Source organism: Polynucleobacter nymphae (genome assembly GCF_018882155.1).
Taxonomy (GTDB): Bacteria; Pseudomonadota; Gammaproteobacteria; order Burkholderiales; family Burkholderiaceae; genus Polynucleobacter; species Polynucleobacter nymphae.
Map to the genome: position 1 here is coordinate 574,955 of NZ_JACVPA010000001.1, position 55,935 is coordinate 630,889.

The following is a 55,935-nucleotide window of genomic DNA, read 5'->3' on the forward strand; positions in this document are numbered from 1 at the left end:
ACAATCCCAATTGAAATTGCAATGAATGAAAAACTGAACACTGCGCCAAACATCACTACCAGTGTGTTGTGGGAAAAGATTGCATAGAAATTACCATCAAGCGGCCCTGAGAATAAAGAACCATTTAAGAGCGCACTTAACAGTAAGAAAAAGGTGATAGAGAGCGATACCGCCATTGAGACAGTAATTCCATTACTTTTATATAAAGCACCGAAAGACTTAGGCCATGCATAAGTGATATAGGTCTCTTTACGAACCTGCGCCATGACACGCGGTATATTGACACCGAACTCATGCGGTGCCGCGTATTGGCAGGCATGTAGACAAGCTCCGCAGTTATGGCACAAGTTGGCCAAATAATCGACTACGCTGGGAGTGAACGCAATCCGGCGGGTCATCGCTGGGAATACGGCACAAAATCCTTCGCAATAGCGACAGGCATTACATATCTGTAGCATACGGTCAGCCTCAGCCTCTGGCGTTCCCGCAGCGAGATCACCCGCTTCTTTAATCAGCAACTTAAGCTCTTGCATGCTCAGCCTCCATACTTTGCTTCTTCGATGCTTTAGCAGCCTGGGCTGCTTGGCTTCCTGCAATACGGCCAAAGACAGTGCCAATAGTCATGCCAATACCAGCAGCATATCCTTTGCCTAATATATTGCCTGCCATCATTTCACCGGCAACAAATAAATTGGAACTGGGTAGGCCATTAAAACGAACAGCAGCAGTCTTGTCAGTCTTAAGGCCTAAGTAAGTAAATGTCACACCCGGACGAACCGTATAGCCATAGAAGGGTCCTGTGTCGATTGGCAAAGCCCAATGGGTTTTGGCTGGCTCTAGCCCTTCGGTATGACAGTCATCCAAGATGGTGTGATCAAAGTTACCTACATGGCAAGCAGCGTTATAAGACTGTACGGTTTCTTGTAGCGCTTTTGGATCTAGGCCTAGCTTGATAGCTAGCTCATCTAAGCTATCCGCCTTTTCACCTGGAAATACTGGCGGCATAAAGCGGCCTAATACTTTTGAATCAATAATGGAGTAGGCAATCTGGCCAGGCTCTTGAGCTACCAAGCGCCCCCAAAATGCATAACGCTTAGGCCAAAAATCTTCACCCTCATCAGAGAAGCGCTGGGCATTTTTATTCACCACAATTCCAAATGAAACTGCGTCAATACGAGTACAAATGCCGCCATCGTATAAAGGTGCCCGCGCATCTACGGCAACCATATGCGCTTGGGTTGGATCGCTTACTGAATCAGCCCCTAAGGAAATAAGTTGCTTTAGTAAAACGCCATTGTTATATCTAGTGCCACGAATGAGGAAATTGTCTGCTGGTGATTCGCCATATTGGTTAACACCCCAGGCCTCCTTTAGCCATTCACGATTAGACTCAAAACCGCCCGCAGCCAAAACACAGGTCTTAGCTTCAATGCGTTCATCACCAACACAAGCAGCTAGAAATTTTCCATCTTTGATTTCAACTGAAGCAACTGGAGATTCATAGCGAATTTGAATTCCTAACTTTTCTGCGCTGCGATAGTAGGCATTAACCAAGGCTTTACCGCCACCCATAAAAAAGGCATTCGTGCGGGAGAGATTCAAAGTGCCTGATAAAGGTGCCTGAAAGCGTACGCCATGATGACGCATCCAATCACGACATTGGGAAGAGGCGCGAATGACCAATCTTGCTAATGACTCATCAGTGATCCCGCTAGTGACTTTCAAAACATCTTGCCAATACTCTTCTTCAGAGTAGGCTTCAAGCATGACATCTTGAGGTTCATCATGCATTGCGCGGATATTGCGAGTATGCGAAGAATTTCCACCGCGCCAATCTTTAGGCGCAGCCTCTAGAAGCAAAACGCTAGCGCCCGCCTCCCGAGCCATCAAGGCGGCGCATAAGGCAGCATTACCACCACCAATCACTAATACATCCAACATGGCTCAAACTTCAATAGAAAAGAAAATACTTTACTGTTTTTTTAGCTTTTTTACCTAGACACAGGTCAAGTCTTAGGAGAACGGCCTAGGGTTGATGAAACCCAGATACCCGTCACGATCAAAGCAAATGCCGCGCCATGGAATAACTGCGGCGGTTCGCCTAGGATGGCGGCAGAAAAAATTGCGGTAAACAATGGAATGAAATTAGCAAAGAAAGCTGCAACTGTGGGTCCTGCCCCATTTACACCCAAACCCCAGCAACGATAAGCAATCAATGAAGGGCCAATGGCCACAAACAGAATTAAGGAGGCAGTCCAGAGGTTGAGATCTAAATAGGCATGACCAGCGGCAATCTCAAAACCATCAAAAAATCCTGTCCATAACAAACCTGCGAATACCTGCGCCATTAAAAATTGTGCCCAAGGCCACTGACGCTCAGTACTTGAGCCAGGCCTAGTCAACATCCAGCTATACAAAGCCCATGTGACAGTAGCCAGCATAATAAAAAAATCGCCAAGTACCATTTGCATCGAGAGTAGAGTCGATAGATCTCCCCTCGTTAATACAATCGCCACTCCTAGAAGTGAGACAACTGCGCCAACTAACTGCAATACATTCGCTTTAGTTTGATAAAAAACAGCGCCAATCAATAACATCCAAATAGGCATACTTGCGCCAATTAAAGTGACATTGATAGCGGTTGAGGTTTCTAAGGCAACATAGAGCAAAGCGTTATAACTACCAACGCCAAATAAACCCAAGAGTAAAAAGCGCTTCTTGTTCTGCCATAAAGCACTACTCGGCGCAAAAACCCGCCAGCCTAAAGGAAGCAGCAGCAATGCCGCGAGGCCCCAACGCACTGTGCTTAAGGTGATTGGTGAAACAGCCCCACTAGCAACCAAAACACGGCCCGTAATCGCATTACCAGCCCATAAGGCAGTAGCTATCAATAAATATGAAATCGTTGCGAGGTTCAGTTGAGGCATTCAGAAGAATCAAAAGTAGACAGGCATTCAAGGGCCCCAAGAGGGGTACCCTAGTATTGTAGAAACAAATCCCAGGTATTGCTAAGATAGAGCTTAATTAAATAAATGTCTCATATAGCTGGCATTCCATAGAAGGATACATTTTGGCAATCATTACCAATATCGAAGACTTAAGGGTACTCCATAAAAAACGTACCCCCAAGATGTTTTATGACTATGCTGATTCAGGATCTTGGACTGAGTCTACCTACCGCGCTAATGAATCAGAGTTTCAGAAAATCAAACTACGTCAACGTGTAGCAGTTGATATGACTAATCGCACCACGAAAACAACGATGGTAGGTCAAGAAGTCAGAATGCCTGTAGCACTCGCCCCTACTGGACTAACAGGCATGCAGCATGCTGATGGTGAAATTCTTGCTGCTAGAGCGGCAGAAAAATTTGGTGTGCCTTTTTGCTTATCTACTATGAGCATCTGCTCTATCGAAGATGTAGCAGAACGCACCACTAAGCCATTTTGGTTTCAGCTCTATGTCATGAAGGATCGTGGCTTTATCGAGCGTCTCATTGAACGCGCTAAAGCTGCCAAATGCTCGGCTCTGGTTCTCACATTAGACTTGCAGATTTTGGGTCAGCGCCATAAAGACCTCAAGAATGGTCTAAGCGCCCCACCTAAGCTGACGATTGCCAACATGATCAATATGGCAAGCAAACCACGCTGGTGCCTTGGGATGGCGATGACGCCACGCAGAACTTTCCGCAATATTGTTGGGCACGCCAGCGGCGTGGGCAATATGTCCTCCCTCTCATCTTGGACTGCCGAGCAGTTTGATCCAGGCTTGAGCTGGAATGATGTGGAATGGATCAAAAAACTCTGGGGTGGAAAGCTCATCATCAAGGGAATCTTAGACGCAGAGGATGCTCGCCTAGCGGCAAATACTGGTGCTGATGCATTAATCGTTTCCAATCATGGTGGCCGACAATTAGACGGTGCCATCTCTAGTATTGAAGCACTGCCAGGAATTGTGGCAGCCGTTGGCAAAGATATTGAAGTCTGGATGGATGGCGGTATTCGTTCTGGTCAGGATGTTTTAAAGGCTTGGGCTTTGGGTGCTCGGGGCACAATGATTGGCAGGCCATTTCTGTATGGCTTAGGCGCTATGGGTGAGGCAGGCGTTACCAAGTGCCTGGAGATTATTCAAAATGAATTGGATATCACGATGGCATTTACCGGGCATCGTGATATTCAGAATGTGACTAAAGATATTTTGTATCCAGGAACTTTTTAAATTACATATCTTCTAAACTACCCCGTCCTTGTTTTTGGAATTACGTTCCTAGTATTTTCATTTGCTGTTTTTTTCGGCAATGTCGTATTAAGCCGCTACCGCACCAAAGATACAGAGACGTCAGAAGATCTTGGAATCATTCAAACGGCGACGCTCACTCTACTGGCCTTGATTATTGGCTTCACTTTTTCTATGGCGATTGATCGGCACGATCAGCGTGAGCTACTTGAGGAGAGTGAAGCTAACGCAATCAGCACAGAATATTTAAGGGCTGATTTACTCCCTCCAAAATTAACTATGACCACTCAAGATTTACTGAATCAATACCTTGATCAACGCATCCTGTTCTACTCAAGGCAGACCAATGAGGTTGCACAAGAAATTAATCAGAAAACAAACGCAATTGAGCAAACACTTTGGAATGATATTTTGTCAATTGCTCGTACCAACCATACAGCTACTATTGCACTGGTAGTATCAGGCATGAATGATGTATTCAACGCTCGAGGTTACGTCCAGGCTGCCTGGTGGAATCGCATACCTAATACTGCATGGGCTCTGATGACAGCAATCGCTGTCTGTGCCAACATATTAGTGGGATTTGGAGCGCGCAATTTCAAAAAGAATATTGCTTTATTTATGATCTTTCCTTTTGTAATTGCGGTATCGTTCTTCTTAATTGCTGATATTGATAGCCCAAGAAGTGGCGTCATTCGGATTGAGGCACGAAACTTGATTGCACTGAAAAATACATTAAATTCACAGACTAAGATCCAAACCTCTTCCCAAGGTAGTAATTAAGCATCACCATAAAGGCGGTACATATGAAACGTGTAGTTGATGTATTTAAGAACCATGGCCGAGAGCTCGTTTGGACCTATGTCATCAACCTTCAAAATGACGATGAATTTCATCCAGGCCAACTTGACTTTGAAGCTGAGGCCCTCAGACTCTCGCAAATCGATAAAAGAGGCTCCACTAACGAACTGAGCGCAAAAGTCAGGCTGAATTAGAGGGCTAAGCCCCTTCCTATGCCCCAAAAATAAGGGAAATTACCCATAAAGTTGTTATTGTTATTCTTAATGAGATTCATTATCATTTATGATGAACCTTCATTTTAAATAGCACAATATGTCAACAACTCGTTATCACCCCGCCTCCATCCTTCTCCACTGGTTTGTATTCCTACTGGTAATCGCAGCATTTATTGCCATTGAGTTAAAGGGGCAATTCCCCAAAGGAAGCGAACCACGTGAGCTTTGCAAAACTGTCCACGGTGTCTTTGGGCAGCTCATTTTTATAGCCATGGCTCTGCGCCTGATGCTTCGTTTCATTTATGGTGTTCCCAAACCAACGAATCCGAAACCTTTCGTCATCACCTTGGCTAAGACAATGCATTGGCTAATGTATGGCCTGCTATTGATATCACCTATCTTTGGTATCCTGTATTTTCAGTATGGCGGCAAGGAAATTAATTTCTTTGGCTTGGTATGGCCTCAACTAGTTATCCCGAATCCAGAGATGAAAAAGCTCGTTGAAGAGATCCATGAGTTTTTAGGAAACAGTCTTTACTTTTTGATTGGCGCCCATGCATTAGCCGCTTTATGGCAACATTACGTTGTAAAGGACGATACACTTCGTCGTATGTTAAATAAAGTTAAAGCGTCAACCTAGGAGTTTGCAAAAGATGAAGTCATTATCTAAAAAAGCGAAGATGGCCATTGGCTGGACGGTATTAATGACTGTAGTTGGTACTGCCATGCTGCATCAATGGCAGTTCTTTGCCATGGGTTGCGCCTCGATTGCATTGCTATTAGTTGCCAACCAATACGATCTTCTAAAAGATCCTGAAGACAAAAAATAAATCCCGTCATTAAGGACGAGGTTTAGTTACTTCATCTTCATAGTTTTAAAGCGCTCTCCTAAATCTGGATTGGCAACATCAATACGGCCATCAGCAACTGTATTAGCCAAACTTTCCTCTAGAGCTTTCTCACCCAATGATGAATTTTGCCAAATTCTGCAGAATTGCTTGGCCCAAGAAAAAAAATGGGATTAAATTTAAAATAGGGATCTGATATTTAGGAGATAAGTATGAAAACTTGGCAATGTATCGTATGCGGCTTCATTTATGACGAGGCACAAGGCTTACCAGAAGATGGCATCGCGCCTGGAACATTGTGGGCAGACATCCCAGATAGCTGGTCCTGCCCAGATTGTGGTGTAGAAAAATCTGACTTTGAAATGGTTCAGGTAAGCTAAGCACTCTGCTGTTGTTGCTTTATTGATCTGTTTGCTTTACTTGGGAGCTTAGCTTTGACTCAAAACATGCCTGATTCATCTACCATTGTCATCATTGGTAGTGGCTTAGCTGGATACACTCTGATTCGTGAAATTCGTAAACTAGATAAAACTGTACCGATTACCTTAGTCACGCGCGAGCCTGGCTATTTTTATTCCAAACCAATGCTATCTACTGCGCTTGCTAGCAAGAAAGAAGCTGGCCAACTGATTACTACAGCGTCTGAAGGGATGGCATCACAATTAGAAATTAATATTCTTTCTCAGACTGATGTCAGTGCAATCGATACTGCTGCGCAAATGCTGCAAACCAGTGCAGGCCACATCCCCTATGGAAAGCTAGTATTGGCGTTGGGCGCAGATCAACTACGGATCCCTTTAGAGGGTAATGCCGTCAGCGAGGTTCTGACTGTCAATGATCTAGCCGATTATGAAAAATTTCGTCAGGCGATTGTAGGCAAAAAGAAAGTAGCAATACTTGGTGCCGGATTAATTGGCTGTGAATTTGCAAATGATTTAGTTTTAGGTGGCTATGAGGTTGATGTGATTGACCTTGCCCCGCAAGTGCTTGGTCGCCTATTACCCGAAGCTGCAGCTCAAGCGCTCCAAAATAAGCTCAGTGATGCCGGTGTGCACTGGCACTTCTCCACCACCGTTAAAACAGTCAATCGCAATGGCGATGTCCTAGAAATTCTTCTCGCTAATGGTGATTCCATTATTTGTGATGTAACCCTTTCTGCTGTTGGTTTAAGACCTAGAGTAGATTTAGCTAAGGCTGCAGGAGTAAAGACTGGGCTAGGCATTCAGGTTAATCGTGAATTAGAAACTAGCTCTAGTAATGTTTACTCACTTGGCGATTGTGCAGAGGTTGATGGCTTGGTCCTCCCCTATGTCATGCCCATCATGCAAGCTGCACGCGCATTGGCACCGACACTGCTTGGAACAGTCACCATGCTCAGCTACCCAGCGATGCCTGTAATGGTTAAAACACCTGCACTGCCAACAGTTGTATCTCCACCAGCCCAAGGCGCTGATGGACAGTGGAAAACAAGTACTCTTGAAGGCGGCATTGAGGCTCGCTTTGAAGCCCCTGATGGCAAGCTACTGGGGTTTGCATTAATGGGAAGTGCTACGACGCAACGCGCTGCACTGACGAAAGAGCTGCCACCAATATTGCAATCGCTTTCATAGCAATAAAAAGGCCCGCATTGCGGGCCTTTTCTTTAACACTAAAGCGGTGATTAAGAAACCACAACAAACCAAGTCGTGTTGTGTGACTGAGCACTCATCAAGAACAGCATTGGTACTGAGAGCACTGTATTGATGCGTGAAGTCAACATTGCAACGCGTGCTGACTTTGCTTTTACATCTGGCTCAACAGCAACGATACCAAGAGCGCGCTTCTGATTTGGCCAAATAATGAACCATACATTAAAGGCCATGATCAAGGCGATCCACATACCTAAACCGATTGCGCGGAATGGTGCTTGGAGTGTGAAAGCTTGGTGTGCATAGCCATTTAAGATCGCTACGATTAAACCAGTAAGAACCGTCAAGAGCGCTGCCCAGCGGAACCAAAACAATGCAGTTGGGGCAATCACCTTGCCAATTGCTGGCTTTTGCTCATCAGGGATTTTTGGCATAGAAGGAATTTGCACAAAATTGAAGTACCAGAGCAAACCGATCCACATCACACCACACATCACGTGCAGCCAACGGAATATGAAAGGCAATTCAGGAGAGCTAAAATTACCGCCCAAAGCGAGGATGATGAGAATGAGCAGTACAAAACCAGCTAAAACAGTACGTCCCAAAGAGGTCAAGATTGATGCCATGGAAGGATCTCCTATGAGTAATAATGGGTCTAACTATAAACGATTCTCGCGAATTTGTTCCATCCTACAAAAATATATAAATCTTACTTAAAATAGATACTTAGCTCATTTTGGGGCGCAAAATCCACTTATATATGACAAGCAGCTTATCTCCTCAAAACCCAAAAAGAATCTATATCCAAGAGGTAGTCACCCGGGATGGATTGCAAGCGGAAAGTACATTTGTGCCTACAGAGCAAAAAATTGCCCTCATCAATCGCCTCAGTCGCACTGGTTACGCCAAGATTGAAGTCAGTTCATTCACCAGCCCCAAAGCTATCCCTATGTTGGCTGATGCTGAAGCAGTCATGCAAGGAATTGATCGTGTGCCAGGTGTTGAATACACCGTCCTCATCCCAAACCTCAAAGGTGCCGAGCGTGCCTTAAGCGTTGGAGTGGATGAATTCAATCTCGTCATGTCAGTGAGTGAAGCGCATAACCAAGCCAATCTCAAAATGAGCTGCGAAGATTCTTTCAAAGGCTTGACCTCAGTGATTGAATTGGCACACGCCAACAATACAGCGGTGAATATTTCTTTATCTACTAGCTTTGGTTGTCCCATGTCTGGCATCACCTCTTTAGCAGAATTAATGCACTGGGTAGATCGCTTTGCTGCAACTGGCATACGGGGTATCACGATCTGCGATACCACCGGCATGGCCAACCCAGCACAAGTGCAATCTGTCTGCGAAGCAGTTCAAGCTAAGTATCCCAAGCTGCAATGGACATTACACTTTCACAATACCCGTGGCATGGGTCTTGCCAATGCTTTGGCTGCGGTCAACAGCGGTATTGATCGCTTTGACTCTTCATTGGGCGGGCTAGGTGGCTGCCCTTACGCCCCAGGTGCAACAGGAAATATTTGCACTGAAGAACTGGTGCACATGCTTGATCTGATGGGCTTTAATACCAATATGCAGATTGATACATTATTAGAGTGCTCTAACGATTTGCAATCTCTCATTGGGCGCACACTACCAAGTCAATTATTAATGGCCGGAAAAGTTGATAGGCTCTATCAAGCACCCTGCCAACTCTAAGTAAATTGATTACATTAAAGGATGCAAGTCATGCTCCACTTCAGTAAAGTTGCAATCACTTCCTTTTTTATTGGCAACTGCTTTTTATTCAATGTGAATGCACAAGAATTTCCACCAAAGAAAACCATCACCATTGTTGTTGGCTTCTCAGCAGGAGGCTCGGCAGATAGCGCAGCACGGATCATTGCCAAAAAACTGAGTGAAGATCTAGGACAAAACGTCATCGTAGATAACAAACCAGGTGCTGGCGGCAATATTGCCCACGCCTATACTGCTACTGCACCTGCTGATGGATCTGTCATCTTATTTGGCTCAATCGGACCACTCTCGATTGCGCCACATCTCATGAAATTGCCGTATGACCCTCAAAAAGATTTAGCACCTTTGACTATGGGTGTCACTTTCCCGAATGTCTTGGTAGTAATCCCAGAGCTGGGAGTCAAGAATTTCAAAGAATATATCGCAATGGCTAAAAAGAATCCTGGCAAGATTACCTTTGCATCTACAGGCAGCGGATCTGCATCTCACCTACAAGGCGAGCTCTTGAACGTGCGCGCAGATATTGACACTGTGCACATACCCTATAAAGGTGGTAGCCCCGCAATGGTTGACCTCCTTGGCGGTAGAGTCTCATCCTACTATTCAGCTTTGGCGACTGCCGATCCTTACATCAAAAATGGCAAGTTAATTCCGATTGCAACTACCGGCTTAAAGCGCGCGCCTACCCTACCAAACGTACCAACAATTGCAGAGTCTGGCTACCCTGGATTTGACGCTAGCAACTGGTATGCATTTGTAGCGCCAGGAAAAACACCGGATGTTATTTTGGAGAAATGGAATAAAGCGCTCGTGGCTGTGTTGAAAGACAAGGTCACTAATGCGCAATTAGCAGAGCATGGCTTAACTCCCAATCCAGGAAGCCGCGAGGATTTAGCAAAATACATTGCAAGCCAATCAGTCACTTGGGGAAAAATTATTGCTGATCGAAAAATCACTGATGATTAGGATACCCAAGGGCGATTGTTAACTCCCTACTACTGAGTTGTTACTGAGCAGTCCAGCCACCATCCATATTCCAAGCAACACCCCGTACTTCTGATGCATCTGGACCGCAGAGGAAGATAGCTAAAGCAGCCAACTGCTCTGGAGTTACAAACTCTCCAGATGGTTGTTTCTCAGAAACCAAAGCAATCTTAGCGGCATCATTGGAGATTCCCTCTCGCTCTGCACGCGCATCCACCTGCTTTTGCACCAAGGGGGTCAAAACCCAACCAGGACAAATCGCATTACAGGTAATACCTGTTCGCGCAGTCTCAAGTGCAGTCACTTTAGTCAAACCAACAACGCCATGCTTAGATGCAACATAGGCAGATTTTTGAGGGGAGCCTACTAAACCATGCGCAGAGGCTATATTAATAATGCGGCCCCAATTACGTTTTTTCATACCCGGTAATGCATGATGTGTTGTATGAAATACGGAGCTGAGGTTGATAGCAATAATGGCATCCCACCTCTCTATTGGAAAGTCTTCAATGTTTGCCACATACTGAATACCAGCGTTATTAATCAAAATATCCAATGCGCCAAAACGTTTTTCAGTCTGCTTAATAAGATCTTCGATCTCAGCAGGCTTGCTCATATCGGCGCCGTGATAATCAACCTCTACACCGCATGCTTTGATTTTTGCAATGGCTTCATCTTTTTCACCAAAACCATTCGCCATGATGTTTACGCCTTGCTTGGCCAAAGCTATTGCCATTCCCAAACCAATGCCGCTAGTAGAGCCAGTGACTAAAGCAGTTTTACCTTTTAAAGAAGACATATAAACACTCTCAACAAATGAATTAATAAAAACATAGAATACAACGAATAGATTTAGATCAAATGAAGCCAATGGCCTAATTGGTGCCAAAAGCTATTGGGAACCAAGGTTAGTAACCATGTCATCGTGAGATAACGTAGTAATTTACCGATAAACATATAAATTAAGCACGGAAACCAAGCTAAGCGGAGCCAGCCTGCTGCAATACAAAGAGGATCGCCAAACCCGGGCAGCCAAGATAGCAACAGCATTTTTGGGCCTCGCTGCTCTAGCCAAAGCTGCATGCGGCTATTCGTTGGACCTTTCAATGACTCAAAACCATTTCGAGAAATGAGGCCTAACCACCAATCCAACATACCGCCTATAGTATTACCAACGGTTGCAACAAATATCGCAATCCAATACATGCTGGGATTCAACTCGGTATACCCAAACAAAATGGGTTCTGAGCCGATCGGTACCAAGGTCGCAGAAATAAATGCACTAATAAAGACGGCCGGCAATCCAACGGATGGCATACCAAACCATCCAAAAAAATGCTGGAGCGCTTGATCCATTAAGCGAGGATCCCAGATTTTTTCAGGAAAGTAATTTGTTCTTCAGTTAAGCCAGCGGATTTCAGCACCTCATTAGTATGCTCTCCCAATGTGGGAGCGCGGTAACGAATAGCGCCTGGGTTTTGAGAAAGCTTAGGAATGATCCCGGGAACCTGGACTTTAAGACCATTCGCTGCTTGCACAGTCTCAATCACGCCCCGTGCACGATAGTGCGGATCCTCGGCAATATCTTTGGCTGTATAAATCTTGCCAGAAGGTACTTGGGCTTCCAATAGACCTTTAAGAACTTCATTCAAAGTTAAAGTCTCAGTCCATGCATTAATCGCCGCATCAATTTCAGTCACTCGTTTAGCGCGGCCGTCATTAAATGCCAACGCTGGGTCCTCACCTAAGTCTGCTCTACCAATCAAGGTCATCAAGCGCTTATAGATAGAATCGCCGTTACCAGCGATCAAAACATACTGCCCATCAGCGCATCGATAGGCATTAGAAGGAGCAATACCGGGCAAAGCGCCGCCAGCTGGCTGACGGATCGCACCGAATGCTGAATACTCTGGTAACAGGCTTTCAGTTAAATTAAAGACTGCCTCATATAAAGCAACATCAATCATCTGGCCCTCGCCACCACGAGCATCTCGCTCATATAAAGCGAGCAATACGCCGAGCGCACCATGCAAACCGGCGATCGTATCGCCAAGAGATACGCCTGCTCTGACTGGCACTTCATTCGGATGGCCAGTAATGTAACGTAGGCCAGCCATCGCTTCACCAATCGCTGCAAAACCAGGCTCATCACGTCTAGGTCCATCCTGCCCATAACCAGAGATACGTAACATAATGAGCTTTGGGTTTACTTTATGCAATTCTTCCCAACCCAATCCCCACTTCTCTAAAGTGCCAGGTCGAAAATTTTCAATGACAACATCTGCTTCAAGCGCTAGCTTTCTAGCAATCGCCTGACCTTCTTTTACACGGAGATCTAAACAAATAGATTGTTTATTGCGCGACTGCGCTTGCCACCACACCGATGTTCCCTCATGCAGCATGCGCCATTTACGCAGCGGATCACCAAGGCCTGGGGCCTCCACCTTAATCACCTCCGCCCCAAAATCAGCGAGTGTTTTTGAAGCAAATGGGCCAGCAATGAGCTGACCTAACTCTAAAACTTTGACTCCAGAAAGGATTTGTTTGCGATTCTTTTGCATTGGCAAGCTCATGCCCCTTGTTGATCTATGTATACAGATTATTTAGGCTATTTTCGCCTGATTTTCATCATTTTCCAGGATTTTCAAATCTTGCTTAAACTAGCGTCTAAATCACAAAATAAACCATAAAACCTATTAATCGAGAGCTCCATGAATCACCCTATTCCTAAACCAGACCAGTACCAAGAAATACGCGAGGCCTTACGAGACCTCTGTGGAGCATTTGACTCAGCCTACTGGCAAAAAATAGATCATGAAAGGGGCTATCCAGAGGCTTTTGTAAAAGCCATGACTGAGGCTGGCTGGTTAGCAGCTTTAATACCAGAAGAATACGGTGGCTCTGGATTGGGTTTAGCGGAAGCCTCCGTCATCATGGAAGAAATTAATTTCTCGGGTGGTAACGCGGGCTCTTGTCATGGACAAATGTACAACATGGGTACCTTGCTCCGCCATGGATCTGAAGCACAGAAAAAAATGTACCTACCAAAAATTGCTAGCGGGCAATTGCGTTTACAAAGTATGGCAGTGACTGAACCAACTACTGGCACTGATACTACTAAGCTCAAGACCACTGCTGTCAAAAAAGGTGATAAGTATGTTGTAAACGGTCAGAAAGTTTGGATCTCTCGTATTCAACATTCTGATCTTATGATTTTACTCGCTCGTACTACTCCGATTAATGAGGTACAGCGTAAATCAGAAGGAATGTCGATCTTCATCGTCAATCTTGCAGATGCCATTGGTAAAGGGATGGAAGTTAGGCCCATTGCCAATATGGTGAATCATGAAACTAATGAAGTGTTCTTTGATAACTTAGAAATACCAGCAGAAAATCTCATCGGCACAGAGGGTCAAGGCTTTAAATACATCTTAGATGGCCTCAATGCAGAACGGGTTCTGATTGGAGCAGAATGTATTGGTGATGCCTATTGGTTTATTGACCGCGCACGACGCTATGCTAATGATCGCGTAGTCTTTGATCGCCCGATTGGCAAAAACCAAGGCATCCAGTTTCCGATCGCTGATAGCTATATTGAAACCGAGGCTGCTAATCTCATGCGCTTTAAAGCATGTGCTCTGTTTGATAATCATGAGCCCTGTGGGCCAGAGTCCAATATGACTAAATACTTAGCTGCTAAAGCATCGTGGGAAGCTGCCAATGTTTGCTTGCAAACCCATGGTGGATTTGGCTTTGCTAATGAATATGATGTTGAACGTAAATTTAGAGAAACCCGCTTATATCAAGTTGCCCCAATCTCAACAAACTTGATTTACTCCTATATTGCTGAACATGTTCTTGGCTTGCCAAGATCCTTCTGATAGACAATTGAGATGAGCATTCGTCCACTAGATGGAATTACCGTTGTTTCACTCGAACATGCTATTGCTGCCCCCTTTTGCACGCGCCAGCTAGCTGATCTAGGCGCTAGAATTATTAAAGTGGAACGTCCCGGAGGCGGCGATTTTGCTAGAGCTTACGATAAACAAGTGAAAGGTCTTTCATCTCACTTTGTATGGGTCAATCGCTCTAAAGAGAGTTTGACCTTAGATTTAAAGCAACCTTCAGCTCTAAGCATTTTAAAAACTCTCTTAAAGACAGCGGATGTCTTAGTGCAAAATTTAGCGCCTGGTGCTGCTGCACGCATGGGTCTCACTGCTGAGCTTTTACAAAAAGAGAATCCTCAATTAATTTTGTGTGACATCTCTGGGTATGGAAATAATGGCCCCTATCGCGATAAAAAAGCTTACGATCTTCTGATTCAGAGTGAAGCTGGGTTTCTATCAGTGACAGGTACTCCAGAAAGCCCTAGCAAGGCAGGCAACTCCATTGCTGATATTGCTGCAGGCATGTATGCGTACAGCAATATCTTAGCGGCCTTATTACAAAGAGGAAAAACTGGTAAAGGCACAGTCATCGACATCTCCATGTTGGAATCACTTGGCGAATGGATGAGTTTTCCACTGTATTACGCCTATGATGGCGCTGATGCACCGCCTAGGAATGGGGCCTCACATGCCACCATTTACCCATATGGCCCCTTCAAAGCTGGCGATGGCAAGACTATCATGCTTGGACTTCAAAACGATCGTGAATGGGTTCAATTCTGTGAAACAGTATTAGAGAGTCCGATGCTTGCTCAAGATGAGCGCTTCGCCAACAACTTCAAGCGCAATGAAAAGCGCATTGAATTACTCGAAATCATTAACGCCTGTTTTAGCAAACTCACTTCTGAACAGTTAATTGCTCGATTAGAGCAAGCGCAAATTGCCAATGCCCACTTAAATGATATGGCAGGCCTTTGGAAGCATGAGCAATTAAAGGCACGCAACCGTTGGACTGAAGTGGGAACACCTCATGGGAATATTCCAGCGCTGTTGCCGCCAGGATTAAATGATAGCTATGACTATCGCATGGATCCCGTTCCAGCTGTAGGCGAACACACTGACGCTATTTTGAAAGAGCTGGGTTTGGCAGCCTCTGATATTGCCAATATGCGCGCTGCTGGCGCAATCTAAAGTAGCGGAGAGGTGAGATGGGCTGCATTTTCTAAATAGCGGCGCCAATGAGGACGCTCTGCCCATGTCTTTGGATTGATGTAATCGGACTGCGCTAAATATGACTCGATCAAGGTTTCGAGCTTTGAACAGAAATCAACGTTATAAACAATGAGGCTGATTTCAAAGTTGAGACGTAGGCTACGTTGATCAAAATTGACCGAACCAAAGATAGCTGCTTTTTTGTCAACTAGTAAGCTTTTAGTATGTAGAAGACCGCCATGGAACTCCGCAATCAATACCCCCGCACTCATGAGATCCGCATAATAACTTCTGCTGCTCCAAGCCACCAGTCTTGAATCATTTAGTTTGGGAACAATTAAGGTCACCTTCACTCCACGTCTGGCAGTCGCCATGAGCGCTTGCATTAATCCATCATCTGGGCCGAAGTATGGAGTGGTAATCGTTAATTCTTCGCAGGCACTAATAATCGCTGAAAGCATCACTTGATACAAAATATCGTCACGATAGACTGGGCCTGAAGCAAATTCTTGTGCAATGACTCCTCCCTCACAAGAGGCTATTGGAGTCTTGTGATCACTGAAATGCGTAATCTTAGGATTATCAACACTCCAGTCGAAAGAGAACGTCAGTTCAAACTGAGAAGCCACTGGCCCCTCAACTCGCACCATTGCATCAACCCACTCACCCACTCCAGAATCTTGCTTGAATGTGCGCGGATCTACTAAATTCATACTCCCAGTCCAAACGATAGCGTTATCGATGATGAATATTTTTCGATGTAAACGTAAATCGGCACGACGAAATTGAAATCTTCCAATCTGGATAGGCAAAGCTTCAGTTACCTCTATCCCTGCATTGCGAAAGCGTCCTGGCCATTTAGATTTAAACCAATCCTTACTTCCCAAAGAGTCTAATAAAACGCGGCAAGCAACACCACGCTTAGAGGCTGCAATCATTGCCTCCCCCACTCTGTCAGCATCACCGCCTAGGGCCCATATATAAAACTCGAGATGAAGGCTTTCTTTAGCCTGGTTAATCTCATCAATAAAGAGCTGCAAGATTTGCAATGAATGAGTATGTAACTCAACCTTATTCCCAGCAACTACTGGGGTGCCGTTATTGGATTCGGCTAAAAGACTGAATGCCCGGCCTGCAATTCCTAACTTCTCCCTATCCTGAGCGTACTTGATCCGCATATTCTCAGTGATTTGAGAATATTCACGATTCATGCGCGTAATTTTTCTAGTGAGGGCCCGACCTACAGGACGCTCGCCTATAAGCACATACATAGCAATACCAAGAACAGGGAAAGTCATCACAATAAAAATCCAAGCAAATGCTACTCCCACTGGTCTTCTAACAGAAATAATGATGCCAATAAAATAGGTGACTAAGACAAAGTGAATAAATAAAAGCCAATTGATGTTGAGATCAAAAAGATATTTTAGAAAAATACTCAGTAGGTCATTCATATCAGTTCCAGTTCCGCCGTTATTCCTAAATGATCAGACAATTTCATCCAGTCGTGCAAAATTTCTACAGAATGAATCTTCAGGCCTCGCACATAAATCCGATCCATTGCCAGTAAGGGCTTGATGCTAGGAAATGTCTTTGCTGGTGAGCCAGTCAAAACCTCAAAGACTTCTTCAAACCCGGCTGCTTTCATTGGCGCGCCAATCCGATTACGCCAATCATTAAAGTCTCCAGCCACAATGGTTGGGCCTTGCTGAGTTAACTCTTCAATATGTCTAATAATTTGTTCTAACTGACGTTCTCTACCCCGCTCAAATAATGCTAAGTGCACACAAAAGCAATGAATGGGCTGATCTACTCCATCAAGCCAAGTCACGCTATGTAGCAAGCCTCGTCTCTCAAAACGATAAGCGGAAATATCGTAATTTAATCCCTTATGCAGTGGGTGCTTAGACAGAATAGCGTTGCCGTGATGACCGTCTGGATACTCCATATTTTTTCCATAATGCCAGTCGTGCCAAAAGTCTTCTGATAGAAAGTAGGTTAACTCTGTAGAAGGCCATTGCTCAAATCGCCGAACTCTTCCTCGATGCTCTTGCTGTAATTCTTGAAGAAATAATAAGTCTGGGTGATGACTTCGCATTCTTTGTCGTAACTGATGAATAGTAGAGTGCCGATGCAAAGGCGAAACTCCTTTATGCACATTCATACTCATTACAGTGAAACGAGTGTTTCTACTCTGGGTCATTAAAATTGACCTGCTGCACGCTGCCGCCTCTGCCGTGCCAAATAAATCTCACCCTCAACTAAATCTTGGCACTGCATGCATTTATTACAAATGGATGCCTGCTCCCGCAACTCTTCTATTGAGTCAATAGGATGGGCATCGAGGTACTCTCGGAGATCCACATCAAGGATCTCGTTACAGAGGCAAACTACTTCGGCCATGAGTCGGAAAATAGGGATATAGGTTGCATTAAGCTTATTTTGCCATTGCCTTGATAGAATCAAGCCCATGTTGATTGCTTTTCAAGACGCCCTAGCTCTCCTCGCCCATCTAGATGGTGGGGTTCTGGGAATCGTCCTAGTTTCCCTGCAAGTAAGCTTAACCGCCTTATTCTTTGGCACCCTCATTGGCCTGCCAATTGGGGTGCTTCTTGCCACAGAAGAATTTAAGGGTAAGAAGTGGATCATCGTAGTCTTAAACACCCTGATGGGGGTCCCAACGGTCATCGTTGGAGTGCTTGTTTATCTCATGCTATCTCGCACAGGGCCTCTAGGAGCCTGGGGATGGCTGTTTACTGTCAAGGGCATGATCCTTGCGCAAATCCTTCTGACAAGCCCTTTAATTGCAGCCCTAAGCCGGCAAATTCTGGAAGATTCCTGGAGGATTCATCGGGATACCTTCTTGAGCCTCAGATTGCCGCCTTTGACCTGCTTCAAGTGGCTCATTTGGGATTGCCGCTTCTCTCTGACTATTGCCATCTTGGCTGGTCTTGCTAGAGCAATTTCTGAGGTAGGCGCTGTCATGATTGTCGGTGGCAATATCGATCACTCCACTAGAACCATGACTACCGCAATTGCCCTAGAAACCAGCAAGGGTGATCTTCCGCTTGCGCTTGCTTTAGGTATTGTTTTATTAGGTATCGTTTTATTGGCAAATCTTTTCACATTTGCAGTACGTCAAGTAGCGGAGCGTCGCTATGGATAATGCGAACGAACAATTTGAGAAGTTCATTGAGCTAAAAGACATTACCGTTAAAAGTAATGGCAGAGTAATTCTGAGTATTCCGCACGCCATCATTCCGGCAGATCGGATTACTGCTTGTATTGGCCCTAATGGTGCTGGCAAAACCACTCTATTAAAGCTGCTTGATGGCCTGATCAAACCAGATACTGGAACAGTGCACTACTCATTTACTAATAAGACTGCATTAGTCTTGCATCACACTCCAATGATCAAAGCCTCTACTAGAACTAATTTAAGTATGGTCAGGGATGCAGACTCCAAAATTAATGCAGCAGAAATACAGCAAGTGATCGAGCGAGTGGGCTTGGAGAAGCTAGCATCTGCACCTGCCCATAAGCTATCTGCTGGTGAGAGGCAGAAGCTTTGCTTGGGGCGTGCAATTTTGCAAAAGCCCAACTTAGTCTTGCTAGATGAGCCTACTGCAAATCTAGATCCCAACACCACTGAGCAAGTTGAAGAAATGATTCGTCAGTTTGACGCGCAAAATACGGATGTTATTTTTTCGTCGCACCAACTTGCTCAAGTGCAAAGGCTTGCACAGTACATCCTCTTTATTGATCATGGCGAGATAAAAGAAAAGGGACCCGTAGGCCCCTTCTTTTCGAATCCTCAAACTCAGGCTGCTAAACGCTACCTACATCAAGAATTAATCGCCGAATAAGTACGGCAGTTAATTACTTTGCTGCCGCTACCGGAGCAACAAATGGGGGTGGTGCCGTACAAGCAGCAGGCGCAGCTGCACCAGACATCTTAAAGCGATCCGCAACCCGGTTTTGGGCTTGGCAGAGTTGATAAGCACCCATCCTGTCACCATATGCACTTTTTGCCTTAGCCAATGTTGCAGCTTCTTGTGCTTCCGGAGTTAATGGAGGCAAAGCTGCAAATATTGAAGCAGAAGTGAATGCGCAGAATGTAAAAGCAATGATCTTTTTCATGGCTTTGTCCTTATTTATTAACTTTGTTGTACCAGAGCTCATGGTGCTCTTTTGCCCAGGTTGCATCAACGTAGCCAGACATCATGCCATCCGAGGAGCCTTGCATACCAATAGAGCCGATATAGATATGCCCCATGGCCATAGTCATCATTAGAACTGCTGCGCCGCCGTGAATAATATTAGCAATCTGCATAGTGCCGCGAATGTACTCAACCTGCATAAACGGTACGATCATATCGAGCACCAGGCCAGAACCCGAGATGACCAAACCTAGGAAGGTCATACCAAACCAGAACCAAATTTTTTCACCAAAGTTGAAGAAGCCTGCAGGAGGATGTTTTCCACCAAACATTCCGCCAAATGACTTTATCCAAGTGAGATCGCCTTGCCCCGGGATATTTCTAGTAGCAAACAGCAAGAAGAAAATAATGATGCTGAGTGTAAATAAGGGGCCAGAGTAGTTGTGAATATTTTTACAGATATTGAGGAAGGTGCCATAAGCAACCCCGCCCATTAAGGGCATTGCAAAGTACTTACCCCACAAAATTAGTCCGCCAGTCAAGGCAAGTCCAATGAAACTCGCAGCCATTACCCAGTGAGTAAAGCGCTCAAAACCATTAAACCGTTTGATCTTTTGACCAGATAGCGGTGCATGCAATTTGATTGGACCCTTGATGATAAAAAGGGCTGCAATGCCAAAGAAGGCAATCGCCAACAACCAACCACCATAAACGGTAATCACACCGTTACGAATCACGCGCCACTGTTCGCCAGAGCGCTGAATCAGAACGCTAGCCTCTTTGTCTGGGATGCTGACAAAGTTATATGGGTCACTGTTAGCAGACGTAAAAATAGATGGATTGGCTGGTTGCGACTGAGCCTGAGTTCCATTAGCTAGGCTATTGGGATTGGCTGGTACTGATTTAGGGGGAATGTCTACTCCGCTAGGAGAAGGCAAAGGCGCCATTGCTGCGCGCTCTGCATAACTCATTCCGCTCGCAAGAGTTAGCGACAAACCAGCAGCCACCACCAAAGTGCGTAGAACTTTAGAAAATGATCGTTTCATACACATGTCCTTAAACGTTTTCGTTTTATTTATTGTTGTTTAGTTGATCACTTAACGCGACTGTATTCATTCTGACCCTGATTGCGCTTGTCAACGGATTCAGTCCAACTGCCCTGATTTCCAGGAGTCCAGTTTTTTGTCATGAATCCATTGTTCGCGCCCATGTATGGGGCAACGTCAGGACGCTTTGCTGCTTTTGCTGCAATTTCTGGTGGCTCAGAACATGCGGCCAACAAAGTTGCAACTGCAAAACACAGGCCGAGAGTTTTGAAATTAAATTTCATTATTTAGCTCCTGGAATTTTTGCCGCGGGCGTTGGGGTTGGTGCAGGTGTATCTGGCCCACCATAAGCAGTAGTCCAACCAAAAGCCTTAGAGCCTGCGTACTTTCCATTTTTCTCACGAGTAGCAACGCGCTGATTGAAGATGCCTGAGATGATATCGCTATCACCACCAATTAAAGCCTTGGTAGAACACATCTCAGCACACAGGGGTAACTTACCTTCTGCCAAGCGATTACGGCCATACTTTTCAAATTCAGCAACACTACCGTTCTCTTCTGGACCACCACTACAGAATGTGCACTTATCCATCTTGCTACGGGTACCAAAAGCGCCTTGACTCAGGAACTGTGGCGCGCCAAATGGGCAAGCAAAGGAACAATAGCCGCAACCAATACAAATATCTTTGTCGTGAAGGACAACACCTTCATCCGTACGGTAGAAGCAATCGACTGGGCAAACAGCCATACAAGGTGCATCGCTACAGTGCATACAAGCCACTGAGATCGATTTTTCCTGGCCGATGATGCCATCGTTCACCGTTACAACACGGCGACGATTGACACCCCAAGGTACCTCATTATCATTTTTACAAGCAGTGACACAACCGTTACATTCGATGCAACGTTCTGTGTCACAGATAAATTTCATTCTTGCCATTGTGTTCTCCTGACTTTATTTTTTAACTTAGGCAAATTTCTCGATTTGACACATAGTGGTTTTAGTCTCTTGCATCATTGTCACCTGGTCGTAACCATAGGTAGTCGCAGTATTCACTGCCTCACCTAGCACGACTGGCGCAGCGCCCTCTGGATAGTACTTACGCAAGTCCGCACCCTGCCACCAACCAGCGAAGTGAAATGGTACGAATGCAGTACCTTGGTCAACGCGCTCGGTCAACATAGCACGCACCTTGATCTTGGCACCAGTAGGCGACTTCACCCAAACATAATCCCAGTTCTTAATACCGCGATCTGCTGCTGCTTTAGGATTAATCTCCACAAAGTTTTCTTGTTGTAACTCAGCCAACCATGGGTTAGAACGAGTTTCGTCTCCACCACCCTCGTACTCGACCAAACGACCTGAAGTCAGAATAATTGGGAACTTCTCATACAGTTTCTGATTCAAGTTTTGATCTTGAACTGTTTTATACAGAGTTGGCAAGCGCCAGAAATTCTTCTTATCTGCAGACGTTGGATACTTACGCATCATCGGCGCATTAGTACTGTAGAGCGCTTCACGGTGAATTGGAACTGGGTCCGGGAAGTTCCAAACTACTGCACGAGCCTTCGCGTTACCAAATGGATGACAACCATTCTTCATCACAACGCGCTGAATACCGCCAGATAAGTCAGTCTTCCAGTTCTTACCTTCAGCAGCTTTTTGCTCATCTTCAGTCAACTGATTCCACCAACCGAGCTTCTTCACAAACACGTGATCGAACTCTGGATAACCAGTAGTAATAGCAGAGCCTTTCGAGTAAGAGCCATCCTCTGCTAACAAGTTCTTGCCTTCACGCTCAACACCAAAGTTGGCACGGAAGTTACCACCACCCTCCATCACACTCTTACTGGTGTCATAGAGATTTGGTGAGCCTGGATGCTTAATTGCCGCAGTGCCGTAGCATGGCCAAGGCAAACCGTAGTAATCGCCGGTAGTGTCATAGCCAGTAACTGGATCAACACCACCGCGTGATTTCAAGGTCTTCGGATCAAATGTAGCAACCATTCTCATGTGAGCCTTCAAGCGCTCTGGAGTTTGACCTGTGTAACCAATCGTCCATACACCACGATTAATTTCTCTCAAGATAGATTCGACCTCAGGCTCTCTCCATTGCTTACCAGCAAATTTAGAGTTGAGCATCTTGTAGTTCTTTGATAGCTCATCGCCAAAACCTAGACGATCAGCAAAAGCTTGCATGATCACATGATCAGGCATCGATTCAAAGAGCGGATCAATCACTTTCTCGCGCCACTGTAATGAGCGGTTAGAAGCTGTAGCAGTTCCAACTGTCTCAAACTGAGTTGCAGCAGGCAACAAGTACACATTGCGATTCTTGTTGATTGATTGTCCTTCTGCAGGAGGCATTGCAGCCATCGCAGCAGTTGCACTTGGATATGGATCAACCACAACCAGGAGATCCAACTTGTCCATCGCGCGCTTCATATCAAGACCACGAGTTTGCGAGTTAGGTGCATGACCCCAGAAGAACAAACCTTTGACATTGGTCTGCTGATCAATCATGTCGTTATTTTCAAGAACGGCATCAACCCAACGAGAAACAGTAGTACCAGATTTCTCCATCATGTCTGGTGCATAGCGACCTTTAATCCATTCGTAGTCAACACCCCACACTGCTGCAAAGTGTTTCCATGAGCCAGCAGCCAAACCATAGTAGCCAGGCAATGAATCTGGGTTAGGACCTACGTCTGTTGCGCCTTGAACGTTATCGTGACCGCGGAAAATATTCGTACCACCGCCCGATTTACCAACGTTACCTAAAGCTAATTGCAAAATGCATGAGGCACGAACCATAGAATTGCCAATGGTGTGCTGCGTTTGACCCATACACCAAACTACAGTACTAGGACGATTCTTAGCCAAGGTTTCAGCGACTTTGTACATTTCTGCTTCTGGAACGCCACAAGCCTCTTCTACGTTTGCTGGAGTCCACTTTTCCATCACTTCTTTGCGGATCTCATCCATACCGTAAACACGGTCGTTGATGTACTTCTTATCTTCCCAGCCGTTTTTGAAGATGTGATACAGAAGACCAAATAGGAAAGGAATGTCAGTACCCGAACGAATACGTACGTACTGATCTGACTTTGCAGCTGTTCGGGTATAGCGTGGATCTACTACGATGACTTTGCAGCCGTTTTCTTTAGCGTGCAACAAACTCAGCATGGAGACAGGATGAGCTTCAGCAGCATTTGAGCCAATGTACATGGCAGCTTTAGAGTTCATCATGTCGTTGTAGCTATTGGTCATCGCACCATAGCCCCAGGTGTTCGCTACACCGGCAACAGTTGTGGAGTGACAAATACGAGCCTGATGGTCTGTGTTGTTTGTGCCAAAGAAAGAAACCCACTTACGGAGTAAGTAGGCCTGTTCGTTGTTGTGCTTAGATGAGCCAATAAAAAATAGTGAATCTGGGCTGTACTTAGTACGCAGATCTTTCATCTGAGCAGTAATTTCAGTAAGTGCTTGATCCCAAGAAATGCGCTGATACTTTCCATCAACCAACTTCATTGGGTAGCGCAAACGATAATCACCATGACCGTGCTCACGCAAAGCAGCGCCTTTTGCGCAATATGAGCCCATGTTGATTGGGGAATCAAATACAGAGTCTTGACGCACCCAAACACCATTCTCAACAGTAGCATCTGTAGCGCAACCTACTGAACAGTGGGTGCAAATGGTTCTTTTGACTTCGATCTTGCCTTTACCATCCAACATTGCTTTGCTTGGCTCGGCTGATGCCTTTTGCACCAAGCTCAGTTGACTAGCGGCAATACCAGCACCAACGCCAACACCTGAACGCTTGAGGAATGTTCGACGATCCATAGTAGGCACCGCTGCTTTTAGGCCGCGGGATAGGCTACCAATTAGATGTGATGAGGAGCGACTGCTTTGGGGGGTATTTGATTTACGAGTCAGACTCATATGTGGTCCCTGAGAAAGTTTTTTTATTTATTTAACAACAATTAATCAATATCTAGCGGTAATGATCTATTTAAAGCATGGTGCTTTCGTAATACTTACGCATATGTGCAGTAATGGTCTGGCCATCACTCTTGCTTTTCACTGTGCTACCAATTTCTTGAATAACGGCTTTGCCAATCGATGTTTGGGAAGCAACTGCAACAGCGCCAACAGCAGCGCCTGCGCCTACAAAAAACTTGCGTCGTGATGGCTGGTTTTCTTGGCTTAAAGCAACTTTGGATTTAGTGCTCATGGCATGCTCCTATTAAATGATTCTTGATCTCTATCAAGTGTAATTCGTATTCACACTTTTGACATATTTATATGGCTAGTAAAAATAAGGGAAATCCCTTATATGCGCTGCAACATTAAATCATGTCAAAACCTTGCCCTTCGATGGCCAGAAATTCTCGGGTCAGCGCAGCAACTGGGTGGTAGAGATGCATCTCGGGAATACCTTCAATGGCGTCACATAAATCGTCGTACCAGGGACGAATATGGGCATTGAAAAAAACCCTTTGATTTGTAAGGTTTGATATCTCGACATCGTCGCCGGCAATCAGGTAACGCATCACCTCGCAAAGCGCTGAAAGATGGTCCTCAGTCTCAGTGATTTCCTCGGCAGACTCAAGACCAAACTCCTCAAGAGCCTTGCGAATATTGACTAGTGGCTTCTCGTTGAGGTGCCCAGCCATATAGTAGGAAGCGTTCAGAACCACATTAGGCTTACCAACACTAATGAAATTGAGGTCAAACTCTTCCTGCCAAGCCTTAGCAGGCTTATTTTTAGCTACCTCAACCACCTCCATCCACGCCTTCGCTAATGGTGCTTGATCAGCAGCATCCTGTTGACCAGCTGTAGCAGCAATTTGATCTAAAAGCGCTTGATCTGGCGGCAAATGAAACAATCTGGCGATTAAGCCATAGAGATCTGCTCTAGCTAAATCCTCTGGCAAGCCTATATCCCCTACTTCAGTAGGCTGACCATCATTTGCCACTGCTTTCTCAATTTCGCTCATGTTTCTTTCTTCACCATATCTACCACTCGACAATCGCTACACATCTTGAGCCTATCCATTGCAGCACCTGCAAAGGCGCCATGAGCGCCCAGCTTGCTCAACATAAGATCCACCATCTTTAAGGTTCCAAAAGGTTTGCCGCAACTAATGCAATTAAAAGCCTGGGTCTCATTTAAGGTTGTTCTTTGTTTGCGCTGCTCAACGGTCTGTAAGCGAGGATTCAGAGTCAAGGCATGCTCGGGACAAGTCTGAACACAAATGCCACATTGAACACACTGCTTTTCGATAAAGGAGAGAATCGGCTCATCTGGGTTATCTAAGAGAGCGCCCTCAGGACAGCTACTTACACAAGACATACACAAGGTACAAGCATCTTTGTTAATCAGTAGGCCACCCAATAAAGATGAATTAGGAAGGGCGGCACCCGCCTCTGGCAATGGAGTCTTGGCTTGTTTTTGCAAATGTTCTAAGACCGCCTCCAGGGTTTCGCGTTTCTGGGTAGATAAACCAAAACTGGCGGGGGTGCAAATGGGACTTAGAGCACCACGCTGGCGCAATGCACTCATCGCCTTAGAGACTATTTGTAAATCATCGGTTGATTGAGCCATGATTAAATGAATTCGCTCGTCAAAGCCGTAAGCCTTCAAGATGGCGTTAGCAAGGCTGGCCTGTTCTTCAAGTGTTGCCCGATAAGCCGGATCCTCATCACCACTTAATAGTAAGACTACTTCTGCAAAGCCATAAGTGAGAGCGCCAAGCCATAAATCCAAACCAGTAGACGCAATATGCTCAATGCCATATGGAATAACAAATGAAGGCAAGCCTTCAAACTGTTTAGGTAGCACATGTGCAGAGCGGCCCAAACCATCAATCATTTGGGTGCCCACTTTTAAAGTATGCAAGAGTAGACTTGGCGCTGCAGCTTGACTGATTTTTTTAGCCTCTGCAGTAAAGACCGTAGCAATAGTCTTTAACTCTTTGCCTTGATGGGGAACGCTAGGGTAGTTGTAGCGCATTGCACCCGATGGACAGGCTGTAGAGCATGCTCCACAACCCATACAGAGATTGGGATTAACCTCAACACTACCTTGACCATTTTTGAATATAGAGCCAATGGCACCAGTCGAGCAGACATCGATACAAGCATTGCACCCTACTTTGCCGTTACGACCATGCGCACAAATTTTTTCGTTATAGACAAAATATTTGGGTTTCTCAAACTCACCCACCATCTCTAACAATTGATTTACCGCCAAGGCCTGATCTAGTGGATCTTTGCCGGGAGCAAAGTATCCTTGAGGGGTTTGACTCATCCGCATTTTAGAATCAGCACGCAGATCCAAAATCAAATCAAATTCTGCATTACGCTCGCGGTCCTTGCGATCAAAAGAGATTGCCCCAATACTTGCGCACGCAGTGACACAATCACGATGTGATTTGCACTTACTCATGTCAATCTGAAATGAGAGATCAATCGCATTCTCTGGGCAAACTTCAACACAAGCGCCACAACGAGTACACATTTCCGGGTCAATTGGATTTTGCAAATCCCAGTCAACTGTGAACTTGCCAAGATAGCCATCTAGCTTAGTTACTGCGCCGGTATAGATGGGATAATTACGTGCCAGGGGTAAATCTCCAGGCTCAGTACACAAGACAGATACATCTAAAGAGGCGCCGAGTTTTTCTGCCCAAGGCAATGCTAAAGATCCCGGACCAATAATGAAGAGTCTGCCTTGGCTTTCATAATTCACAACTGGGACGGGCTCAGCTTCTGGCATATCAGCTAAAGCAAGCAAAGCAGCAATTTTTGGTCCTGATGCTTTAGCTTCTTGTGTCCAGCCCGCTACTTCACGAATATTGACAAAACGGAGGGGCGCCACCAAAGGCTTTTCTGACTGCTCTGCTAACTCTCTAAATAGAGCGCCCTCTTGGGTACAAGCGACTACTAATGAATCGGATCCATCTAAGGCCTTTAAAAAAGAGCTGACCTCTTGCCTACACAAGGAGCGATGCACTGGAACGCCAAGGGCCTTTGCATCCAAAGGCATGGTGCCGTTACAGTTACAAACTAGTTTTTGACTCATGCACTATCTTCTTAGGTTTTTTTCTGGGTGGGCTCTATTGGCACTTCATCCAAGTTAGCAACTTTTGTCTGCGCCGTGGGATCCGTGGATGTTAAATCAGTTTCACCCTGAGCCTCTAAAAGGTTCTCACTTGATTGGGATGACACCACTTGCTCCTTCGACTGCTTTTCCCCCTCCACTGGGGCATCATCAGTCTTGCTGAACAGTCCTAGCATATCACTCTGCACCATTCTTTCAAGCATGCCCGGCGGCAAAGGATCAGGCTTGGAATAGTCATCTATATAGATATCTAAACCATCCATCACATTGAAATGGGGATCAGTAAACATCTTTTTGAGCGCGGCCTGCCGAACGGTAGGATCAACATCTGGCTTCATGAAGGAAGAGAAGTCAGGATCAAAACGATCGATCTTCTCGACGTCGTCCAATGAGGCTGGTAGCGGAGCCTGAGTTTCTGGTGTGATAGGCGCGGGGGTCTGGGCAGCCTCTTTAGGCTGCTCTTCTGGATCCTCTAGTTTTCCAGTTTTACGTTTAGACCAGCGACTTAAAAAACCGTCTGCCATCAGTCCTCCGCTGGGCGATTTGCCCCCTTAAATGATTCAGGACGATGCCGCTTTTTCGGCTCAGGCCGATAATTTTCATTCACATACTCTTGTAACCAAGTGGCATGCTCGTCACTCATAGGCACTGTGTCTACCGACTCTCCGCCATCAAGCAAGCGAGCGGCCTCGTTATAGCTCACGCAAATTCGATGTGGCACTGCCATCGTCGTTTCAGATTTTGCAAGCGTAAGAGATTGCTCGTCAATGTAACGCTCGATGTCCTCTTCTAATCTCCACATGACAAACCATGCGGGCGTTGTCGCAGAAACATTAAGATAGTAGCCTTCAGCCTCATCTGGAAACAGATTTAATTCAAAGCCAGTAAATAGCCAAGATTCTCCATCGGCATCACGCCCCAGAAACTGACCTGAGATCGTATTGCTTGCAAGGCTTTGAGGATTGAATTGTCCAAAATCAGGCAACACTTCCGCAGGCGCCCATCGATATGAAACCCATGGGTTATCTATATTTTGCTTACGCATTAATACTGCAAAGCGCATAAATACTCGAGGCCTTAGGTGTTTTGCACAACGATACTAGGAAATTTACTGCTCATATCTTTAGAGAGAGTGGCAACGCGGATCGCAACTTGTCTAGCAATGTTTTTATAGATTGCGCTAATAGCGCCGTCGGGGTCAGCTACTACAGTGGGGCGCCCTGCATCAGCCTGCTCCCGAATCGATAAATTGAGTGGTAAGGCACCTAAAAAATCCACGCTATATTCTTTGCACATTTTTTCACCGCCCCCACTACCAAAGATATGCTCTTCATGGCCACACTTTGTGCAAACATAAGTACTCATGTTTTCAATAATGCCGACAATTGGAACGCCAACCTTCTCGAACATCTTTAAACCCTTGCGTGCGTCTAATAAGGCAATATCTTGCGGAGTAGTGACGATCACCGCTCCAGTCACGGGAACTTTTTGCGACAAGGTCAGCTGAATATCACCAGTACCTGGCGGCATGTCCACAATTAAGTAATCTAAATCACGCCAACGGGTTTGGCGTAACAGTTGCTCTAAAGCAGAAGTGACCATCGGACCGCGCCATACCATTGGTGCATCTTCTTCAATCAAAAATCCGATAGAACTTGCTTGCAAACCATGGCCTTCCATTGGCTCTATCGTATTTTCTTCGATGGATTCTGGTCTACCTGTAATGCCAAGCATCATTGGCTGGCTTGGGCCATAAATGTCAGCGTCCAAGATTCCGACTTGCGCACCTTCGGCCGCAAGAGCCAAAGCCAAATTCACGGCAGTCGTTGATTTACCAACCCCACCCTTGCCACTAGCAATCGCAATAATATTTTTTACGCTAGGCAATAATTTAACGCCGCGCTGAACAGCATGCGCAACAATTTGACTACTGACATTCACGCTCACATTTTTTACGCCAGGCAATTCGCGCACAGCATTAATGACCAATTTACGAATGGAATCAAATTGGCTTTTGGCTGGGTAACCTAAAACAATATCGAGCGAGACATCGCCAGCTTCAACACGTAAATTTTTGAGGTTTTTAGCTGTTACAAAGTCAATCTTTGTATTTGGATCAACCAAGCCCTTGAGGGCTCCTTGTACAGCTTCTACAGTAACTGACACTACTTTCTCCTATGCGAAGTAATTCTGAATATGTTTCCAAAATTACTTTTATAAAATTTTAATGAATAGCGCTTAGATTAACCGCACCAGCGAAAAATTGCTTGAAGGGAGATGAATCGCTCTCGCTTTTGAATTTAGAAAATCAGCAAGCTCAGGTAATAAACAATCATGGACATCAAAGCAGTGGCTGGAATGGTAAAAATCCAAGCCCAAACGATGTTTCCTGCCACTCCCCAACGCACTGCACTGGCCCTCTGTGTCGAGCCCACACCGACAATAGCCCCAGTAATTGTATGGGTAGTAGATACAGGAACACCTAAAGCAGTTGCCGCAAACAGAGTAATGGCTCCGCCAGTCTCAGCACAAAAACCACCTACTGGTTTGAGTTTAGTTATTTTCTGACCCATGGTTTTCACAATACGCCAACCACCAAACATGGTACCCATAGCGATTGCGATGTAACAACAAATAATCGTCCAAGATGGTGGCATTTTGGCGCTCGCCTCTGCATAACCAGTAATGATGAGCAAGAGCCAAATGATGCCAATGGTTTTTTGCGCATCATTACCACCGTGACCCAAACTGTATGCACCGGCTGAAACCAACTGTAGACGACGGAACCAGCGATCTGTTTTTGCTAAGTTAGCATTTTTGCAAACCCAAGCTACCAACAACATCATCAATGAGCCAAGCAGAAATCCAATCAGCGGGGCAATGAAAATAAAGGAAATTGTTTTGATAATTCCAGACCATACCAAACTGTCCATCCCAGCCTTAGGTAAAGCCGCACCCACTAAGCCTCCAATCAGCGCATGTGAAGAGCTTGATGGAATACCGTAATACCAAGTGAGCAAATTCCAGATAATCGCGCCCACTAGAGCACCAAAGATCACATGCAAATCCACTGCAGCAGGATGAACAATACCTTTACCTACTGTCGCTGCAACGCTGAGATGAAAAATGAAGATTGCTAAGAAATTGAAGAAGGCAGCAAATACAACTGCCTGCTGTGGTTTGAGGACACCAGTAGAAACAACCGTTGCGATGGAGTTAGCGGCATCATGAAAACCATTCATGAAATCAAATGCAAGCGCTAGCACTACCAAGAGGGCTACAACCCAAAAAGCTACTTCTGTCGCTGGCAACTTAATTCGCCTTAAGAGTTTTCAAGAACGATGCCTTCAACCAAATTGGCAACGTCCTCGCATTTATCAGTCACCTCTTCAAGCAACTCATAGATACGCTGGAGCTTAATTAGCTCACGGACCTCAATTTCTTCGCGGAATAATCGAGTGATTGCAGTAGACAAGAGGCGGTCAGCGCCAGACTCGAGATGATCGATCTCATCACAAGTCTTGAGGGCTGCTTTAGCGACTTCTGGATCGGAAATATCTTTCAAAGTAGCAACCGCATTTTTCATGCTGATACAGCACTGGTTACATAACTGCGCCATTTGCAATATCTCGGGAGTCATTTGCTTGACGTTATAAAGATGCATTGCTTCAGTACCGTTTTGCAGTAAATCAGCGACGTCATCCATTGTGTTAATGAGCGAGAAGATCTGATCGCGATCGATTGGGGTAATAAAAGTTCTATGTAAGCGGCGATGAACCTCTTTCACCACATCATCACAAGCATGTTCTGCCTGATCTACTTCTTGCGTATATTTAGTACGGAGAGCTTCGTCGTTATAGTGCTCAACGAACTTTAAGAAAGATTGGGAAGCTTCAACAATGCTGCTCGCATGCTCATTGAACAGTACGAAGAAATTACCATCGTGAGGCATTAACTTACTGAAGAACATAAATCACGATCCTTTAGAAACAAAAACTACGGGGGTTTTTTAGGCTTGCCGACATTCTAAACAAAAGCTTAATTAGCAACCGGAAAACCAGCATCTGTTATAAGCTGGCTAGCTTTGGCTTGGGATAAGGTGGTTTCTAGGGATACGATCTGAGTATCCAGATCTGCCTGGACTGTTGCACTGGGATCTTCTGATTGAATGGCTCTAGTCACAGCTTTAATACAGCCCCCACAGGTCATGCCCGATACTTTTAGACTCAACATATCAACCCTTTTGAAGTGACTTTGTTTGGTATGCAGTAGATTATCTTCTATATGAGCGCCACAAAAGAGATGAAATCTGAGTTATTTACCCTAGATATTGGTGGAATGACCTGTGCATCGTGTGTGAGCAGGGTTGAGAAGGCCCTTATCCGCATTCCGGGGGTGGAGGCTGCCAGCGTTAATTTAGCGACTGAACAAGCAAAAGTCCGTCTAAATGCGGATTCTGAGACCACGATTGATAGCGTTATCGCTTTGGTCCAAAAAACGGGCTATGAAGCCAAGCTCAGCACTCCCCATACAAATACCCAGCTCAATCCTTCGCACTCCTTTTGGGGTGCAGATGGCTTGGGAAGAGTCTTATTGGGATTTACGCTTTCCGCACCATTATTTTTACCCATGTTTCTGATGCCATTTGGCCTCCATTGGACACTCTCTCCAGAATGGCAATTGCTATTAGCAAGCCCAGTGCAATTCTTTTTAGGATGGCGCTTTTACAAAGCAGGTTTTAAATCACTGATGTCTGGCACTGGGAATATGGACTTGCTAGTCGCACTAGGTACAAGTGCCGCTTACGGCTTAAGTGTGTATCAAATGATGGTTTCACCCCATGAGACGCATGAGCTGTATTTTGAGGCCTCAGCTGTCATTATTTGTATGGTGCTCTTAGGTAAATGGTTAGAAGCTCGTGCAAAGCAACAAACCAGTGAAGCCATTCGAGCACTACAAAAACTTTGGCCAGAGCATGCCAAAGTACTCAACCCAAATATTGCTATTGGGGAAGGCGCTCCATTAGATCAATATCGCGACCTGCCGTTAGAGCAAGTATTTCCTAAAGACAGAGTATTGGTATTACCTGGGGAGCGCATTCCTGTCGATGGGCTGATTTTGCTTGGGACTAGCCATGTAGATGAATCCCTTCTTACTGGAGAAAGCGCCCCGGTTAAAAAATCCATTGATGCAAAAGTCATCGGGGGATCTCTCAACGGTGAAGGTGTTTTGGTGATTGCAGCACAAGCCGTTGGCATCGAAAGTGTTCTCTCTCAAATCATTTCTTTAGTAGAAGATGCACAAACTCAAAAAGCCCCGATCCAAAAATTAGTAGATCAAGTGAGTACAGTATTCGTACCTAGTGTGATTGTGATTGCCATCATCACTGGATTAGCCAATTGGCTTTATTTGGACTCTGCATCGATCGCAATACTCAGAGCAGTGTCTGTCATGGTGATTGCGTGCCCCTGTGCTCTTGGCTTAGCAACGCCTGCGGCCATCATGGCAGGAACTGGAATTGCGGCACGCTTTGGTATTCTCATTAAAGACCCACAGGTTCTTGAACTTGCACACCGGTTAAATATTGTTGCCTTTGATAAAACTGGGACGCTGACGCTTGGCAAACCGAGACTGCTCAATTTAATTTCATTTACGAGCTCGGTAAATGAAGATGTCATCCTAGCGAGTGCTGCTGGTTTGCAGTTAGGTAGCGAGCATCCTTTAGCCAAGGCTTTGCTAGATGCAGCCAAGCAAAAAGAGCTGAGCCCCATCCCGCCCTCTGAGAGTAAAGCCTTACCAGGTATTGGCATTAGCGGTAAGCCTAGCGCTGGGCCATGGATCGGCCAAAATCTCTGCTTGCAAAGCGTTGCATCGCTGAGCTCTAACATTCATTACGCAGACATCATTCAAAAGGCGCAAGTTTGTTTTGATGCAGGACAAACCGTTTCTGTTTTGATGAATGAATCCACAACATCACCGATTGCCATCATTGCTTTTGGTGATGAGCTGAAAAGTAATGCAAAGGCAGCGATCGCCTCTTTGCATCGACTGCACATTCGGACTGTCATGCTCTCGGGTGACAATACTGCGGCGGCAAATCGAGTAGGCGATCTCATTGGCATTGATGAAGTCTTTGCACAAATCATGCCAAACAATAAAGCGGACATGATTCGTAAGCTCCAATCGTCTCAAAAGGGTGGGGAACGACAGTGGGTTGCGATGGTAGGTGACGGGGTCAATGATGCCCCTGCTCTCGCTACAGCAGATGTTGGTATGGCCATGTCTACGGGCACTGATGTTGCAATGCAGGCTGCGGGCATTACCTTGATGCGTGGAGATCCCACTTTGGTTGCAGATGCCATTGATATCTCCAAAAAGACTTGGAGAAAAATTCAGCAAAACCTATTTTGGGCTTTTATCTTTAATTCCACCGGAATCCCATTAGCAGCTCTAGGCTATCTATCTCCGATGCTGGCAGGAAGCGCCATGGCGCTTTCGAGCTTTTGTGTCTTAAGTAACGCGCTCTTACTAAAACGCTGGCGCCCTTCTCAAAGCTAAGTTAACTTTATTTTGGATTCTTGCGCACTAGCTCGATATCGCCATAGATAGCACGCGTTTCTGATTTGGTATTGTCAGTATCAGTTAACAAAGCAATCCCAATCACTTCTCCAGGCGCTTCTCCATATGCCCTCTTGTAATCAGCAGCAAGATCACGTTGATGCTTGTGCCAAGTGCTTAAGTTCTCCCAACCAGAATCAACCACAATCATCTTGATGCGCGAGGTATGTGCATTACTAATAATCGTATCTACTGGCGATTTTCCAGACCAGATATACATGAGAGTGGCATAAGGCATTTCTTGACCACTAATGAGATTGGCCATCTCGAAGTTCATCTTCTCTTTTAATGGCAGTTTGGATTTATTACCATCGAACGCCACTAATATTCTGAGGGGTGCATCGTCGTGATAACGCTCGGCGTTATCAGCTTCAGGAATAGCACTCAAAGCCTTCCACTCCCACTGCAGCCATAAATTATTTGCTGGCCTTGGGCGTAACTTCACAGCCAGACCCGAGGCTGATGTTTTTGAATTAGCGCTCAGTACAGTTTTACCTTGGTAATTTTCAAGACGATAAAGCGTATTCTTCTTATAGGGTGCTATGCGATAGAAATTCCAACCATTAGGCATCCCATTTCGAGCAGTCTCGGCAGAAAACTTGGGGAGCTCTTCCTGCGCTGGCAAATTACTAGGATCAAAAGCTTGTCCTGACTCATCTTGAACTGACCCGCCGCCAAAACCAGCACAGCCAGCCAAGGCAATCAGCGTAGTGAGAATCAAGGGGTATAAAACATATTTCAACATATTGCTAATTGTCCCAAAGAATTGCTCGAGTGAGTCTAAAATCGGCTTATGCGCCATCAATCACCCTCAAGTTGGGCTGCAATCTGCGTTTGCATAGCAGCGCTAGTGCATTTTGCCCTGGGTTTTTCAGTTGAATTTTCGGTTGATGAAGCCCATTACGCACTATATGCCCAGCATTTAGCTTGGAGCTATTTTGATCACCCGCCATTGGTAGGTTGGATACAGTGGCCGCTGGTTACCCTCACCTCTTCGGAAGGTTTCATTCGTTTAGTTCCCGAACTACTTTGGGTCATCTCTTGTCTTTTGGTTTACCAACTGACGTTGGAGATTCATCACTTCATTCAGGGACGTAACTCAGGTTACCTTACCAGTGCACTACCTTCAGCTAATACCTGTGGACTGATGGCTGTTCTCACTATCATCGCAGCGCCAATGCCGCACGTACTTGCCATTGGTTTATTGCCAGATACTTTGCTGGCGCCATTAAGTCTTGGCCTGATGTTCATGGCACTTCGTTGGCTAATTCAAGACCGCTTCACAATTGGGGATTGGCTTTTAACTGGAGTTCTACTGGGATTGGCAGGCTTAAGTAAATACACTGCCATCTTTACTGCTTTTGCTTTACTACTTGTATTTATTAGCGCCCGCAGAAAACCATGGCTTGGAAAAATAGGTTTCTGGTTAGCAATCTTGCTCGCGTTAGTCTTGATAGGTCCAGTCCTCTACTGGAATTGGGCTAACGACTGGGTTTCCTTTAAGTACCAAATCGCCCATGGCAGTGGTGGTGAATGGTTATGGCGGAGATTCGGCGCTTTCCTTGGCATTCAAATTGTCGCGTTTGGCCCCTTACTTATTATGGGCAGCTATATCTTTCTTAAAGACTGCATGCATGCAACAAAGCTTTCTTTATTGTCCTTGCTTGGGTTCTTCTTCATTCCTTTTGTCATTTTTGCTAGTCTTTCTGGTGGCGGTAGCCTCCCTCACTGGACAACACCTGCTTGGTTTTGCTTGGCTCCATTTGCTGGCATTGGTTTAGCTAAAGCGTGGTCTGTTCAGCATAAAACTGTCATACGAATTCTATTTATCTTTCAAATTGCACTGTGCATTCTTGGCTTTGGATTTGTTTTATCTGGTGGCATTCCTTCTGCATCGATTAAATCAAATCCGATTGCTGATCTTTATGGCTGGAAAATTGCCGGGCAAAAAGCTGCCCAATTAAGTCAAGCTACTAAAGCAGATGGTATTGCTGTCCAAAACTGGACCCTAGGTAGCCGTGCTGCTTGGTATGCAAAACCGATTCCAGTGTTTATCTTGGATGAAAGAAAAGATCAATTTGACCTTTGGTTTGGACAGCTTCCATTAGGTGCAAATATTCTTCTGATGAATTGGTCTGGTATGAGCTTCTCACCCCCCGTTGGCAGCAAGTTAGCCTTCGAACGCTGTGAGCCCCTAGACAGCCTGGAAATCCAGCGCTTTGGCCAAGTCTTGTCTAAATTTGACTTTAGCCTCTGCAGTAACTGGCAAGGGCCTGCTTCAGCGAAGTAATTATCTTAAATTCAGGACCTTAGGTGCGCAAGGCATTATCCTTACGCCTATGAGTTCAATACCCCAATCCACCCCTAAAACCCCTTCTGGGTGGAAATCAATGCTGAAGCGCGCATGGCCCACCATCCGCATTTTGCTGTCGATTGCACTCCTATGGAAAGCAACCAGTGGAATTGACTGGCATACCCTACTCGACTCTGAAATCAAAATGGAGCCGGCCTGGTTAATTGCAGCAGCCCTGGCAATATGCTCTGCATTTATTTGTGGCGGTTTACGCTGGGGCTTCATCATGCGCAGTGCTGGCTTTCAGGGCAGTCTCAAAAGTTACGTTGCCCTTTATTTCGCAGGTGGGCTAATTAATCAAGGCCTGCCCAGCACATTGGGTGGTGATAGCTATCGCGCTATTACGGCAACTCACTTTACTGATAGCGATAAGCTTAGCAGCACAAAAGAATTAGATGAAGAACTACATCATGCAGTTGATCTGGGGCATGCAACACCAAAACTACGCCTTAGTTTTGCGATGACTTTAGTTGATAGACTGCTCGGCCTTGCTGGCAATAATTTATTAGGCGGTATTGGTTTAATCCTAGGCGGCGCTACTATTGCCACCTGGGGCCAAGATTTAGGTTACGCAGTAATGTGCATCATGATTCTTGCTGGGACAATCATCGCTTTGATCTTGGCATGGCCTAAAACAAGAGAGCTACTGCAAAAACTCTTAGACCGCCTACAAATGAATAATGCAATGCCAGGAATTCAACTGGCGTTTTCATGGCCGATGAATATCGCCCAGGCCTTATTTGGGGTTGCTATACATAGCTGCATCATTTTGGCATTTAGCTTTTGCCTGAGAGCCTACGGTGCCGAAGCGCCAATATCGAGTTTGATGATTGGTTTACCAGCACTTAGTTTATTGCTCATGCTCCCGATTAGCATTTCAGGCTGGGGATTGCGCGAAGCTACCCTGTCCTCCGTATTGGCATTGTGGGGAGTTAATCCCTCTTTAACTGTATTAGCATCTATCAGCTACGGTGCGATCACTGTCTTATCAGTATTACCCGGTGCATACTTTTTACTAAAACGAAAATAATTCTTTCAGAGAAAAACGATGACTATTAGCGTCAATACCATGCGTGCCATCGATCATTGGGTCGGTGTACCACTCTGCGCAATTGCTAGCCCATTGGTAGCGCTGATGGATGGCGTGAAAAATATCTTTCATCGTGGACCAGAAGTCCCCAAGAAATTACTCTTTATTGAGCTCTCAGAAATGGGTAGTGCGATTTTGGTTGATCCTGCTATGCGTAATGCACAAGCTCGTGGCGCTGAACTATTCTTCTTGATCTTTAAGAGTAATCGCGCGAGTCTAACTTTACTGAATACCGTCAAGCCAGAAAATATTTTTACAATTGATTCCTCTAGCTTAGGTGGCTTAATTAAAGATACCTTGCGATTTTTACTCATCGCCCGTCGTCATCGTATTGACACTGTGATTGATCTGGAGCTCTTTTCACGTTTCACCGCCTTGTTAACTGGCTTATGTGGCGCCCGGCGTCGTGTGGGTTATCACATCTTTCATGGTGAAGGCTTATGGCGTGGATTTATGCTTACCCGCAAAGTCCACTACAACCCCCATATACACATTACCAAGAATTTTCTTTCTTTGATTCATGCGGCTTTTGCTAAACAGATTGAAGTGCCATTCAGCAAAATTCAGATTCCAGATTCTGAAGTACGTCTAGAACAAGCTGTCATCGATCCGCTAGCGCTTGAAAAAGTTCGTGAGCGAATTGAAAAGTTAGCAAAAGAAGCTGGTATTAGTTATGTCTATGGTAAGAACCGCTTAATTTTAATTAACCCAAATGCAAGTGACTTATTACCGCAACGTCGTTGGGCTCAACAACGTTTTTCTGAATTAATTCAAGGGGTGCATCAGCAATACCCAAGTGATCTTATTTTAATTACTGGCTCTCCTGCTGAATTTGCCTATGTAGAAAAAGTTCGCGTAGTCGCTAATATCCAGAATGCCTTGAACTTTGCGGGTCAAGTCAGCTTTGCGGAACTACCGCCGCTCTACACCCTCTCAGATGTGATGGTGACCAATGACTCTGGTCCAGGTCACTTTTCTGCCGTAACACCATTAAGAACAGTGGTCCTCTTTGGACCAGAAACGCCAGCCCTCTATGGCTCCATAGGAAACTCGATTGCGATCACTGCTAACTTAGCGTGCTCTCCATGTGTGAGCGCTGCCAATCATCGTAAAACACCATGTCAGGATAATGTTTGCATGCAAGCCATCACCGTAGCCCAAGTCTTAGACAAAGTTGACATCCAATTGCAAGGTGCGGACCAGGTTAAGGGTCGTTAATTGAAATGAGTAACAAAGTAATTCCGACATTAGTCTGGTTTGTTCCACTAGCCCCACTTGCTATCGCATTTGCAATCTATTCTGGTGAATTTCAAAGTAGTAGCTTTTTATTTATCAATCAATTAGCACAATTGCTGCCAGATACACTGTGGGCGTGGCTCACATTTGTAGGTAACGGATGGGGAGTCTTTGCCATTGCGTTTCCGCTTCTCTTGCTGGCACCCCGTGTATTGACTGCCGGGATTATTGCAGGTGCTATCTCAGCAATCGTAAGTACTTCCTTAAAAAACTATTTTGATCTCCCAAGGCCAGCTGGAGTGCTAGAGGCTGGTAGCTTTTATCGCTTGGGTGAACCGCTACTTCAAAAATCGTTCCCGTCTGGGCATACCTTAACGGCTTTTGCTGTAGCAACAGCCTTATATTTTTCTTGCGATAAAGATAAACGTAAGCCAATGTTGCTTCTGTTTGTTGTTGCAGCCTTAGTTGGTTTGTCGCGCAGCGCTGTTGGAGCACACTGGCTAACGGATGTATTCGGTGGTGCAGGATTTGGAATATGGTGTGGAATATTGGGAGCTCTATTAGCAAACTCTATTCCTGAAAGATATTTTGCCCTTAAGGGCGCCTGGTTACGTCTAGTAGCAATTGGCGGTGTGACTGCTATTTACGCTCATCTGACACAAATCATAGATCACGAGCTTAATCTGCCGCTTCAGTACGCATCTATAGCCATACTACTAATTACCTTGGCTTTTTTTATTAAAGCACAACTAACTCCATCGCTCACCAGATGAGAGTGATGCACCATGTTTAGTTATCGACACGCGTTTCATGCTGGCAGTCATGCCGACATTCTCAAGCATTTAACCCTGATTCATTTAGTTGAATATCTCCAGGAAAAGCCTGGCGCCCTGACGATCATCGACACCCATGCTGGAGCTGGTATCTATAGTCTGAAAGATGGCTTTGCTGCCGTGAGTAAAGAGGCTGAAGGCGGGATATTGAAACTACTCCAATTTATTGAGGCAGGCAATCCAACTGCACAGAGTGTTAAAAAATATTTAGAACTTATTCAAGCAGAAAACGTGGGGGCTGAACTTGCCAGCTATCCTGGCTCACCTTTTATTTTGGCTCGCTTACTCAGACCGCAGGATCGCCTCAAATTATTTGAACTACATCCCAAAGAGATTGATGTTCTGCGACACAATGTTAGCCAGTTAAAACAGGAAAAACAGATTGATGTTTATGCCGAAGATAGTTTTGCTAGGCTCAAAGGCTTACTGCCACCACCAAGTAGACGTGGTCTAGTGCTGATTGACCCTTCTTATGAGGATAAGCAAGACTACCGCTATCTTGAAGTAGCTCTAGAAGAAGCTTTGCAACGGTTTGCTACTGGCTGCTATGCGATTTGGTACCCCATGCTCTCTCGAAGAGAATCCGCAGCGCTACCAGATCGTTTGAAGAAAATTGTGGCAAGCCATCAACGTTCATGGCTACATACAGAATTAAGGGTTGAGAATGCGCCTGGTGAGCGTCGCCTTCAGGCTAGCGGTATGTTCATCATTAATCCGCCATGGACTCTAGAAAAACATTTGGCAGAGGCTTTGCCTGCTCTTACTAAAGCATTAGGTATCAATGGTGGCGCTCAATTTTTGCTGAAAAGTTTTGAAGCTTAAGTAATTTATTTAAAGCTATTTTTAGTCACGAATATCAATCATGATTTCATTACGACGCATAAAAGGTAAAGTCCAAGGAGGGTTATAGCGTGCAAACTTCGGTGCACTAGCTGCCTGAAGATTTTTTGCCTTCATCCACTCCTCTAGCTCTAGAGTTCTTTCGGAAACCTTGTTCTCATTGTAAAAACCAGTAAAGCCAATCACTGCTCGCTTTACCGCTGGAATCTGCCGAAGCTGTACTTTAGGATTTAGGGGTTTTGGCAAGCTTTCCATAGTGTATTCAGAAGGCATCACAAAGGAAATAATCCATTGACCAGCGTTTGATTCAATAGTGACTGGAGAAGTCATGGCAATCTTTGCGCTTTTGGGCGCCTGCCCTTCAATTACCACTGGTGAAGTCATGGCAATTTTTTCGCTCACTTGGTTCTGCCCAAAGATATAGGCGGCAATTAGTCGAAAACCCTGGCTCGAGGCCTCATCCAAATTACCTTCCACTTTCACCTCAGCCAAAATCATGGGCGCATAGAATCTGAGTTCAAAAGGAGGTGTTTTTTCAAGAATAGAAAATTGAGGTTCTTCAGTGGCCATTACCGCCCCCGTAAAAGTCAGTGCAATAACAGCCAGAATAATTCTGATTAGAAGCTGCTGTAAACACATCTACCAATTCACCTTGAGAGTAAAGCCTGCTGCGCTGTAATCTACACTAGCTTGAGCGCCCATAGGTAGCGTTAGTTTATTAGCTTGATGACCAAATGGCAGATCCGTCAAAACAGGAATCGTATCTGGCAATCGTAGACGGATTGCCTCAATAGCTCGCTCCAATGTATAACCTTTGTCGTTATCGTATAGGCGATAGGCAGAAAAACCCCCTAGTAGGATTGCAGACTGGTGATTCAGAATATTTGCATCTAGTAATTGCATGAGCATACGTTCTAAGCGATAAGGATGCTCATTCACATCTTCTAAAAATAAGATGCCATTTTGAGTTTGTTGTGGGGATGGTAAATATGGGGTCCCCACCAAGCCTGCTAGGACTGTTAAGTTACCGCCCCACAAGATTCCCTTCACTTCGCCACCCTTTGCCTTAGCCAAAAAGGATTGCGGTGCCGATACACTGCAATCGAGTTTTCGCTCTTCAATAGCAGCTTGAAAATGTTTCCACATAAATGCATCGGGAGCAATTGCTTTACCGCTTTCATCGAGCTTGCCAAAATCATAGTTCAGCATTGGTCCAGATAAAGTGATCGCACCTGTCTTAGCTAATAAGCCTAACTGAAATACCGTGAAATCACTGTGGCCAGAAATTTGCAAACCATTGCTAATAGCCTTGGCAATACCAACCCAATCGATATTTGGTAATAGGCGATGAATGCCATAACCACCTCGCATAGCCATCACAACAGTCTGAGGATCTAGGGTAGCAAGCTGATTTAACTCATTTAAACGCGTTTCATCTTTTCCAGAAAAGCGCTCATGAACACGCTGCACACATTCTGCATTCTGAATTGCAATACCTTGGCTCTTTAGCCATTCAATGCCAGCTAAAGGACTTTTATCATCTAAGCTCGCTCCAGAAGGAGCAATCAAATGAATAGATTTCAACGTCGCTCCTTAAAGAAATCACGCAACAATTGACCACACTCTTGTGCCATCATGCCACCTTCAATAACAGTCTGATGATTGATTTGTTTTGATGAGAATACATCTAAAACGCTACCAGCGGCACCTGTTTTTGGATCTGCAGCCCCATACACAATACGGTCAACCCTAGCATGCAACATTGCACCAGCGCACATAATGCAGGGCTCTAAAGTAACGTACAGGGTAGCGCCTGGTAAACGATAATTTTCAGCAGATAGAGCAGCATGTCTTAATGCCAGCATTTCCGCATGGGCACTAGGATCATGATTGCTTATAGGCTGATTAAAAGCTTTAGAGATCACTTCGCCATTACGCACTATGACTGCCCCGACAGGAACCTCACCTGCAAGAGCAGCGAGCCCAGCTTGCTCTAAAGCCTGCTCCATGAACTCGCGATCTAGCTCTGCCTGCTTCATTAGGAATGGTGTACGTCAGCCCAGCAATTGGGTGTCTCATACAAACGAAGCGTTGAAAGCTCCAGGCGACCGCCAAAGGATTTATTAAATACCGGCTGCAAAATAGCAAAAGCAGCATGAGCCAAATTCTCAACAGTAGGCACATGCTCCATCACCACTGTTTTATGATTTGGCAGTGTGGCTAGGAAAGTAACCAGGCCTTCATCCTCTTTGGCCACCAAGAATGCATGGTCCCAAAGATCAACCACATATTCATTTGTCAGGCGTTTGATATCCCCAAAGTCGAGCACCATACCATCATCAGCCTTACCTGGATTGTTTGCCACTTCACCAGTTAAAGTAACTTCAATGGCGTAACGATGCCCATGCAAATGTTTACATTGCCCATCATGATTGGGAATACGGTGTCCTGAATCAAATTCAAGGCGACGGGTAATGGAGATTGCAGCTTGTTTACTTGTCATTCAGATCTATCAATAGTAATACTGGAATTCTCCAGATTATCGAATACCTATCAGTTTATGGGATTGGAGACTCAATCTCCAAAGTGGGCGTTTCTGGCAAAGATTCACGGCTAATGCGGTATTCATTTTAAGATTTGGTCCATCCATTGGTTGCAAGAAGCGATTGCGATAATCCATCTTCTCAAAACGTGCTAATAACTTTTCCAAAGAGTCGTGTCCTTCTTGGGGTATTACTAACTTCAGCTCATTAGCTTGGAGAACAATCAAATCAGAGCCTGCTTTAGGGCTGACACAAACCCAATCGACGCCTTTTGGAACCTTGATAGTGCCATTTGTTTCAATTGCAAGCTCGAAACCTTTTTGATGCAGCTTGGTAATTAGCTGTTCATCTAATTGTAAAAGCGGCTCGCCACCAGTAAAGACTACATAGCGCTGTTGAGGTCCTGCTGAAGTACTTCTCCATGAAGACTCGATTACATTCGCCAAGTCTTGAGCAGTTTCAAACTTACCGCCACCATCGCCATCGCTACCTACAAAATCGGTATCGCAAAATTTACAGACTGCAGTTGCTCGATCTTCCTCGCGGCCACTCCATAAATTACAACCAGCAAAACGGCAAAACACTGCAGCGCGTCCAGCATGGGCACCTTCGCCTTGCAGTGTTGGAAAGAGTTCTTTAACGGTATACATAACAGTGCGCCTATTTTAAGCGCTTTACTTACTTCCAGGAGACAAGCTCCCACTCAAGATAATCTTCCCAGTAAGCGTTAGCCCAATAGATCCCAGGAGTGATATAACGCCCATATCCCCAGCGGATAACCCAACGCCCAATCTCAGGGGCAAGCCAAATATCCTCTTGGCGATAATTACGCACCCTAAATAGATCATTACTCTCAAAATAGGGGGCTACGTTCTGATATTTTAAAGTCAAAAACTGCCCTGCTGGTACCGTCATTTGCTCCCACTGAATTGCAGTGACTTCCATTGCCCAGGAGTAACTAGAGCTAGGGTAGCCGGGAACTTGGTACCGGGTTTGAAAAAATCCCGTCCACTTAGGAAGTAATTGCTCAGGCCAAGTAGGGATTGCTTGTTGAAATAATAGCGGAGGACTCCAATGGGGATCTTGCAAAATATACCCCCAGGGAGATTGAATCTCGTCAGGCAAACGGCCTGCTTTTACTCCAGTGCGTTCTATACGTACTTCTTTATCAACTGCCACTACTCTTTCGGTAACAGTGTCGACTACTGCCTGATTAAAAACATTGCGTACTGTATATACCCACTCTTGGCCTACTTTTGGTGGCCTTACTTTAGGGGCGACTTCTGGTGAAGGTAAAGCAACTCCTGCAGGATAGGGTTGATAAGAAATACACCCTGTCAGAATGACCGTTAGCAATACTGGTAGTAGACGCGGAAAATTCATACACTCCCCAAGTTTTGAATTATGTTCCAAGCAGGCTTAATTCTTCAGCAGTAAATCCAGCTTGTTTACGAGCCTCTATGTTGAATGGACCTCTTAATATAGGAGCGCAGTATTGTCTTGCTAACTCTTTGTACGTTGCAATCGGAGATAAGTTCTTCTTGGCACATAAAAAATTAAACCATTGATTACCAATCAGAACGTGCCCTACTTCATCCCTGAGAATAATTTCCAATATTTCAACGACTTGTTGATCTTTAATTTGCTTAAAACGATCTCGAATGGCTGGAACAGCATCTAAACCTCTCGCCTCCATGGTCCGAGGGACTAGAGCCATTCTGGCAATCACCGCATCTGTTGTTCTCTCAACCATTTCCCATAGACTGTTGTGGGCCGGGAAATCACCGTAGGTAACGCCAACAGATTGCAGATGACTCTCAATCAAACTGAAATGGTAAGCCTCTTCTTTAGCAACCTTTAACCAATCCACATAATATTGGGCAGGCATATTAGCAAATCGCCAAATTGCATCAAGCGCAAGATTCATTGCATTAAATTCAATATGCGCAAGTGAGTGGAGCAGAGAGAGCCTGCCCTCAAGAGTATCCATTTTTCTTTTGGGAACAGTCAATGGCGGAACCAACACTGGCTTTGATGGACGCCCAGGAAGAATAAGTCCTTGTGAACTTAAATCAGCAGAAACATCTAGATCAATACATTGACGATGGTAATCATCAAACAATTGCTGCACCCGCTCAACCTTAATTTTCGGAAGAGTGATTGCTAATAGTTCAAGGGCGGTTTGACGTAACTCAGGCATCTAGGGTGAAAACTAAAAGTGTTATTCCCACTCAATCGTTGCATAGGTAAAAAACTCGATATTTAAGGGTCTTACAGCACACCAAATCATCTGTGTGTAAGTTTTGCGTGACTTTTTTATTCGTTTTTGTAGTAGCATAGCCTTACGTAACCTATTGTGCTTATTAGATTTTACATGTTTATGGTTACGCATTGCACTACTAAACGGAAAACAATGAGAGAGCAATGAACAGCTCAACATATAACTTCACTAACAGCTGGTTTGAAAGCGATGCAAAAGGAGTGTGGGATTTCCTAATTCCGCAAATAAACCCAACTAAAATACTAGAGGTTGGCTCTTACGAAGGAGCCAGTACTTGCTACCTCATTGAAAAACTTGCGGCTTCGAAAGAAATAGAAATTCATTGTATCGATACCTGGGAAGGTGGAGTAGAGCATAAAAAAGGGGGTGTTGCTGAAGTGGATATGTCTGATGTTGAAAAGCGATTTCACCACAATACTAAAATGGCGATCAGCAAAGTTGAAAACACTGTTGAGCTTATGCTTCACAAAGGATTTAGTGATGTAGCATTATCAAAGTTAATTACTGACGGCAAGCAAGGATATTTCGATTTTATCTACGTTGATGGTTCGCACCAAGCAACCGACGTTTTATGTGACGCACTTCTTGGTTTTAGATTATTAAAGAATAATGGGGTGATAGCTTTTGACGATTATTTGTGGCAAGAAGAACTAGCGTATGGGACTGACCCAATACGTTGCCCAAAAACAGCTATTGATGCCTTTACTAATATTTATTGCAGAAAGATTAGAATTATTAGAGCACCACTCTATCAGCTATACGTTCAAAAAATCAGTGATTAAACCAACTCAACCGCAGCTTTAATTATTGCGGGACGTAAATCAATGTAATTCTGTGAAGTCGTCATATTGCTTTGTCCAGCTAATGCCATTAGCGCCCTCATTCCCACTCCATAAATAGCCTGTATAAAAAATCAATAAAATCAAGTACTTACAAGTAATAATTTAGAGTTGTGTAACATTTGCGTAACATTTTGCATACTTAAGAATTCTTATTAATTTTTGTGAGTGTTAGTGTACATAGGAAAAATATAGAAGTTACACGATGTGTAAGTTAAACAGACAGTTTTTCTTTACTCTAAAAGTGAGTCTGCGTCTTTAAGTTGCTCTAAACATATATTGTAGTACTCCTTACTAAGCTCGCTACCGATATATCTTCTCTTTAATTTTTTACTAACAATAGCTGTAGTTCCAGTGCCTAAAAAAGGATCATAAATAACATCACCTTTTTTAGTAAAGTTTTCAAGTATCGTTTTAATCAGTTCTTGTGGAAAAGTAGCACCATGATTTTGTACCCCCTTCTTCCTTTCTCTTTTAATTTCCCATACATCATCCAATGTACCCCTCTTAAATGTAGCCGTTCTAAATTGCCTACTGATTGGATAATCATTTTCAAACACTAAAATCAATTCACTTCGCCTACTTAAAACTTGCTCTTGCATAGCTGGCTGAGCATGTCCTTTATCCCAAACAATTATTTCTTTTAGATTCTCACTAAATTCACCAATCATTTTGAATATTGAACGCTTGCTACCAGTAACAATTTGAATATTATAAAAAACTAAGTTGCTTATTCTTAGCAACTCTCTTAGAACTTCAGTATGAAATCTGTTGTATTCATCGATAGGAACATTATCAGCGAATCCTTCATATTTTGTACTAATTTCCTTAACTATTTGCCTAGAGCAATATTCACCTTTTCTAATTCTCAAGTTCATGTTGTAAGGTGGAGAGGTAATAACAACATCAACAAAGTTATCTGGAATTCTTTTCATAGTTTCAATACAAGACTCATTAAAAATTGAGTCTAGTAATTGATCATTTTTTACTTTTTTTGCTTTCATACATTGACTATTAATTTCGATTAAGGAAAACACCTATGGCAAACACCTAGGTTTGTGGTCATGATTTCATTGTTACAGCACAGTGAAATTATATATGAATTCCGACAAAATAAAGCAAGAATTTTTGCGTATTAAAGCACTAGGATTTCTTGAAAATGTAAAGACGGACTTTAACGACGGTGCCGCTGGTAATACATTTGAGAAACATTTAGGTGTAAAAGAGAATAACTTAAAAGAGGCAGATTTTGACAATTTTGAAGTAAAGACTAAGAAGACTTATCTTAAAAGTAAATCACCTATATCGTTGTTTACCTTAAAACCTAGCTATCCATCTGATGGTGATAGCTACATGCGTAATAACTGGGGAGTACCTGACCCAAGATATCCAAATGTATTAAGATTTAGTACTTCCTTGTACGCACATAGATGGTCAGTTGTATATAAGAAGTTCAAATACAAAGTAGAAGTAGATCGTAAAACATCAAGGATTTATATTGTAAAAGCAGATCTAAATGAAAATGTACTTGATAGAACTGTTTACTGGAACTTCGAGGATGTACACAACGGAGCAAAGAAGCTACAAAATCTATTCTTGGTAGAAGCAGATATGAGAGTTATTAATGGCAGACATCATTTTCATTACACAAATGCCACAGTTTTTATAGACTATATTGGTCATGAGAATTTTATTGATTTGATGGAGCAAGGCCTTATAAGATACGACAACAGACTTGGTGTATATGGACCAGAACAACCATTAGCCGGTACTCCACATAATCATGGAGGCGGTTTTAGACTAGATAAAAAACTAATAGCTAAGCTATATAACAATGTAATTGAAATTACATAATTGATATAGCTTAGATGAAAAAGTAAGTTAATTTTTATTTTTTCTTCTTACCTATATTTTTTCTGCCTTCTGCCAATTTAGCATTATTTTCTTCTCGCTTCTTGTCTACAGCCTTAATGTAGCTTGCGAAATCACCAGCTTCATAGCTCTTCTTGAATGCTTCAAGCATTGCTTTCTCTGTACCTTTTTTCCAAGGTATTGCCTTTCCATCAAACAGTCCAAAGATACCAATGCTAGGTACAAAGCGTCCATCTCTAAACCAACTCCGAATTGGCTCGCCTTTGAGGTTTAAGACTTCTTCGCCATTGAGCAACTTCTCTTGCTGTTCAATGCCGTGTTCCAACATCTCTTCCGTAGTCAGCTTCTTGTCTGCTTTGATGTCATCAGGCTTGCCGTAAGTTTCAAAGAATCCCATGTGTACTCTCCTTAGTAGTAGCGTTATTGAAAATTACACTCTAGTGTAACGCTTGCCTAGTGTCAATACCTACTTGTCCTAGTCAAAAAGATGAGATAGTATTTTGAGGAATTAGGTGGCTTTATCTTCAAGTCACATCGTACTCATCAACCGTTATGGAAAGGACTGCTATGTACACGCAAGTTATGAACGGGTATACCTATGGTAAATTCTTAATCATTCACGATTATATTAAACCAACTAAAACTGAGATAAAAAGATTGCTAATAAGTAGCTTTGCTGATGAACTAAAAATTCAAAGTTCTAATAGTGATGATCAATATCTTTCGAGAACCATTAGTGAGGCATTTAGAATAACAAATAAACCTCTTCGTCATAAACATTACAGAATATATAGAGTTGATGATACATCTGTATCTACATTCTACGCACTTAGAGATGAATATATAGCTTCTATTTCTTTTACAGAAGATGAGTTCAAACAGCTTGATCTAGCTATTGATTTATTTACAGGCATCAATAATGCCAAGGGAAATGTAGCATTTTGGAAAAATAGTCACGATAGACTTTTACAACAATTTTCAAATACAAAAGTACCGCATAATTATGATATGTCACAATTAGATTTATCCCATGCTATTCAACATGATCTTACCTATGGTACTGCTCTACTAAATCAAGCTATTAGTGACATTAGCAGACTTACTAAGAATTCTTGGTAATTAGACTAACTCTACTGCTTTCCGCATCATATCGTCACTTGCGTCAATGTATACCATTGTTGTCTGTGCTGACCTATGACCCATTAGCTTTTGAAGAACTCTAATGCCTACACCTTTGCTACTAATCTGTGTAGCAAATGACCTTCTCATCGAGTGGCTTGATGCGTTATCAATGCCACAAGCTGAAAATAGATAGTGCCAGTACTGTGTTAGTGTGTTTGGACTAAATCCGTCACTGGTCTTTTTCTGCGAGTAAAACAGCTTACGCTTTCGGTCTGAAATGTCCAATGTCTTAATGTAAGCCTCAAGTTCTTTGTATAGCTTTTCACTTACATAAATTGTCCTTGCTACATTACCTTTTGTAATATCAGACTTGAGTAGTATTTCACGCTTTACATTGCCATCGGTATCTACAGCGTCCTCTATTCGTAAAGCACTTGTCTCCCCTACCCTAGTTCCCGCACAATACATCAAATAAAGCATAGCCCTATTTCTAGAACTATGCTTGCGTGTAGTAATATAATCAAGTACTCGTCTAAATTCTTGCTGTGTTAATGTCTTAGCTTGCTTTGCCATCTTGTTCACCTCAAATGTAATGTTTTCTACATTTTTAGTGTATTGTCTTGTATTCGAAATTCCTACCTGTTTTTGTTCTTTTTTAGTCATAGTGTTTTCTTATTCAAAATCAACGACTTAGCTTATCTTTTGAGTAAAATATAACAAAATATGCTATTTTCTTATATTCACTTCTAAGTGTCGTTGCTGTAGTGCCACACTTATTTAACTGTTTGCGTACAAGCCCTACAAGCTGTTGATACGCTTTTCTGCTGTCCTAGTATTCAGCTTACAGTTTTAAGCGTTTGTAGCTTGTTCTAGTGCGTTGCTTTAGAATGTAGAAAAAGGAGTTGTTATGCTTTATGCTTTGAAAACGCTTTTAAGTGCTTTAATTATTGTGATTGCTACAGAACTTAGTAAGCGTAGCAGTAGCTTAGCCGCATTCATTTTGGCACTACCTATTGTGTCAATTATTGCTATCTGTTGGATTTACTATGAAAGTGAAGATACTTTGAAGATAGCTGACATTACATATGAAACCTTTTGGTATGTCCTACCTACGCTACCAATGTTTCTTCTAATGTCTTATCTTTTGCGTAATGGATATAACTTTTATCTTTCTCTATTAACCTGTTGTGTAATTACATCTATCTTGTTTGCTTTAACTAAGTATCTTGTATCTAAGTTCTTACTTATTTGAGTGTTTACTTAATTTTAGGCAAAGCTACGCTAATTAAGCACTCTTTAAGTGCTTATTAACCATTAACCGCAAGCGTCAACTAAGGACTAGAGTGCTTAGATTAGTAAAAGTAAAGCCTGTTCAGCTCTAGCTTATCTATCTTTTTTGTAATGTATACCGACCAACCTTCTTTAATCTCTTCAACTTTGTATCTAAACATCTTGTCCTCACTATCTTTGTCGGCACGATAGTTTGGATTGCTCATCTCAAATTCACCACTCAAATCTATAGCCTTTACAACTTTTTCATGGAACTGTTCAGCTGTATAGCTATCTGGCTTTTGTAGCAAGAAATGTGTGTGTAAATTGATACAGCTACTGTTGTCACCTTCTATGCTTCCTACAACTACTAATTTTTTGCCATCACGCTTGTATGCGTTTTTAAGCACCAGTTTATTAATCAAGTGTACAAGTCTAGCGTTAGCCTTCTCTAGCTCATCTTTAGTCAAGTGCCTGTACACCTTGCCATCTACAGCATAGCGTGACTTAGCCACATGCTTGTAATAGACTTTTTTAGGCATGACAGTAAGACCTTGTGTCAGTCCAAGTTCCTTAGCATTTGTCAGCCATTTAACTACTTCAAGTCTTACATCTTTTTTGTCTACTACTTGCTTAAGCATAATTACACCTATATTTTTTATATAGATATATTTATGCTTTATGTAAGGATAGCGTGAATTTTTATGAAAAAGTTATATTAATCATAGACTTACGGAAGATTTTCAAAGTGTTTTGGTAGGAAAAGTGACTAAAAGGTATTACATTAACTATTCCTTTAACTACTTTGGAGTATGAAATGGCTACTATGTCAGCACTTAAACTTGTTACAAGTAAGAAGCAATCTACTGTTAGCCCAGTAGTCAATCGCAGATTGAAATTGCTTTCTAAAGTACATGAACAGATTGAACTATGTACAGCTAAAAAAGAAGGTAATAGCTACGCACCTAAGCGTCTTAAAACATTCATAGATAAAACAACTGGTGAACGCAAGACTATTGAGACTATTAAGAGAGTTAAAGAATGGTTCTGGATTAGCGATACAGGCAAGATTCATCTTGCTATTAAGTACGGCTCTAAGACTCTTATGCTTAATAAGAAAGGTGCTAACGCTATTGAAGTTAGCAATGGTGATGAACTTATTAGCACACTTAAACACATCGCTGGCTCAATTGAAAATGGCGAGCTAGATGAGTTTATCAATGATGTAAGTAAAGCTACACGAGACAGCTTCGCAAAGTAGCTATTATTTTGTACAAGTATCCTTTTCTATAAATATAAGAAAAGGATACTTAGTATGCGACTATTTGAGTTCACAAACGCTGAAGAACAGCTTAAGCTATTACAACTAATATTTGATACTACTTTTAGTACGATTAGACAGCAAGCAGAGCAACAAGCTAGAGAAAAGACAGAACAAGCTAGATTAAGTAAGTTGAAGCCTAAGCGTAAATCTAGTAGCAAAGCTAAGTCAATACCAAGTATCAAAGCACCATCCCTACCTAAGCCCCCTACTAAGCCTAGCAAGCCTACTACCAACCCCAACCAACCCTTAGCTAAATCTAGTCAACCCCCTAATAATCTATCTAGTCACCCTACCCAACCCCCAACAAATAGCCCTACTACCCTACCCAATAAAACAGTAGCCCCCACAGCTTTACCCCACATCAAGCCCATACCCCCTATCAAGCCTACTGTAGCTACCAAGTACCCTATCAAGTCAAAGCTGAATAGACAGCTATACCCACATGAAGATGACGAGAAAGACAGCTACTAGAAATGGGTCCTAGCTTTGTAAAAAAATTGCTACGCGGATTTTTAGCATATAGCTGAAACTTTCGGGCTGGTGATTTCTTACCTATACCCCCACCATATTTGCTACAAATGCGTCTTTCGGCGTTATATATAGGTGTTTACACCATTTTTCATAGTAATTTGTAAAACCATGAGCATGGTGACGACAGGCATAGTTAAAATACTATGTAGGCACAATCATTCCATCTATTGTGTAGTATCCAGCCATTGCTTGCGTTGTTAAAATATCTTCATCAATATGATAGTAAGTCTTTTCAATTTGAGCCCTACTTGTACCACACATGTCAGCTACAGCTTTATAACTTAATCCAGCCTTAATTCTGTTTGTAATGAAGTAATGTCTAAAGCTATATGGCACTAACTTCCTCTTACCTACATCAATTTCAGCCGCTTCTAATATCTTTTTAAAGTGATGTGTAACTGCTCTTTGGCTTACAACATTAATTCCATTAAAACTAAAGATAAAGTTCTCACCGTATAGTTGCTTAGAATGCGTAGGAGTTGTTAGATTGAATAAGTTTTGAAAATACTCCATATCTCTTATCTTTACTACACGAGATTTTCTTACTTTACTTGTTTCTTTTCTTACATTTATCTTTATAAAATCTATCTCTTCTTTATTAATTGTTTGATTTTGGAATGTAATGTCTTTCCATTTCAACTGTTTTTGCTCACCAGTTCTCAGTCCACAAATAGAAGAAATTAGTAGATAGTGACCAGATAGAACTCGTGCCTTATTTTCTAAGTCTGTTAAATCCTTCATTGCTTCTTCAATGTACTTAGGTATAGCCAATCTAAAAGCCCATACCTCTTCATCTGTAAACGATGATCGTCTTACTGCCTCTTCTGGTGTATTGCGTATTGATATTGTTTCAAAGTCAAATCCATCAATGTAAACTTCACCTTTTTTATGAAGCCACTTCATCATTGAGTTGATAGTACTTTGCTCACCAGCTATTGTTGATAAAGCTATAGTCTTTGTAGCACTTGGATTTTCTCTAGTTTTAGCATAATCTGCACAGCTATCTCTATCTAACTCTTTTAGCTTTGTATCACGCTCTATAAAGTCTAACCAATGGTCTAGATGTGATCGTATTGTCCCGTACCTACCTTTAACAATACTCTTAGTAGTTCTACTTTCTATGTGTCCTTTTCTGTACTCCAAGTACATCAATACTCCATCTTTAGCTGTCTTTGAGTAATATGTCTTTCCGCTATCTGTTTCGCTCTTAATTTTGACAAAGTGTTTTTTAGCTTTTTCTATTGCTACATCTATGTTCTTAGTCTTTAAGCTAAGTCTCACATACCTACGCTCTTTTTCAAGCCAATAGCGAAACTGCCATATGTCACCCCTTTTGTATATGACAGCCTCATCGTAAATCAGTATTTCTTCTTCACTAAATGTCTTTTTCTTCAGTGTCATTTTGCGGGCTTGGGTAGTTACAGTTTTGAATAGCTACTTCAGTGTGTAGCAAGTTGTGTAACTGTAACTTCTAATAGCACTTAAACGCAAGTGTTTTTTGCGTTTGTGTGATTTTTGTGTAACTTTAAGTCCTTATAAATCAACGACTTAGGCTCAGTTACTACTCCCACTCAATCGTTGCGGGTGGTTTTCCACTAATGTCGTACACCACGCGATTGATGCCGCTCACTTCATTGATGATGCGATTAGAAACTTTACCTAACAACTCATGTGGCAAGTGTGCCCAATGCGCAGTCATAAAATCCTGTGTTTGGACTGCTCTAAGTGCAACTACATACTCATAGGTTCTGCCATCTCCCATGACACCAACAGACTTTACTGGGAGAAATACTGCAAAGGCCTGACTAGTTAAGTCATACCAAGATTTTTGACTTGTCTCATCGATGGTATTCCGCAATTCTTCAATAAAGATAGCATCAGCACGTTGCAGGAGAGTTGCAAACTCTGCTTTAACTTCGCCCAAAATACGCACACCCAGACCTGGTCCAGGAAATGGATGGCGATACACCATTTCACGAGGCAAACCTAATGCCACACCGAGTTCACGTACTTCATCTTTAAACAATTCACGCAAAGGCTCTAACAACTTCAGATGCATGTCCTCAGGCAGGCCACCGACATTATGGTGACTCTTAATGGTATGAGCGCCCTTCTTGCCTTTGCCAGCCGACTCAATCACGTCTGGGTAGATCGTTCCTTGGGCAAGCCACTGGGCATTCTTGATTTTTCCAGATTCACTCTGAAAAATCTCTACGAACTCTTTACCGATAATTTTGCGTTTGGCTTCGGGATCAGCAACACCAGCTAACTGACCCATAAAAGTTTTGGCTGCATCAACACGAATCACTTTTACACCTAGGTTACGCGCAAACATCTCCATCACCATATCGCCTTCATTGAGGCGAAGCAGCCCATGGTCAACAAACACACAAGTCAGTTGATCGCCAATGGCACGATGGATGAGAGCAGCAGCAACACTAGAGTCAACACCACCTGATAAACCCAGAATGACTTCTTCACTGCCTACTTGCTTGCGAATATGTTCAACAGCCTCGCTGATGTAGTCGCCCATCACCCAATCAGGCTTGCACTGACATATATCGTGTACGAAGCGCTCAATAATCGCAGTACCTTGAATGGTGTGGGTTACTTCTGGATGGAACTGAAATGCATAGAAGCGGCGCTCTTCATCTGCCATACCAGCGATAGGACAAGAGTCAGTAGAGGCCATCAACTTAAATGAAGGTGGCAAAGTCGTTACTGAGTCGCCATGACTCATCCACACCTTGAGAATGCCATGACCTTCGCTGGTAGAAAAGTCTTGTATACCTTTGAGGAGATTGGTGTGGCCATGAGCACGAACCTCAGCATAGCCAAACTCCCGCGCTTTACCTAATGACTCAGCAGATGCAACTGCACCACCCAACTGAGTTGCCATCGTTTGCATGCCATAGCAAATACCGAGAACAGGCACACCTAGATCAAAAACGATTTGAGGTGCGCGTGGGCTACCAACTTCTGTTACTGAGCTTGGGCCACCCGAGAGAATAATTCCCTTGCCGCCCTGCTCTTGAACGAATTTGCGTATGAATTCTGGATCACAATCATAGGGATGGATCTCTGAATACACCCGTGCATCACGCACACGCCTAGCAATTAATTGGGTTACTTGTGAACCAAAGTCGAGAATCAGTATTTTGTCGTGCACGAAAGAGCCAGTCTTAAATTCAGCCTTCATTTATTTTTTAATCAATGTGGTAATTCGGTGATTCCTTAGTGATCTTCACATCATGAACATGTGACTCACGCACACCCGCAGAAGTAATTTCCACAA

General features: G+C 43.7%; 64 protein-coding genes (2 of these 64 only partly in view). 25 read left to right on the top strand and 39 right to left on the bottom strand.

What is annotated here, in order from left to right; all coding sequences use genetic code 11:
* The 3 genes from tcuB to ICN29_RS02985 all read right to left on the bottom strand — a co-directional run.
* Positions 1–533 carry the 5' end (the start) of a tricarballylate utilization 4Fe-4S protein TcuB gene (tcuB, locus tag ICN29_RS02975; protein WP_216129568.1) on the bottom strand. 613 nt of this gene lie to the left of the window's left edge, so 533 of the gene's 1,146 nt are visible here — the first part of the coding sequence; the start codon lies at positions 531–533; its stop codon lies off the left edge, out of view.
* Complete coding sequence (gene tcuA, locus ICN29_RS02980; protein ID WP_216129570.1) at positions 520–1,941, bottom strand: FAD-dependent tricarballylate dehydrogenase TcuA; 1,422 nt, start codon at positions 1,939–1,941, stop codon at positions 520–522. The genes tcuB and tcuA overlap by 14 nt, the downstream gene beginning before the upstream one ends.
* Positions 1,942–2,006: 65 nt before the next feature.
* Positions 2,007–2,927, bottom strand: a complete 921-nt coding sequence (locus ICN29_RS02985; protein WP_216129572.1) for a DMT family transporter — start codon at positions 2,925–2,927, stop codon at positions 2,007–2,009.
* Between the two features lie 143 nt (positions 2,928–3,070).
* Between ICN29_RS02985 and ICN29_RS02990 the strand changes: the two genes are divergently transcribed.
* The 7 genes from ICN29_RS02990 (at position 3,071) to ICN29_RS03020 (ending at position 7,708) form a co-directional block, all read left to right on the top strand.
* The gene (locus tag ICN29_RS02990) at positions 3,071–4,216 is read left to right on the top strand and encodes an alpha-hydroxy acid oxidase (protein WP_216129574.1); all 1,146 of its coding nucleotides are present in this window, start codon (positions 3,071–3,073) and stop codon (positions 4,214–4,216) included.
* 39 nt (positions 4,217–4,255) lie between these two features.
* On the top strand, positions 4,256–5,017 hold the full coding sequence (locus tag ICN29_RS02995) for a bestrophin-like domain (protein WP_500797030.1): 762 nt from the start codon (positions 4,256–4,258) through the stop codon (positions 5,015–5,017).
* 23 nt (positions 5,018–5,040) lie between these two features.
* Positions 5,041–5,229, top strand: a complete 189-nt coding sequence (locus ICN29_RS03000) for a hypothetical protein (protein WP_216129576.1) — start codon at positions 5,041–5,043, stop codon at positions 5,227–5,229.
* A gap of 118 nt (positions 5,230–5,347) precedes the next feature.
* Entirely contained in the window at positions 5,348–5,890 is a 543-nt protein-coding gene (locus ICN29_RS03005) for a cytochrome b (RefSeq protein ID WP_216129578.1), read from the top strand.
* A 13-nt stretch (positions 5,891–5,903) separates the two neighbouring features.
* Positions 5,904–6,080, top strand: coding sequence for a hypothetical protein (locus ICN29_RS03010; protein WP_216129580.1), 177 nt, complete (start codon positions 5,904–5,906; stop codon positions 6,078–6,080).
* A 230-nt stretch (positions 6,081–6,310) separates the two neighbouring features.
* Entirely contained in the window at positions 6,311–6,478 is a 168-nt protein-coding gene (locus ICN29_RS03015; protein ID WP_216129582.1) for a rubredoxin, read from the top strand.
* A gap of 66 nt (positions 6,479–6,544) precedes the next feature.
* Positions 6,545–7,708 carry an NAD(P)/FAD-dependent oxidoreductase gene (locus ICN29_RS03020; protein ID WP_216129584.1) on the top strand — a complete coding sequence of 388 codons (1,164 nt, stop codon included), beginning with the start codon at positions 6,545–6,547 and terminating at the stop codon, positions 7,706–7,708.
* A gap of 50 nt (positions 7,709–7,758) precedes the next feature.
* Here the strand turns inward: ICN29_RS03020 and ICN29_RS03025 are convergent, their stop codons facing one another.
* A complete protein-coding gene (locus tag ICN29_RS03025) occupies positions 7,759–8,352 on the bottom strand; it encodes a urate hydroxylase PuuD (RefSeq protein WP_216129586.1) in 594 nt (197 codons plus the stop codon).
* Positions 8,353–8,486: 134 nt separating this feature from the next.
* On the opposite strand from ICN29_RS03025, the gene ICN29_RS03030 reads away from it, so the two are divergent.
* Positions 8,487–9,431 carry a hydroxymethylglutaryl-CoA lyase gene (locus ICN29_RS03030; RefSeq protein WP_216129588.1) on the top strand — a complete coding sequence of 315 codons (945 nt, stop codon included), beginning with the start codon at positions 8,487–8,489 and terminating at the stop codon, positions 9,429–9,431.
* Between the two features lie 30 nt (positions 9,432–9,461).
* Positions 9,462–10,436: a Bug family tripartite tricarboxylate transporter substrate binding protein gene (locus ICN29_RS03035; RefSeq protein ID WP_216129590.1), complete on the top strand. Its 975-nt coding sequence runs from the start codon at positions 9,462–9,464 to the stop codon at positions 10,434–10,436.
* A 40-nt stretch (positions 10,437–10,476) separates the two neighbouring features.
* Here ICN29_RS03035 and ICN29_RS03040 read toward each other — a convergent pair whose 3' ends face one another.
* The 3 genes from ICN29_RS03040 to ICN29_RS03050 are packed head-to-tail and all read right to left on the bottom strand — an operon-like array spanning position 10,477 to position 13,027.
* Positions 10,477–11,253, bottom strand: a complete 777-nt coding sequence (locus ICN29_RS03040; protein WP_216129592.1) for a 3-hydroxybutyrate dehydrogenase — start codon at positions 11,251–11,253, stop codon at positions 10,477–10,479.
* Between the two features lie 53 nt (positions 11,254–11,306).
* Positions 11,307–11,810: a YqaA family protein gene (locus tag ICN29_RS03045; RefSeq protein WP_216129594.1), complete on the bottom strand. Its 504-nt coding sequence runs from the start codon at positions 11,808–11,810 to the stop codon at positions 11,307–11,309.
* Entirely contained in the window at positions 11,810–13,027 is a 1,218-nt protein-coding gene (locus ICN29_RS03050) for a CaiB/BaiF CoA transferase family protein (RefSeq protein WP_255538044.1), read from the bottom strand. The genes ICN29_RS03045 and ICN29_RS03050 overlap by 1 nt, the downstream gene beginning before the upstream one ends.
* Before the next feature lie 138 nt (positions 13,028–13,165).
* On the opposite strand from ICN29_RS03050, the gene ICN29_RS03055 reads away from it, so the two are divergent.
* Together ICN29_RS03055 and ICN29_RS03060 are read left to right on the top strand one after the other, a co-directional pair.
* On the top strand, positions 13,166–14,335 hold the full coding sequence (locus ICN29_RS03055; RefSeq protein ID WP_216129596.1) for an acyl-CoA dehydrogenase family protein: 1,170 nt from the start codon (positions 13,166–13,168) through the stop codon (positions 14,333–14,335).
* A 12-nt stretch (positions 14,336–14,347) separates the two neighbouring features.
* Positions 14,348–15,532 (top strand): CaiB/BaiF CoA transferase family protein, encoded by a 1,185-nt coding sequence (locus ICN29_RS03060; RefSeq protein ID WP_216129598.1) that lies wholly within the window; start codon positions 14,348–14,350, stop codon positions 15,530–15,532.
* Here ICN29_RS03060 and cls read toward each other — a convergent pair.
* The 3 genes from cls to ICN29_RS03075 are packed head-to-tail and all read right to left on the bottom strand — an operon-like array spanning position 15,529 to position 18,025.
* On the bottom strand, positions 15,529–17,007 hold the full coding sequence (cls, locus tag ICN29_RS03065) for a cardiolipin synthase (protein WP_216129600.1): 1,479 nt from the start codon (positions 17,005–17,007) through the stop codon (positions 15,529–15,531). The genes ICN29_RS03060 and cls overlap by 4 nt on opposite strands.
* Positions 17,004–17,756: an endonuclease/exonuclease/phosphatase family protein gene (locus ICN29_RS03070; RefSeq protein ID WP_216129602.1), complete on the bottom strand. Its 753-nt coding sequence runs from the start codon at positions 17,754–17,756 to the stop codon at positions 17,004–17,006. The genes cls and ICN29_RS03070 overlap by 4 nt, the downstream gene beginning before the upstream one ends.
* A complete protein-coding gene (locus ICN29_RS03075; RefSeq protein WP_216129604.1) occupies positions 17,756–18,025 on the bottom strand; it encodes a hypothetical protein in 270 nt (89 codons plus the stop codon). The genes ICN29_RS03070 and ICN29_RS03075 overlap by 1 nt, the downstream gene beginning before the upstream one ends.
* Between ICN29_RS03075 and ICN29_RS03080 the strand changes: the two genes are divergently transcribed.
* Entirely contained in the window at positions 18,024–18,719 is a 696-nt protein-coding gene (locus ICN29_RS03080; protein WP_216129606.1) for an ABC transporter permease, read from the top strand. The genes ICN29_RS03075 and ICN29_RS03080 overlap by 2 nt on opposite strands.
* Positions 18,712–19,419 carry an ATP-binding cassette domain-containing protein gene (locus ICN29_RS03085; RefSeq protein WP_216129608.1) on the top strand — a complete coding sequence of 236 codons (708 nt, stop codon included), beginning with the start codon at positions 18,712–18,714 and terminating at the stop codon, positions 19,417–19,419. The genes ICN29_RS03080 and ICN29_RS03085 overlap by 8 nt, the downstream gene beginning before the upstream one ends.
* A 13-nt stretch (positions 19,420–19,432) precedes the next feature.
* Here ICN29_RS03085 and ICN29_RS03090 read toward each other — a convergent pair whose 3' ends face one another.
* The 14 genes from ICN29_RS03090 to ICN29_RS03155 form a co-directional block, all read right to left on the bottom strand.
* Positions 19,433–19,693, bottom strand: a complete 261-nt coding sequence (locus ICN29_RS03090; RefSeq protein ID WP_216129610.1) for a hypothetical protein — start codon at positions 19,691–19,693, stop codon at positions 19,433–19,435.
* 10 nt (positions 19,694–19,703) lie between these two features.
* Entirely contained in the window at positions 19,704–20,759 is a 1,056-nt protein-coding gene (locus ICN29_RS03095) for a formate dehydrogenase subunit gamma (RefSeq protein ID WP_216129612.1), read from the bottom strand.
* Between the two features lie 47 nt (positions 20,760–20,806).
* Positions 20,807–21,043, bottom strand: coding sequence for a hypothetical protein (locus tag ICN29_RS03100; RefSeq protein WP_216129614.1), 237 nt, complete (start codon positions 21,041–21,043; stop codon positions 20,807–20,809).
* A complete protein-coding gene (gene fdh3B, locus ICN29_RS03105; protein ID WP_216129616.1) occupies positions 21,043–21,699 on the bottom strand; it encodes a formate dehydrogenase FDH3 subunit beta in 657 nt (218 codons plus the stop codon). The genes ICN29_RS03100 and fdh3B overlap by 1 nt, the downstream gene beginning before the upstream one ends.
* A gap of 27 nt (positions 21,700–21,726) precedes the next feature.
* A complete protein-coding gene (locus ICN29_RS03110) occupies positions 21,727–24,705 on the bottom strand; it encodes a formate dehydrogenase subunit alpha (RefSeq protein WP_216129618.1) in 2,979 nt (992 codons plus the stop codon).
* 70 nt (positions 24,706–24,775) lie between these two features.
* Complete coding sequence (locus ICN29_RS03115; RefSeq protein WP_216129620.1) at positions 24,776–24,997, bottom strand: twin-arginine translocation signal domain-containing protein; 222 nt, start codon at positions 24,995–24,997, stop codon at positions 24,776–24,778.
* 115 nt (positions 24,998–25,112) lie between these two features.
* Complete coding sequence (locus tag ICN29_RS03120; RefSeq protein WP_216129622.1) at positions 25,113–25,763, bottom strand: TorD/DmsD family molecular chaperone; 651 nt, start codon at positions 25,761–25,763, stop codon at positions 25,113–25,115.
* On the bottom strand, positions 25,760–27,850 hold the full coding sequence (locus tag ICN29_RS03125) for a 4Fe-4S binding protein (RefSeq protein WP_216129624.1): 2,091 nt from the start codon (positions 27,848–27,850) through the stop codon (positions 25,760–25,762). Before ICN29_RS03125 ends, ICN29_RS03120 begins: the two co-directional genes overlap by 4 nt.
* Before the next feature lie 11 nt (positions 27,851–27,861).
* Positions 27,862–28,413, bottom strand: coding sequence for a DUF3306 domain-containing protein (locus tag ICN29_RS03130; protein ID WP_216129626.1), 552 nt, complete (start codon positions 28,411–28,413; stop codon positions 27,862–27,864).
* The gene (locus tag ICN29_RS03135) at positions 28,413–28,952 is read right to left on the bottom strand and encodes a DUF3305 domain-containing protein (protein ID WP_216129628.1); all 540 of its coding nucleotides are present in this window, start codon (positions 28,950–28,952) and stop codon (positions 28,413–28,415) included. Before ICN29_RS03135 ends, ICN29_RS03130 begins: the two co-directional genes overlap by 1 nt.
* Positions 28,953–28,966: 14 nt before the next feature.
* The gene (apbC, locus tag ICN29_RS03140; RefSeq protein ID WP_216129630.1) at positions 28,967–30,055 is read right to left on the bottom strand and encodes an iron-sulfur cluster carrier protein ApbC; all 1,089 of its coding nucleotides are present in this window, start codon (positions 30,053–30,055) and stop codon (positions 28,967–28,969) included.
* 134 nt (positions 30,056–30,189) lie between these two features.
* Positions 30,190–31,200 carry an inorganic phosphate transporter gene (locus tag ICN29_RS03145; protein WP_216129632.1) on the bottom strand — a complete coding sequence of 337 codons (1,011 nt, stop codon included), beginning with the start codon at positions 31,198–31,200 and terminating at the stop codon, positions 30,190–30,192.
* A gap of 11 nt (positions 31,201–31,211) precedes the next feature.
* Complete coding sequence (locus tag ICN29_RS03150; RefSeq protein ID WP_216129634.1) at positions 31,212–31,859, bottom strand: DUF47 domain-containing protein; 648 nt, start codon at positions 31,857–31,859, stop codon at positions 31,212–31,214.
* 68 nt (positions 31,860–31,927) lie between these two features.
* Positions 31,928–32,122: a heavy-metal-associated domain-containing protein gene (locus ICN29_RS03155; RefSeq protein ID WP_255538045.1), complete on the bottom strand. Its 195-nt coding sequence runs from the start codon at positions 32,120–32,122 to the stop codon at positions 31,928–31,930.
* A 51-nt stretch (positions 32,123–32,173) separates the two neighbouring features.
* Here ICN29_RS03155 and ICN29_RS03160 point away from each other — a divergent pair, with 51 nt between their 5' ends.
* Positions 32,174–34,447 carry a heavy metal translocating P-type ATPase gene (locus tag ICN29_RS03160; protein ID WP_216129636.1) on the top strand — a complete coding sequence of 758 codons (2,274 nt, stop codon included), beginning with the start codon at positions 32,174–32,176 and terminating at the stop codon, positions 34,445–34,447.
* A gap of 7 nt (positions 34,448–34,454) precedes the next feature.
* Here ICN29_RS03160 and ICN29_RS03165 read toward each other — a convergent pair whose 3' ends face one another.
* Positions 34,455–35,309: a DUF3047 domain-containing protein gene (locus ICN29_RS03165; protein WP_255538046.1), complete on the bottom strand. Its 855-nt coding sequence runs from the start codon at positions 35,307–35,309 to the stop codon at positions 34,455–34,457.
* On the opposite strand from ICN29_RS03165, the gene ICN29_RS03170 reads away from it, so the two are divergent.
* From ICN29_RS03170 to ICN29_RS03190, 5 genes are read left to right on the top strand one after another with little or no spacing between them, the layout of a single operon-like run.
* Positions 35,301–36,797, top strand: a complete 1,497-nt coding sequence (locus ICN29_RS03170; protein WP_216129638.1) for an ArnT family glycosyltransferase — start codon at positions 35,301–35,303, stop codon at positions 36,795–36,797. The genes ICN29_RS03165 and ICN29_RS03170 overlap by 9 nt on opposite strands.
* 49 nt (positions 36,798–36,846) lie before the next feature.
* On the top strand, positions 36,847–37,890 hold the full coding sequence (locus tag ICN29_RS03175) for a lysylphosphatidylglycerol synthase transmembrane domain-containing protein (protein WP_216129640.1): 1,044 nt from the start codon (positions 36,847–36,849) through the stop codon (positions 37,888–37,890).
* A gap of 18 nt (positions 37,891–37,908) precedes the next feature.
* Positions 37,909–39,168 carry a glycosyltransferase family 9 protein gene (locus tag ICN29_RS03180; protein ID WP_216129642.1) on the top strand — a complete coding sequence of 420 codons (1,260 nt, stop codon included), beginning with the start codon at positions 37,909–37,911 and terminating at the stop codon, positions 39,166–39,168.
* Positions 39,169–39,173: 5 nt separating this feature from the next.
* Positions 39,174–39,959 (top strand): phosphatase PAP2 family protein, encoded by a 786-nt coding sequence (locus ICN29_RS03185; RefSeq protein ID WP_216129644.1) that lies wholly within the window; start codon positions 39,174–39,176, stop codon positions 39,957–39,959.
* Between the two features lie 12 nt (positions 39,960–39,971).
* Positions 39,972–40,841 carry a 23S rRNA (adenine(2030)-N(6))-methyltransferase RlmJ gene (locus ICN29_RS03190; RefSeq protein WP_216129646.1) on the top strand — a complete coding sequence of 290 codons (870 nt, stop codon included), beginning with the start codon at positions 39,972–39,974 and terminating at the stop codon, positions 40,839–40,841.
* Between the two features lie 21 nt (positions 40,842–40,862).
* On the opposite strand, the gene ICN29_RS03195 is transcribed toward ICN29_RS03190, so the two are convergent.
* The 7 genes from ICN29_RS03195 to ICN29_RS03225 all read right to left on the bottom strand — a co-directional run bounded on the left by ICN29_RS03195 (position 40,863) and on the right by ICN29_RS03225 (position 45,602).
* The gene (locus tag ICN29_RS03195) at positions 40,863–41,429 is read right to left on the bottom strand and encodes an SOUL family heme-binding protein (RefSeq protein WP_216129648.1); all 567 of its coding nucleotides are present in this window, start codon (positions 41,427–41,429) and stop codon (positions 40,863–40,865) included.
* A 69-nt stretch (positions 41,430–41,498) separates the two neighbouring features.
* Complete coding sequence (locus tag ICN29_RS03200; RefSeq protein WP_216129650.1) at positions 41,499–42,443, bottom strand: LD-carboxypeptidase; 945 nt, start codon at positions 42,441–42,443, stop codon at positions 41,499–41,501.
* Entirely contained in the window at positions 42,440–42,898 is a 459-nt protein-coding gene (gene tadA / locus ICN29_RS03205) for a tRNA adenosine(34) deaminase TadA (RefSeq protein ID WP_216129652.1), read from the bottom strand. Before tadA ends, ICN29_RS03200 begins: the two co-directional genes overlap by 4 nt.
* Positions 42,898–43,362: a 6-carboxytetrahydropterin synthase QueD gene (gene queD, locus ICN29_RS03210; protein ID WP_216129655.1), complete on the bottom strand. Its 465-nt coding sequence runs from the start codon at positions 43,360–43,362 to the stop codon at positions 42,898–42,900. Before queD ends, tadA begins: the two co-directional genes overlap by 1 nt.
* Positions 43,363–43,398: 36 nt before the next feature.
* Positions 43,399–44,052: a 7-carboxy-7-deazaguanine synthase gene (queE, locus tag ICN29_RS03215; protein ID WP_216129657.1), complete on the bottom strand. Its 654-nt coding sequence runs from the start codon at positions 44,050–44,052 to the stop codon at positions 43,399–43,401.
* 28 nt (positions 44,053–44,080) lie between these two features.
* Complete coding sequence (locus tag ICN29_RS03220; protein ID WP_216129659.1) at positions 44,081–44,785, bottom strand: hypothetical protein; 705 nt, start codon at positions 44,783–44,785, stop codon at positions 44,081–44,083.
* Positions 44,786–44,804: 19 nt separating this feature from the next.
* Entirely contained in the window at positions 44,805–45,602 is a 798-nt protein-coding gene (locus ICN29_RS03225; RefSeq protein WP_216129661.1) for a ferritin-like domain-containing protein, read from the bottom strand.
* 224 nt (positions 45,603–45,826) lie between these two features.
* Between ICN29_RS03225 and ICN29_RS03230 the strand changes: the two genes are divergently transcribed.
* A complete protein-coding gene (locus tag ICN29_RS03230) occupies positions 45,827–46,465 on the top strand; it encodes a class I SAM-dependent methyltransferase (protein ID WP_216129663.1) in 639 nt (212 codons plus the stop codon).
* A 290-nt stretch (positions 46,466–46,755) separates the two neighbouring features.
* On the opposite strand, the gene ICN29_RS03235 is transcribed toward ICN29_RS03230, so the two are convergent.
* Positions 46,756–47,526: a DNA-methyltransferase gene (locus ICN29_RS03235; protein ID WP_216129665.1), complete on the bottom strand. Its 771-nt coding sequence runs from the start codon at positions 47,524–47,526 to the stop codon at positions 46,756–46,758.
* 94 nt (positions 47,527–47,620) lie between these two features.
* Between ICN29_RS03235 and ICN29_RS03240 the strand changes: the two genes are divergently transcribed.
* Positions 47,621–48,376 (top strand): MvaI/BcnI family restriction endonuclease, encoded by a 756-nt coding sequence (locus ICN29_RS03240; RefSeq protein ID WP_216129667.1) that lies wholly within the window; start codon positions 47,621–47,623, stop codon positions 48,374–48,376.
* Positions 48,377–48,410: 34 nt separating this feature from the next.
* On the opposite strand, the gene ICN29_RS03245 is transcribed toward ICN29_RS03240, so the two are convergent.
* The gene (locus ICN29_RS03245; RefSeq protein WP_216129669.1) at positions 48,411–48,791 is read right to left on the bottom strand and encodes a hypothetical protein; all 381 of its coding nucleotides are present in this window, start codon (positions 48,789–48,791) and stop codon (positions 48,411–48,413) included.
* 170 nt (positions 48,792–48,961) lie between these two features.
* On the opposite strand from ICN29_RS03245, the gene ICN29_RS03250 reads away from it, so the two are divergent.
* The gene (locus ICN29_RS03250; RefSeq protein WP_216129671.1) at positions 48,962–49,513 is read left to right on the top strand and encodes a hypothetical protein; all 552 of its coding nucleotides are present in this window, start codon (positions 48,962–48,964) and stop codon (positions 49,511–49,513) included.
* On the opposite strand, the gene ICN29_RS03255 is transcribed toward ICN29_RS03250, so the two are convergent.
* A complete protein-coding gene (locus tag ICN29_RS03255; RefSeq protein WP_369411623.1) occupies positions 49,514–50,179 on the bottom strand; it encodes a tyrosine-type recombinase/integrase in 666 nt (221 codons plus the stop codon).
* A 244-nt stretch (positions 50,180–50,423) separates the two neighbouring features.
* On the opposite strand from ICN29_RS03255, the gene ICN29_RS10805 reads away from it, so the two are divergent.
* Entirely contained in the window at positions 50,424–50,768 is a 345-nt protein-coding gene (locus tag ICN29_RS10805; RefSeq protein ID WP_500797027.1) for a DUF3147 family protein, read from the top strand.
* A 100-nt stretch (positions 50,769–50,868) separates the two neighbouring features.
* Here the strand turns inward: ICN29_RS10805 and ICN29_RS03260 are convergent, their stop codons facing one another.
* Positions 50,869–51,426, bottom strand: coding sequence for a hypothetical protein (locus ICN29_RS03260; RefSeq protein WP_216129673.1), 558 nt, complete (start codon positions 51,424–51,426; stop codon positions 50,869–50,871).
* Between the two features lie 185 nt (positions 51,427–51,611).
* Here ICN29_RS03260 and ICN29_RS03265 point away from each other — a divergent pair, with 185 nt between their 5' ends.
* On the top strand, positions 51,612–52,046 hold the full coding sequence (locus ICN29_RS03265) for a DUF6641 family protein (RefSeq protein ID WP_255538047.1): 435 nt from the start codon (positions 51,612–51,614) through the stop codon (positions 52,044–52,046).
* A gap of 54 nt (positions 52,047–52,100) precedes the next feature.
* Complete coding sequence (locus ICN29_RS03270; RefSeq protein ID WP_216129677.1) at positions 52,101–52,580, top strand: hypothetical protein; 480 nt, start codon at positions 52,101–52,103, stop codon at positions 52,578–52,580.
* Positions 52,581–52,781: 201 nt separating this feature from the next.
* On the opposite strand, the gene ICN29_RS03275 is transcribed toward ICN29_RS03270, so the two are convergent.
* The 3 genes from ICN29_RS03275 to guaB form a co-directional block, all read right to left on the bottom strand.
* Complete coding sequence (locus tag ICN29_RS03275; RefSeq protein WP_216129679.1) at positions 52,782–54,041, bottom strand: tyrosine-type recombinase/integrase; 1,260 nt, start codon at positions 54,039–54,041, stop codon at positions 52,782–52,784.
* Positions 54,042–54,201: 160 nt separating this feature from the next.
* Positions 54,202–55,809, bottom strand: coding sequence for a glutamine-hydrolyzing GMP synthase (gene guaA / locus ICN29_RS03280; protein WP_216131967.1), 1,608 nt, complete (start codon positions 55,807–55,809; stop codon positions 54,202–54,204).
* Between the two features lie 37 nt (positions 55,810–55,846).
* Positions 55,847–55,935, bottom strand: the final stretch of a protein-coding gene (gene guaB, locus ICN29_RS03285) for an IMP dehydrogenase (RefSeq protein ID WP_216129681.1). 1,375 nt of this gene lie beyond the right edge of the window; only the last 89 of its 1,464 coding nucleotides appear in the window; its start codon lies off the right edge, out of view; the stop codon is at positions 55,847–55,849.

Coding starts and splice junctions, on each gene's coding strand:
- tcuA (WP_216129570.1), bottom strand. CDS start 1,941: ATGTTGGATGTATTAGTGATTGGTGGTGGTAATGCTGCCTTATGCGCC.
- ICN29_RS02985 (WP_216129572.1), bottom strand. CDS start 2,927: ATGCCTCAACTGAACCTCGCAACGATTTCATATTTATTGATAGCTACT.
- ICN29_RS03000 (WP_216129576.1), top strand. CDS start 5,041: ATGAAACGTGTAGTTGATGTATTTAAGAACCATGGCCGAGAGCTCGTT.
- ICN29_RS03005 (WP_216129578.1), top strand. CDS start 5,348: ATGTCAACAACTCGTTATCACCCCGCCTCCATCCTTCTCCACTGGTTT.
- ICN29_RS03010 (WP_216129580.1), top strand. CDS start 5,904: ATGAAGTCATTATCTAAAAAAGCGAAGATGGCCATTGGCTGGACGGTA.
- ICN29_RS03015 (WP_216129582.1), top strand. CDS start 6,311: ATGAAAACTTGGCAATGTATCGTATGCGGCTTCATTTATGACGAGGCA.
- ICN29_RS03020 (WP_216129584.1), top strand. CDS start 6,545: ATGCCTGATTCATCTACCATTGTCATCATTGGTAGTGGCTTAGCTGGA.
- ICN29_RS03025 (WP_216129586.1), bottom strand. CDS start 8,352: ATGGCATCAATCTTGACCTCTTTGGGACGTACTGTTTTAGCTGGTTTT.
- ICN29_RS03030 (WP_216129588.1), top strand. CDS start 8,487: ATGACAAGCAGCTTATCTCCTCAAAACCCAAAAAGAATCTATATCCAA.
- ICN29_RS03035 (WP_216129590.1), top strand. CDS start 9,462: ATGCTCCACTTCAGTAAAGTTGCAATCACTTCCTTTTTTATTGGCAAC.
- ICN29_RS03040 (WP_216129592.1), bottom strand. CDS start 11,253: ATGTCTTCTTTAAAAGGTAAAACTGCTTTAGTCACTGGCTCTACTAGC.
- ICN29_RS03045 (WP_216129594.1), bottom strand. CDS start 11,810: ATGGATCAAGCGCTCCAGCATTTTTTTGGATGGTTTGGTATGCCATCC.
- ICN29_RS03050 (WP_255538044.1), bottom strand. CDS start 13,027: ATGAGCTTGCCAATGCAAAAGAATCGCAAACAAATCCTTTCTGGAGTC.
- ICN29_RS03055 (WP_216129596.1), top strand. CDS start 13,166: ATGAATCACCCTATTCCTAAACCAGACCAGTACCAAGAAATACGCGAG.
- ICN29_RS03060 (WP_216129598.1), top strand. CDS start 14,348: ATGAGCATTCGTCCACTAGATGGAATTACCGTTGTTTCACTCGAACAT.
- cls (WP_216129600.1), bottom strand. CDS start 17,007: ATGAATGACCTACTGAGTATTTTTCTAAAATATCTTTTTGATCTCAAC.
- ICN29_RS03070 (WP_216129602.1), bottom strand. CDS start 17,756: ATGACCCAGAGTAGAAACACTCGTTTCACTGTAATGAGTATGAATGTG.
- ICN29_RS03080 (WP_216129606.1), top strand. CDS start 18,024: ATGTTGATTGCTTTTCAAGACGCCCTAGCTCTCCTCGCCCATCTAGAT.
- ICN29_RS03075 (WP_216129604.1), bottom strand. CDS start 18,025: ATGGGCTTGATTCTATCAAGGCAATGGCAAAATAAGCTTAATGCAACC.
- ICN29_RS03085 (WP_216129608.1), top strand. CDS start 18,712: ATGGATAATGCGAACGAACAATTTGAGAAGTTCATTGAGCTAAAAGAC.
- ICN29_RS03090 (WP_216129610.1), bottom strand. CDS start 19,693: ATGAAAAAGATCATTGCTTTTACATTCTGCGCATTCACTTCTGCTTCA.
- ICN29_RS03095 (WP_216129612.1), bottom strand. CDS start 20,759: ATGAAACGATCATTTTCTAAAGTTCTACGCACTTTGGTGGTGGCTGCT.
- ICN29_RS03100 (WP_216129614.1), bottom strand. CDS start 21,043: ATGAAATTTAATTTCAAAACTCTCGGCCTGTGTTTTGCAGTTGCAACT.
- fdh3B (WP_216129616.1), bottom strand. CDS start 21,699: ATGGCAAGAATGAAATTTATCTGTGACACAGAACGTTGCATCGAATGT.
- ICN29_RS03110 (WP_216129618.1), bottom strand. CDS start 24,705: ATGAGTCTGACTCGTAAATCAAATACCCCCCAAAGCAGTCGCTCCTCA.
- ICN29_RS03115 (WP_216129620.1), bottom strand. CDS start 24,997: ATGAGCACTAAATCCAAAGTTGCTTTAAGCCAAGAAAACCAGCCATCA.
- ICN29_RS03120 (WP_216129622.1), bottom strand. CDS start 25,763: ATGAGCGAAATTGAGAAAGCAGTGGCAAATGATGGTCAGCCTACTGAA.
- ICN29_RS03125 (WP_216129624.1), bottom strand. CDS start 27,850: ATGAGTCAAAAACTAGTTTGTAACTGTAACGGCACCATGCCTTTGGAT.
- ICN29_RS03130 (WP_216129626.1), bottom strand. CDS start 28,413: ATGGCAGACGGTTTTTTAAGTCGCTGGTCTAAACGTAAAACTGGAAAA.
- ICN29_RS03135 (WP_216129628.1), bottom strand. CDS start 28,952: ATGCGCTTTGCAGTATTAATGCGTAAGCAAAATATAGATAACCCATGG.
- ICN29_RS03150 (WP_216129634.1), bottom strand. CDS start 31,859: ATGTTCTTCAGTAAGTTAATGCCTCACGATGGTAATTTCTTCGTACTG.
- ICN29_RS03155 (WP_255538045.1), bottom strand. CDS start 32,122: ATGTTGAGTCTAAAAGTATCGGGCATGACCTGTGGGGGCTGTATTAAA.
- ICN29_RS03160 (WP_216129636.1), top strand. CDS start 32,174: ATGAGCGCCACAAAAGAGATGAAATCTGAGTTATTTACCCTAGATATT.
- ICN29_RS03170 (WP_216129638.1), top strand. CDS start 35,301: ATGCGCCATCAATCACCCTCAAGTTGGGCTGCAATCTGCGTTTGCATA.
- ICN29_RS03165 (WP_255538046.1), bottom strand. CDS start 35,309: ATGGCGCATAAGCCGATTTTAGACTCACTCGAGCAATTCTTTGGGACA.
- ICN29_RS03175 (WP_216129640.1), top strand. CDS start 36,847: ATGAGTTCAATACCCCAATCCACCCCTAAAACCCCTTCTGGGTGGAAA.
- ICN29_RS03180 (WP_216129642.1), top strand. CDS start 37,909: ATGACTATTAGCGTCAATACCATGCGTGCCATCGATCATTGGGTCGGT.
- ICN29_RS03185 (WP_216129644.1), top strand. CDS start 39,174: ATGAGTAACAAAGTAATTCCGACATTAGTCTGGTTTGTTCCACTAGCC.
- ICN29_RS03190 (WP_216129646.1), top strand. CDS start 39,972: ATGTTTAGTTATCGACACGCGTTTCATGCTGGCAGTCATGCCGACATT.
- ICN29_RS03195 (WP_216129648.1), bottom strand. CDS start 41,429: ATGGCCACTGAAGAACCTCAATTTTCTATTCTTGAAAAAACACCTCCT.
- tadA (WP_216129652.1), bottom strand. CDS start 42,898: ATGAAGCAGGCAGAGCTAGATCGCGAGTTCATGGAGCAGGCTTTAGAG.
- queD (WP_216129655.1), bottom strand. CDS start 43,362: ATGACAAGTAAACAAGCTGCAATCTCCATTACCCGTCGCCTTGAATTT.
- queE (WP_216129657.1), bottom strand. CDS start 44,052: ATGTATACCGTTAAAGAACTCTTTCCAACACTGCAAGGCGAAGGTGCC.
- ICN29_RS03220 (WP_216129659.1), bottom strand. CDS start 44,785: ATGAATTTTCCGCGTCTACTACCAGTATTGCTAACGGTCATTCTGACA.
- ICN29_RS03225 (WP_216129661.1), bottom strand. CDS start 45,602: ATGCCTGAGTTACGTCAAACCGCCCTTGAACTATTAGCAATCACTCTT.
- ICN29_RS03230 (WP_216129663.1), top strand. CDS start 45,827: ATGAACAGCTCAACATATAACTTCACTAACAGCTGGTTTGAAAGCGAT.
- ICN29_RS03235 (WP_216129665.1), bottom strand. CDS start 47,526: ATGAAAGCAAAAAAAGTAAAAAATGATCAATTACTAGACTCAATTTTT.
- ICN29_RS03240 (WP_216129667.1), top strand. CDS start 47,621: ATGAATTCCGACAAAATAAAGCAAGAATTTTTGCGTATTAAAGCACTA.
- ICN29_RS03245 (WP_216129669.1), bottom strand. CDS start 48,791: ATGGGATTCTTTGAAACTTACGGCAAGCCTGATGACATCAAAGCAGAC.
- ICN29_RS03250 (WP_216129671.1), top strand. CDS start 48,962: ATGTACACGCAAGTTATGAACGGGTATACCTATGGTAAATTCTTAATC.
- ICN29_RS03255 (WP_369411623.1), bottom strand. CDS start 50,179: ATGACTAAAAAAGAACAAAAACAGGTAGGAATTTCGAATACAAGACAA.
- ICN29_RS10805 (WP_500797027.1), top strand. CDS start 50,424: ATGCTTTATGCTTTGAAAACGCTTTTAAGTGCTTTAATTATTGTGATT.
- ICN29_RS03260 (WP_216129673.1), bottom strand. CDS start 51,426: ATGCTTAAGCAAGTAGTAGACAAAAAAGATGTAAGACTTGAAGTAGTT.
- ICN29_RS03265 (WP_255538047.1), top strand. CDS start 51,612: ATGTCAGCACTTAAACTTGTTACAAGTAAGAAGCAATCTACTGTTAGC.
- ICN29_RS03270 (WP_216129677.1), top strand. CDS start 52,101: ATGCGACTATTTGAGTTCACAAACGCTGAAGAACAGCTTAAGCTATTA.
- ICN29_RS03275 (WP_216129679.1), bottom strand. CDS start 54,041: ATGACACTGAAGAAAAAGACATTTAGTGAAGAAGAAATACTGATTTAC.